Source organism: Kluyvera chengduensis (genome assembly GCF_044197065.1).
In the GTDB taxonomy this organism is placed as follows: domain Bacteria; phylum Pseudomonadota; class Gammaproteobacteria; order Enterobacterales; family Enterobacteriaceae; genus Kluyvera; species Kluyvera ascorbata_C.
Genome location: NZ_JBIQOI010000001.1, coordinates 173015 through 228790 on the forward strand (window position 1 = coordinate 173015; position 55776 = coordinate 228790).

Sequence of the window (55776 nt, forward strand, 5' to 3'; positions counted from 1 at the left end):
AACTGACCTGGTGCTGCGAGCTTAAGCTGGACGGCCTGGCGGTCAGTATCCTGTATGAAAACGGTGTGTTCGTTAGCGCCGCGACGCGCGGTGACGGCACCACCGGCGAAGACATCACTTCGAACGTCCGTACTATTCGTGCCATTCCGCTGAAGCTGCGTGGAGATAACATTCCGGCTCGACTGGAGGTGCGCGGCGAAGTGTTTATGCCGCAGGCTGGGTTTGAAAAAATCAACGACGAAGCCCGGCGCACCGGCAATAAAGTGTTCGCCAACCCGCGTAACGCCGCCGCTGGCTCGCTGCGACAGTTAGATCCGCGGATTACCGCGAAGCGACCGCTCACTTTCTTCTGCTACGGCGTGGGTGTTCTGGAAGGCGGCGAACTACCGGATACTCATCTGGGGCGCTTGCTCCAGTTTAAAGCCTGGGGGTTGCCGGTGAGCGACCGGGTCACGCTGTGCGACTCCCCGGAGGAAGTGCTTGCTTACTATCACAAGGTAGAAGCAGATCGTCCGACGCTTGGCTTTGATATCGATGGTGTGGTCATCAAGGTGAACTCGCTGGCGTTGCAGGAACAGCTCGGCTTCGTAGCCCGTGCGCCGCGCTGGGCGGTGGCGTTTAAGTTCCCGGCGCAGGAACAGATGACCTTTGTGCGCGACGTGGAGTTTCAGGTAGGGCGTACCGGGGCGATTACGCCAGTGGCGCGTCTTGAGCCGGTTCAGGTTGCCGGTGTGCTGGTGAGTAACGCGACGCTGCATAACGCCGATGAAATCGAACGTCTTGGCCTGCGCATCGGCGATAAAGTGGTGATTCGCCGCGCGGGTGATGTTATTCCGCAGGTGGTCAACGTGGTGCTTTCCGAGCGCCCGGATGACACTCAGGAAATCGTCTTCCCGGCCCATTGCCCGGTGTGTAATTCCGATGTAGAGCGCGTGGAAGGGGAAGCCGTAGCCCGCTGCACCGGTGGCCTTATCTGCGGCGCACAGCGCAAAGAGGCGCTCAAGCACTTCGTTTCCCGCCGCGCGCTCGACGTGGACGGCATGGGCGACAAAATCATCGACCAGTTGGTCGAAAAAGAATATGTCCATACTCCGGCCGATCTTTTCACCCTGACCGCAGGCAAACTGACCGGTCTTGACCGTATGGGGCCGAAATCGGCGCAGAACGTGGTGAGCGCGCTGGAGAAAGCCAAACAGACCACCTTTGCTCGCTTCCTCTACGCGTTAGGTATTCGTGAAGTGGGAGAGGCAACGGCAGCCGGTCTGGCGGCCTACTTTGGTACGCTTGAAGCACTGGAAGCCGCTTCCATTGAAGAGCTGCAAAAAGTGCCGGACGTTGGCGTGGTGGTGGCGAATCACGTATTCAACTTCTTTGCCGAAGAGAGCAACCGTAACGTCATCCAGCAACTGCTGAAAGAGGGCGTGAACTGGCCTGCGCCGGTGGTGATTAATGCCGAAGAGATAGACAGCCCGTTTGCCGGTAAAACCGTGGTGCTGACTGGCAGCCTGAGCCAGATGTCCCGTGACGATGCCAAAGCGCGTCTGGTTGAACTAGGCGCGAAAGTGGCCGGTAGCGTGTCGAAGAAGACCGACCTGGTGATTGCGGGTGAAGCCGCGGGCTCGAAGCTTGCGAAAGCACAGGAGCTTGGCATTGAGGTTATCGACGAAGCCGAAATGTTGCGTCTGTTAGGAGTCTGAGGTGGATAAAGCACAGCTGATTGAAATCGCCAACACCGAGATGCCGTTCGGCAAGTACAAAGGTCGGCGGCTGATTGATGTACCGGAAGAGTATCTGCTGTGGTTTGCCCGTAAGGATCAGTTTCCGGCCGGGCATCTTGGCGAGCTGATGCAGCTCACGCTGCTCATTAAAACTGAAGGGCTGAGCCAGCTGGTTCAGCCCCTGAAACGTTAACTTCCTACGCGGGCCTGTTCTTTGGCCTGCGCTTTTTCGGCCTGCGCTTTGTAGCGGCGGGCCAGCACCGCACAGGTCATCAGTTGGATCTGGTGGAAGATCATCAACGGCAGCACCATCATCCCCAACACTGACGTCGGGAAGAGGATATTGGCCATCGGAATACCGTTGGCCAGACTCTTTTTCGACCCACAGAACACAATCGTAATCTCATCCGCCTTGTTGAAGCCCAGACGACGGGCGACCACGGTGTTAATCAGAATTACCAGCGCCAGCAGTACGATGCTCACTACCACGATAAACAGCAGCGAACCCACGCCAACTTTATGCCAGATACCGTTGACCACTGCTTCGCTGAAGGCGGAGTAGACCACCAGCAAAATAGAAGTCTGGTCGGTTTTGGATATCCACTTTTTGTGTTTGGTCACAAACGCCGCCGTCCACGGACGGGAAAGGTGGCCCAGTACAAACGGCAGTAGCAGTTGCAGCATGATTTTGCCCACCTGCTCAAGGCTACCGCCTGCGCCGTGTACGTTCATCACCAGGCCAACCAGCAGCGGCGACAGGAAGATCCCCAGCAGGCTGGACGCCGATGCAGAACACACTGCGGCCGCGACGTTACCGCCAGCGAGTGAAGTAAAGGCGATAGCGGACTGTACGGTAGCGGGCAGAATACACAGATACAGGAAGCCAGCATAAAGCTGCGGGTCAACGTTGAACGGCGCCCACCAGGCAAACAGTACGCCCAGCACTGGGAAGACCACGAAGGTGCTGCACATTACCCACAGGTGCAGTCGCCAGTGGCTACCGCCAGCAATAATCGACTCACGCGACAGCTTAGCGCCGTGCATAAAGAACAGCAGCGCGATGGCGGCGGTAGTCAGATTTTCAAAAAAGGGAACGAAGTCGCCGCGTGCCGGGAAGAAGGTGGCAAGCAGGACAACCGCAATAAGCGTCAGCGTAAACGGATCTAAAATGCGGAAAAGTTTCATAAAGACTCCTGAAGATCGATGCATACATTTTGCTTTTTTATTGTTGAGAAATAAAATTGATTTATTGCATCCATTCATGAAAAAAACAGATGAATTACTCATTGCGGCAGTTGAAGGTGTTTGTCACGGTAGCGCAGGCGAAGAGTTTTAGCCGGGCAGGGGAGATAATTGGCCTCAGTCAGTCGGCGGTCAGCCATAGCGTGAAGGAACTGGAGAGTCAGACGGGCGTGCGCCTGCTCGACCGCACCACGCGCGAAGTGGTGCTGACGGAAGCGGGGCAGCAGCTCGCCGCTCGCCTGGAGCGGCTGCTGGATGAGTTACAGGGCACACTGCGAGAAGCGGGGCGCACCGGGCAGCAGTTAAGCGGGACGGTTAGGGTGGCGGCTAGCCAGACGATTTCAGCGCATCTGATCCCGCAGTGCATTGCCCAAAGCAACCGTCTGTACCCAGATATTCGTTTTGTGCTGCACGACCGGCCGCAGCAGTGGGTGCTGGAGAGTATTCGTCAAGGGGATGTTGATTTCGGTATCGTTATCGATCCCGGCCTGGTGGGGGATTTGCAGTGTGAAACGGTACTTTCTGAGCCGTTCTTCCTGTTGTGCCGTAACGATCACCCGTTTGCTGATTTGCCGGAGGTAGATTGGCAGGCGCTACAGGGGGCAGAGTTAGTATTACAGGATTATGCTTCCGGTAGCCGAATGCTGATAGATGCGGCACTACAGCTGCATCAGATTGAGGCGAATATCGTGCAGGAGATTGGTCATCCGGCGACGCTCTTCCCCATGGTGACGGCGGGCATTGGGATCAGCATCATTCCGGCGCTGGCGTTACCGTTGCCGGAGGGAAGCCCGTTGGCGGTGAAGCGCATGTCGCCGGGGGTTGAGCGGCAGTTGATGTTAGCGAGACGAAAAAAACGCTCGTTATCTACCGCCGCCCAGGCGTTGTGGGACGTGGTTCGGGCCCAGAGCCAACAACTGATGGACGAGCGGCTTCAGGACCCGCTGTATCAGATGTAAATATCTATCTGGTGGTCGTCGCTGGGATGATTAACGCCGGTAATGGTTGCGGAAGAGGCTTCCTGTTTTTCTTGAGCTTTTTCTGCCTGCTGGTTCTGTAACTGTGCCAGCTGCGCTTCCAGCATGGCGATTTGCTCCTGAATCATCTCAGCCTGCTTTTGCTTTTCTTCCGTGCTGCCGCTGCCGTCCGCAATCTCTTTAAGCTGCTGGGTCAGTTTAACAATCTGCTGGGTGATGCGCGCCATTTGTGATGCCGCATCGTTACCGCTTGGCGCGGCGCTGCTGGTCGTGGTTTTGAGCGAAGCGATAGAGGGAGCGCTGATGGTGGTCATGGTGAACGCCTTATTCGGAGAAATATAAGGAGTATCGGCAGAATGGGGGGAGACTTGAGCTTTTCCCGGCGGCGCTGCGCTTGGCCGGGCTACATAAACACAACTGCATAAGCCGTAGATAGCAAAAAAGCGCCTTTAGGGCGCTTTTTTACATTGGTGGGTCGTGCAGGATTCGAACCTGCGACCAATTGATTAAAAGTCAACTGCTCTACCAACTGAGCTAACGACCCGAAGTGGTGGGTGATGACGGGATCGAACCGCCGACCCCCTCCTTGTAAGGGAGGTGCTCTCCCAGCTGAGCTAATCACCCACTTCGGTACTTCACATTTTGACAGAAAATCCAGCTGGCGAGAAAGTGGTGGGTGATGACGGGATCGAACCGCCGACCCCCTCCTTGTAAGGGAGGTGCTCTCCCAGCTGAGCTAATCACCCACTTCTCAATTTTCTGTTCTACACGGCGGAGACTACATAAAGTAGTTGGTGGGTGATGACGGGATCGAACCGCCGACCCCCTCCTTGTAAGGGAGGTGCTCTCCCAGCTGAGCTAATCACCCCCGCTGTGTGGAGTCGCATTATAGGGAGAGTTGAAAATGAGTCAACGCCTTTTATAAATAATTTATCTGTTCGTCGTAAAATTAGACGATGTGATCGCAAAACACGCTATGGTGTATGAATTGTATGCAAAAAATGCAAACCACACGCTTGCGGTGGGAACAACCGAGTGGGAGTGATAGAATATTGCCCACTTCTATTTCCAGGATTTGCCGGTTGTCGGCATGTTTATAAACGTAAGGCCATTTCATGAAAATCAAAACTCGCTTCGCGCCTAGCCCGACTGGCTATCTGCACGTCGGCGGTGCTCGTACTGCTCTTTATTCCTGGCTTTTCGCACGTCACCATAAAGGTGAGTTTGTGCTGCGTATTGAAGACACCGATCTCGAGCGCTCAACGCCGGAAGCCATTGAAGCCATCATGGATGGTATGAACTGGCTGAATCTGGAGTGGGATGAAGGCCCGTACTATCAGACCAAACGTTTCGACCGCTACAACGCGGTAATTGATGAAATGCTGGAAGCAGGCACGGCGTATAAATGCTACTGCTCCAAAGAACGTCTGGAAGCGCTGCGCGAAGAGCAGATGGCCAACGGCGAGAAGCCGCGTTATGACGGCCGCTGCCGCCACGGTCATGAACATCATGCTGACAATGAACCCTGCGTGGTGCGTTTTGCTAACCCACAGGAAGGTTCCGTTATCTTTGATGACCAGATCCGTGGGCCGATCGAATTCAGCAACCAGGAGCTGGACGATCTGATCATCCGTCGTACTGACGGTTCCCCAACCTACAATTTCTGCGTTGTGGTTGACGACTGGGATATGGAAATTACCCACGTAGTCCGTGGTGAAGACCATATCAACAACACCCCGCGTCAGATCAACATCCTGAAAGCGCTGAACGCGCCGGTACCGGTTTACGCACACGTATCGATGATCAACGGCGACGACGGTAAAAAACTGTCTAAACGCCATGGCGCGGTCAGCGTTATGCAGTATCGTGATGACGGCTACCTGCCGGAAGCGCTGCTGAACTACCTGGTGCGTCTGGGCTGGTCCCACGGCGATCAGGAGATCTTCACTCGTGAAGAGATGATCGAGTTCTTCTCTCTGGACGCGGTCAGCAAATCCGCCAGTGCGTTCAACACGGACAAACTGCAGTGGCTGAACCACCATTACATCAATACGATGGCGCCGGAATATGTTGCGACGCACCTGCAGTGGCATATTGAGCAGGAAAATATTGATACCCGCGTGGGCCCGCAGCTGAGCGAGCTGGTGAAACTGCTGGGTGAGCGCTGCAAAACCCTGAAAGAGATGGCGCAGAGCTGCCGTTACTTCTACGAAGACTTTGCAGAGTTTGACGCGGACGCCGCGAAGAAACACCTGCGCCCGGTTGCACGTCAGCCGCTGGAAGTCGTACGTGATAAAATTTCCGCTATTACCGACTGGACGGCTGAAAACGTGCATCATGCGATTCAGGCAACGGCTGATGAGCTGGAAGTAGGTATGGGCAAAGTGGGGATGCCACTGCGTGTTGCCGTTACCGGAGCAGGGCAGTCGCCAGGCCTGGACGTCACCGTTCACGCGATTGGTAAATCCCGTAGCATCGAGCGCATCAACAAGGCGTTGGCGTTCATCGCCGAGCGTGAAAGCCAGCAGTAATTGGCGTTCAGATGTGAAAAAAGCGGGGAAACCCGCTTTTTTTATACCTTATCGTTCTGATCGCCCAGCCCGAGTCGTGCCAGAAAGCCGCAAATGCCTTCACGCGCCAATAGGCGGCGTAAGCGTTCTTGCTCCAGTGGTGTCATGTTGTTCTGCAATACGTCGCTAATTTGCCGCCAGACCGCATCGGAAGCATTGGCCGTGTAGCTGCCTGCGGGTTCATCAATTTGGTTTTCGTTGGGTAACTGACGGAAAGCCGGTGTATTCACCAGAAAATCCATCACCTCATCGGTAATAAAGATCAGCCGCGCACGACCACCTTTAATGCCGGGCATCGGTTCAGTCTGCCAACTCTTTTCACGAATCCAGCGATTGACTGTCTGTCGGGTCATACCCAGCATTTCAGCCAGTTCTTCTGTGGACATCTTTGCGGGAAGTTTTTTCATAGACATTGCTTAACCGCGAATTCCTAGACGTTGCAATAAACCGCTAATCCCTTCCCGTAGCAGCAGTGACGTGAGCTGTTTCTGCTCGGTCTCGGTCATTTCATCAACCAGCGTCAGCAGCAGCGTATGGAAAGGGTTGTCGCTGCCGTTCACCGCATAGGGAGCCGAAGATTCAGAAGCACGTTGAGCGCTATGGATGAATTCCATCACTTCGTCGTTCACATGTACCAGTCGGGCCTTGCCTCCCTGGACGCCGGGACGGGGCGACGTTTTCCAGCCTTCCTTACGCACCCACTTGTTGATGGTTTGTCGGCTGTACCCTGTCAGATGAGCAATCTCCTCCGGCGTCATTCGTTCCTTGAGCATACAATTTCCTGAGTCGCAGTGTGGGAATTACATGTCCATGTTATAGCATCGTTTTATTAGAAAATGTGACAGGTTTAACTCCAACCTGCGAGGAGGCGAGCAATATGGCGCGTTTGTCTGCTTTTTCAGCGATTAGAACTTTTTCGCGTATTTTGCCGTTGACACTGTGTAAGGGAATTCATATTATGCCGCCCGTCAACACGACAGCTTTACGTTGGGGCTATAGCTCAGCTGGGAGAGCGCTTGCATGGCATGCAAGAGGTCAGCGGTTCGATCCCGCTTAGCTCCACCAAATCCTGCTCCCATCAGGTTTGGAACGTAAAGAAACTGTGGGGCTATAGCTCAGCTGGGAGAGCGCTTGCATGGCATGCAAGAGGTCAGCGGTTCGATCCCGCTTAGCTCCACCAAAATTCGAAACCCTCGCCTATGGCGGGGGTTTTTTGCATTCTGAATGCGAACAAAAAAACAGCGTTTATATTATAAAAAGCCCGCGTAGATCAGAGTTTTCTCAACTCGGTTTGCTTCACATAATAACCGGCAATAATATTTAATCAGTCACTCTACGTACGATAAAGGATATCGGCAGGTACGCATGATGGTGCAACGGAGTACCCCATTAAGAAAGTTCTTGCTGGCGTTGGTTATTAGCCTGGCGATGATTCCTGTTTCTCGATATATCTCTCCGACCGCATTTTATGATGGTCATTCTGTATATCTGGCATGGTTACCGCTAAGCGTCATGATTGCGCTAATGATGCTGTTTGGCCGCCATGCGGTACTGCCTTTGGCACTGGGATTTATCACCACCAACTACTGGCAGCTGCATCTTTCTCCGCTTGATTCATTAACATTATTGTTTTGTCAGTTGACCGCCGTATGTATTTCCAGCCTTATTTTATATTCTATTCTGGGACGGCGTTGGCGGCATGGATTAGCAATTCATCATATTGGCTTACGTATTTTCTGGTTTGGCTTTGCGATGCCAGTGCTCGCTAAGGCTATGATGTATTTAGTGGGAGAATTGACCGTTGTTCCTGCTGAAATGTTTAGTTATTTTAATATAACCACTGTTATTTATGCGATTGTTGATATTCAGGGTCTGGTGTGTGCATCCTTAATATTTACTAAACTGTTCTATTATCCATTGCGGATGTGTCTGAATACTCGCTATGCAAGAGCTTTCTGGCGTAAAAACATCGCGAGCTATGCTGGGCTGAAAGGAAAATGCTTTGTTATCGCTTGGCTTCTCGCGTTGATGTGCATGCTGTTTTTCCTCAGCGCGCCGTTTGGTGAGCGCTACTTTACCGGGTATCTCGTTCCTATTGTCTTTATCTTTTTCGCCTTTGGGATTAGCCAGCTATCTTATCCGCTCATCATTATGAGCTGGACTGTTTCCGCTTTTGTGCTGGTGATGTACAACAAAAACTTCCTGCACGGTATTCAAACCCAATATTCACTCTCATTTATCCTGTCGGCACTGATCTCGTTTACCGTCTGTTTGCAGTACATGCTGCAAATCTATCAGCGTAGCAAGCACTTAAAACATAAGTGGCAGATGCAGGCGATGATTGACCCACTGACCGGGCTGCCTAACCTGCGTGCGCTGGAGGATTATATGAAAACGGCGGGCATCACCAGCGTGTGCTGCCTGCATATCAAAAATCTGGACTTTCTTAGCCGTCACTACGGCATGATGATGCGTATTCAGTGCAAACGCAGCATCACTCAGGTTCTACACCCTAATCTGGATGACAACGAAAAGCTCTTTCAACTGCCGGGGAACGAACTTTTGCTGGTGCTGAATGGCCCGGAGACCGAGGCACGCTTGAACCACCTGATTGATTTCCTCAAGCGTCAGGACATTCGCTGGAACAACACGCCGCTGAATCTGGAATACGGCATATCCTGGGGAAGGGTGCGCGCACCGGATGATAACCTCTACCATACGCTGGGGCAACTGAGCTGGCTGGCAGAACAGGCCGGGGAAGAGAATCAGATCCTGCAGCTGGATAACGGTCAGGTGGAGGCATTTGATGAAACCAGCGAGCGCGTTGTGCTCCTCAACCGCATTAAAGCGGCGTTGGATCGTGAAGGATTTGTCCTCTATGCTCAGCCAATCAGAAAGCCATCGGGGGAAGGTTACTATGAAATCCTCACCCGCCTCATTGATGTGAATGGCATGGTTATGCCGGATAAATTTATTCCTGTTCTGACGCAGTTTAACCTCAGTAAACGGTTTGATATGCAGGTAATGGAGAACCTGTTCCGCTCACTGGATGCTTTTCCCGGACAACGTTTTTCCGTCAACCTGATGCCCTACACGTTGATGCATAAAGAGAGCGCCACCGAAATCATCGCGCTCTTCCAGCGCTATCGCGTCAACGTCCGGCGTATCATCATTGAAATTACGGAAGAGCAGGCGTTTTCTAATTCAGATACCAGTATTAACAATATACAGATGCTCCGCGATTTTGGCTGCCGGATTGCTATTGATGACTTCGGTACTGGCTACGCCAACTATGAACGCCTGAAGCGTCTTGAGGCCGATATCATCAAGATTGACGGTGCGTTCGTGCGTGACGTGCTTACTAATCCAATGGATGCGATGATCATTCGCTCTATCTGTGAGCTGGCGGAGATGCAGAACCTGGAGGTTGTTGCCGAATATGTTGAGACCGAAGCACAGCAGGCGCTACTGACGGAGCTAGGCGTGCACTATATGCAGGGGTATCTGATCGATAAGCCAAGGCCGCTTTGTGATATTGGCTACCAGACGGAGTCATAAAGAAAAAGGGCCTGTAACGCAGTTACAGGCCCTTTTTTAATGGGATTGGAATTACAGAACCAGTGCTGCGATAGAAGCAGACAGTACGCTCACCAGCGTAGAACCGTAAACCAGCTTCAGACCGAAGCGGGAAACCACGTTACCCTGCTCTTCGTTCAGGCCTTTAATGGCACCTGCGATAATACCGATGGAAGAGAAGTTGGCGAAGGAAACCAGGAATACGGAGATGATACCGACGGCGCGCGGAGAGAGCTCAGCGGCAACCTTTTGCAGATCCATCATCGCAACGAATTCGTTAGAAACCAGTTTGGTCGCCATGATACTACCGACCTGCAGGGATTCGCTTGCCGGTACACCCATAATCCATGCAACTGGATAGAAGATGTAACCCAGAATGCCCTGGAAGGAGATGCTGTAGCCAAACCAACCGGTCACGGTAGCGAACAGGGCGTTCAGCGCGGCGATCAGGGCGATAAAGCCGATCAGCATCGCAGCAACGATAATCGCAACTTTGAAGCCTGCCAGAATGTATTCACCCAGCATTTCGAAGAAGCTCTGGCCTTCGTGCAGGTTAGACATCTGGATGTTCTCTTCGCTGGCATCAACGCGGTATGGGTTGATCAGCGACAGAACGATAAAGGTGCTGAACATGTTCAGTACCAGCGCTGCCACAACGAACTTCGGCTCCAGCATGGTCATGTAGGCGCCAACGATAGACATCGAAACGGTAGACATCGCCGTGGCCGACATGGTGTACATGCGGTTACGGGACATTTTACCGAGGATATCTTTATAGGCGATGAAGTTTTCAGACTGGCCCAGAATCAGGGAGCTGACGGCGTTGAAAGACTCGAGCTTACCCATGCCGTTGATTTTAGACAGCACGGTACCAATCGCACGAATAACAATCGGCAGAATACGGATATGCTGCAGAATACCGATCAGCGCAGAGATGAAGACGATAGGGCACAGAACCTTCAGGAAGAAGAATGCCAGGCCTTTATCGTTCATGCTGCCAAAGACGAAGTCGGTCCCGTTGTTCGCAAAACCAAGCAGTTTTTCGAACATTTCGGCGAAGCCACGTACGAAGCCCAGACCAATGTCAGAGTTCAGGAAGAACCATGCCAGTAAAACTTCAATGACAAGTAATTGAATAACATAACGAATGCGAATCTCTTTGCGGTTGGTGCTGACCAGCAAGGCCAGGATCCCTACCACCACGAGCGCGAGAACAAAATGCAAGACGCGGTCCATATTTGCTCCAAACATGAGACGGGTTAAATTTTCTTGCACATTCTATGTAACATCATTAAATAAAACGAGATCCCCGTCCCACTATATTTAGTTCCTGTGAGCAAACTCAAAATTAGTGATCAAAGATACATTTTTGTGATGTTAAGTAAATGTATGAAAAGTTCCTCTGTTGTACTACTCTCAACATAAGCGTACACCAAACCCCCGCAACCTCCAGTCTGGCAATTGATTCCGGCTATCAGAGTAATCATTATCATCTCTTACAAATGAACTTGATAATCATTCTCATTCTGTTAGCCTGAAACATAGCAAAGGCTATGTTTTTGAGGCAGAGAATGAACAACAGTCGCGTTGAAAGTAACACCGGTCGTGCAGCGCGCCGTATGAGGCTTGCGCTGATGGGACCCGCATTTATTGCCGCCATCGGGTATATCGATCCCGGCAACTTCGCTACCAATATTCAGGCGGGGGCGAGCTTCGGCTACCAGCTGCTGTGGGTTGTTGTCTGGGCAAACCTGATGGCGATGCTGATTCAGGTGCTGTCGGCTAAGCTCGGTATTGCTACGGGAAAAAACCTGGCGGAGCAAATTCGCGACCACTACCCGCGTCCGGTGGTGTGGTTTTACTGGGTGCAGGCGGAAATTATCGCCATGGCGACCGACCTCGCTGAATTTATTGGCGCGGCTATTGGTTTTAAACTGATCCTCGGGATTTCGCTGCTGCAAGGCGCGGTGCTTACCGGGATTGCGACCTTCCTGATTCTGATGCTGCAACGCCGCGGGCAAAAACCGCTGGAAAAAGTGATCGGCGGTCTGCTGCTGTTTGTCGCGGCGGCCTATATTGTAGAGCTGATTTTCTCCCAGCCACAGCTGGCACCGCTCGCAAAAGGAATGATTATTCCGTCGTTACCTAACTCCGAAGCGGTGTTTCTCGCGGCGGGCGTATTGGGGGCGACCATCATGCCGCACGTTATTTATCTGCATTCATCACTGACTCAGCATCTGCATGGCGGGAGCGCAAAAGAGCGCTATCACGCGACGCGGTGGGACGTGGCGATTGCCATGACCATTGCCGGTTTTGTTAACCTGGCGATGATGGCGACGGCGGCAGCGGCGTTCCATTTCCACGGACACACCGGCATTGCCGACCTTGACGAAGCGTATCTCACCCTCGAACCGTTGTTGAGCCATGCGGCGGCAACCATCTTTGGCCTGAGCCTGGTCGCGGCGGGGCTCTCCTCTACGGTCGTCGGGACGCTGGCCGGTCAGGTGGTGATGCAGGGCTTTATTCGCTTCCACATCCCGCTGTGGTTCCGCCGCGCGGTGACGATGCTACCGTCATTTATCGTCATTCTGATGGGGCTCGACCCGACGCGTATTCTGGTGATGAGCCAGGTGCTGTTAAGCTTTGGGATCGCGCTGGCGCTGGTGCCGCTGCTGATTTTCACCAGCAATCGTCAGCTAATGGGCGAGTTGGTCAACACGTTGTGGATTAAACGGATTGGCTGGGTGATTGTGGCGATTGTGGTGGCGCTGAATGGGTGGCTGCTGTTGGGAACGCTGATGTAGTCAACCCGGAGTCGCTGCGCTCATCCGGGCTACTTTTGAACGGTAGCCCGAACGAGCGCAGCGACTCCGGGAAAGTATCAATGATGATGCCCGTGTCCATGACCGTGGCCTCTCCCGCGACCACGATGATCGTCACGGTCGCGCCAGCCTTCACGATAGCCGCGCTCATAGGCTTTGCGTTTATCCCAGCCTCGGTGCCAGCCGTTATCGCGGTGATACCAGTTCCGATGCCAGTAATCACGGTCGCGCCAGCGGCCGCCGTCCCAGTAGTTACCGTAATTATCGCGATCGCCAATTTGTAATTTTACGGATGGCAGCAGGGTGATTTCACCAGCATTCGCGAACATCGGGGCCGATGCTATCAACACTGCCGCCAGAATCAGTGACCTGAACATACTTCTCTCCTATTACGATCGTGGCCTGAAAGGCCTGTTAACGCAATATTACAATTCGGTAAATACCCGGATTATTGGTGTAACTCTTAAATCGCCAGGAGAGAGCACTTTTTGCTAAATTCGCTGTTATTTTATACCGCTCAAAATACGATCAATGTCGGCACATTCCTGCGCGCTGAAAAGACGGTTTTCTAGCATGCCGACGGCGTCATCAAGCTGTGCGGTCTTACTGGCGCCAATCAGAACTGACGTGACCGCCTGTTGACGCAGTACCCATGCCAGCGCCATCTGCGATAGCTTCTGTCCGCGCTGTTCGGCCATCGTGTTGAGCTGGCGTACGGCCTCGAGCTTGCCGTCAGTCAGTTGCTCAGGCTTCAGGAAGATACTGCCGCTGGCGGCGCGGGAATCGGCCGGAATGCCGTGCAGGTAGCGGTCGGTGAGTTGACCCCCAGCCAAGGGTGAAAAGGCAATACAGCCCACACCTTCTTGCTTCAGCACCTGAAGCAGGCCGTTTTCTGCACCGCGCTCAAGCATTGAGTACTTCGGCTGGTGAATAAGACACGGCGTGCCGAGATCGTTAAGAATTGCAATCGCCTGGCTTGCCAGTTCAGCCGGATAATTGGAAAGCCCAATGTACAGTGCTTTACCCTGGCGAACGATATGATCCAGCGCGCGCATGGTTTCCAGCAGCGGCGTTTCCGGGTCTGGACGGTGGTGGTAGAAGATATCAACATACTCCAGCCCCATTCGCTTAAGGCTTTGATCAAGACTGGAAATCAGATATTTACGAGAACCCCAATCGCCGTATGGACCGTCCCACATGGTATAACCGGCCTTAGTGGAGATAATCAGCTCATCGCGATAGGGCAGAAAATCCTCTCGCAGAATACGGCCAAAGTTGCTTTCAGCTGAACCTGGAGGTGGCCCGTAGTTATTGGCTAAATCGAAATGGGTGATGCCAAGGTCGAATGCATGGTGCAGCAGCTGGCGGCTATTTTCGACCCGCGTTTCGTCACCAAAGTTGTGCCATAGCCCCAATGAAACGGCTGGTAGCTTGAGGCCGCTATTGCCGCAGCGCTGAAACGTCATGGTTTCATAACGCGTGGGACTTGCCTGGTAAACCATTGTGTCCTCCAGATTATCCGGTTGTGTATACGCTTACACTAACCAATGTCCATCGGCTCGTACACTCCTGAAATCTGTAAAATTAGCTTTCCAGAGGACTTTCTTATGAATTCTGGACAGCCTTAACACTTCTTCAATACTCAAAGGAACAGCTGACTGGAGGAGGTGCATGATGACAACGTCCTATACCGTGGCAGATTACCTGCTAGACCGCCTCGCCGACTGCGGCGTTGACCACCTGTTTGGCGTCCCCGGAGACTACAACCTCCAGTTTCTCGACCATGTTATTGCCCACCGCCAGATACGCTGGGTCGGCTGTGCCAACGAACTCAACGCCGCCTATGCCGCCGATGGCTATGCGCGGATGCAGGGCTGCGGGGCACTGCTCACCACCTTTGGTGTCGGGGAACTTAGCGCGCTGAACGGGGTAGCGGGAAGCTTTGCCGAACACGTCCCGGTGCTGCATATCGTCGGGGCGCCCAGTACTGGCGCACAGCAGCGACGTGAGTGTTTACACCACACGTTGGGGGATGGCAATTTTGACCATTTTCGCCAGATGAGCGCCCCGGTTTCGGTGGCTCAGGGCGTGCTGGATGCGGCTAACGCTCGCGATGAAATTGACCGGGTGCTGCGTGATATTGTGCGCCACAGCCGCCCTGGTTATCTCCTGCTACCGGCGGATATCGCTTCACTGCCGACCTCACGTCCTGTAAACGCTCTCACCGCGCACAATGCACCGGCAGACGCAACTGAACTGGCCGAGTTTGTCTCTCATGCCCGCGCTTTGCTGCGCGACGGTCGCCGCGTGTCGCTGCTGGCGGATGTGCTGGCGCTACGCTTTGGCCTTCAGTCGACGTTAAACAAATGGGTAGATGCGGTGCCGATCCCTCACGCCACGATGCTAATGGGGAAAGGACTATTTAATGAGGCTCACGCGGGGTTTGTGGGGACTTACAGCGGCGGGGCGAGCCTGCCGGAGACGCGCGCGGCGATTGAAGATGCTGACGTTATCTTTTGCATCGGCACCTGTTTTACCGACACCATCACCGCAGGCTTTACCCACCATATACCGGTGGAGAAATCCATTGAGATCCAACCTTCTGCGGCGCGAGTCGGCAAGCGCTGGTTTAGCGGGATAAGTATGCAGGAGGCGGTTAACGCGCTTATCACGCTGAGTCGCGACGTCTCGGCTCAGTGGCAAATCCAGCCGGCCCGGGTGATGACGTCCGCGTCAGCGGATAACGGGCATCTGACCCAGCGCCATTTCTGGCAGACGCTGGAGAAATACCTTCAGCCGCACGACATTTTACTGGGTGACCAGGGGACGGCGGCGTTTGGCCTTGCTGACCTGACGCTGCCGCAGGGGGCGAGCCTGATTGTTCAACCGCTGTGGGGCTCGATTGGCTATACGCTGCCTGCCGCGTTTGGCGCGCAGACCTCGCAGCCGGACAGACGCGTGGTGCTGGTAGTGGGGGACGGTGCGGCGCAGTTGACCATTCAGGAGCTCAGTTCAATGCTGCGTGATGGGCTCCGTCCATTGATTCTGCTGCTGAATAATGAAGGCTACACCGTGGAGCGCGCGATCCACGGCCCGGAACAACGCTACAACGATATCAGCCTGTGGAACTGGACCCAGATCCCGCAAGCGCTCAACCTGGACTGCCAGGCCGAGTGCTGGAAGGTGACCAATGCGTCGCAGCTCAACGATGCGCTGACCCGCGCGGCACGGGGTGACAAGCTGATGTTGCTCGAAGTCATGTTGCCAAAAATGGACATTCCTCCGCTGCTAAAAGCCGTCACCCAGGCGCTGGAAGCGCGCAACAGCGGGCATTAATCCTTTTGTTTGCGCGGCACCATCATCGTCGGTTTACCCGCCAGCAGGAGCCAGGCGGGGAGCATGACGATACACAGCAGTGGGAGCAGCGTGGTATCAGGCACGACGACGGCGGCCATAAACAGGCTCAACCACGCATCGCGGGTGACCACCAGAACTAGCCCCAGAATGGCGCAGGAGACGGTAATCGCCGCCGGAACGGCGTCAACGTGCGCGTGGAGCATCAGACCGAGTGCGACGGCGACAAATACCGCCGGGAAGATGCGACCACCGCGGAAACCGCAGGCGGCGGCAACGACCAGCGCCGCCAGCTTGCTGAGCGCAAATAGCATATAGTCGCCCGCGCCGAAGGATTGTCCGGCCGTTAGCCTCTGCATCTCATCCAGCCCTTTAAATAGCGTAATCGGGCCGCCAACGGTGCCGATAATCCCCAACACAAAACCGCCCACGCCGAGGATAATGACCGGATGCTTCAAACGATGCACCAGCGAGTGCAGGTGGGGCAGGCACCAGACCGCCACCATACCGATGGCGATAGCAAAGACGGCCACGATAGCGCCGCTGAAAATGTCGACCAGACGCAGGCCCTGATAGGGCTCAATTGGCAGAGAAAATTGCGGATGGAAGAACATGCCGGTGGTTAACGCCCCGGCGGCAGCGGCGAGCAGGGGAGCAAACAGCCTATCCCACAGCGGGGAATCATTATTGCTCGTCAGCGTCTGGGAGAAAATCAGCGCGGCGGCAACCGGCGTACCAAACAGTGCGCCGATGGTGCCGGCGGCGGCGAGAATGGTCCAGTCCAGCGAACTCACGCGCGGGAAAAAGCGGGCGCCGAGCGCCACGGCTAGCGCAATGTTCACTGACATAATGGGATGTTCAGGACCGAGGCTGACGCCACCCGCCAGCCCGATAATTAAGGCGATGGTCAGGCCCGGCAGATGAGACGGCGGAACCGCCGCGCCGATGAGCGGCTCACTGGCAGGGTCCGGGCCAGCATGGCCGGGACTATAGCGAATGACCAGACCGACGGCGATGCCGGTCAGGGTCAGCATCAGGATTATCCAGAACGGTGAATCAAAGGATACGCCGAACACGGCGGGCAGATTACGCCACAGCAGGTGTTGCAGCACGGCCGCTATTTTCATCACCACAATCAATATCAGGCTGGAAGCGACGCCGATAAGCACAGCGGGAACAGAGAGCAACAACATTGTTCGGGCTCGCGGGTGGAGCATGTTTTTATCCTTTTAACTGAATGCTGCGGTTACTTTGCATTTTCCTGCGTTTACGTTCAGCGCAAATGGTGCTGAAACGATACGGCGCTACGGCCTGTGCATCTGATAAAAATGACGCAAAAAATGTGACCTGGATCGATAATCCTGGGGTGCTCACACAAACGTCATTGTCGTGAAAGCGCCTTGAATTTACAGTGTGACAAAGATTTATTCTGACTTTAGCGGAGCCGTAACGGAATGACAAAGTTTGCTTTAGTGGGTGATGTTGGGGGCACCAATGCGCGTCTGGCATTGTGCGATTTAGCCAGCGGTGAAATTTCGCAGGCGAAAACCTATTCCGGCCTTGATTATCCAAGCCTGGAAGCCGTAGTCCGCGTCTATCTTGACGAGCATAACGTGTCGGTTGAAGACGGCTGCATCGCTATTGCCTGCCCGATTACCGGCGACTGGGTGGCGATGACCAACCACACCTGGCAGTTCTCCATTGCGGAAATGAAGAAAAACCTCGGTTTCTCTCATCTTGAAATCATCAACGACTTTACCGCGGTCTCGATGGCGATTCCGATGCTGAAAAAAGAGCATCTGATCCAGTTTGGCGGCACCGAACCGGTTGAAGGTAAACCGATTGCCGTCTACGGCGCGGGCACCGGCCTTGGCGTCGCGCATCTGGTTCACGTCGACAAACGCTGGGTCAGCCTGCCAGGTGAAGGTGGTCACGTCGATTTCGCGCCGAATAGCGAAGAAGAAGGGATTATCCTTGAAGTACTGCGTGAAGAGATTGGCCACGTTTCCGCCGAGCGCGTGCTCTCCGGCCCGGGTCTCATTAACCTTTACCGGGCAATTGTGAAGTCCGACAACCGCGTGCCGGAAAACTACAAGCCGAAGGATATTACCGAACGTGCGCTGGCTGACACTTGCACCGATTGTCGTCGTGCGCTGTCGCTGTTCTGCGTCATTATGGGCCGTTTTGGCGGTGACCTGGCGCTCACCCTCGGCACCTTCGGCGGCGTTTATATCGCCGGTGGTATCGTGCCGCGCTTCCTCGAGTTCTTCAAAGCCTCCGGTTTCCGCGGCGGGTTTGAAGATAAAGGCCGCTTTAAAGATTACGTTCACCCGATCCCGGTCTACCTGATTGTTCACGACAATCCCGGCTTGCTCGGTTCCGGCGCGCATCTTCGTCAAACGCTGGGCCAGATTCTGTAATCTCGACCTTATAACACGAAAAAAAACCGCGTTATTCGCGGTTTTTTTATTTCTACGCCAGAGGCGGTTTTCGACCCAGGATCTCTTTACGTATAATCTCGGCCCCCGCGTTCAACGCCTTGAGCTTGCCACGCGCTACCTGACGAGGCAGCGGCGCCATACCGCAGTTGGTTGATGGGTAGAGGTTCTCTGCATCGACGAACTGCAGGGCTTTGCGCAGCGTATTGGCCACCTCTTCAGGTGTTTCAATCGCGTGGTTTGCCACGTCAATGGCCCCAACCATCACCTTTTTGCCGCGAATCAACTCCAGCAGATCCATCGGTACGCGGGAGTTGTGGCACTCCAGCGAGATAATATCGATATTCGAAGATTGCAGCTTAGGGAATGCTTCTTCGTACTGACGCCACTCTGAACCCAGCGTTTTCTTCCAGTCGGTGTTGGCCTTAATGCCGTAGCCGTAGCAGATGTGCACCGCGGTTTCACACTTCAGACCTTCGATAGCGCGCTCTAATGCCGCGATACCCCAATCATTTACCTCATCAAAGAACACGTTAAACGCCGGTTCATCAAACTGGATAATATCCACGCCTGCGGCTTCTAACTCGCGAGCTTCCTGGTTGAGGATTTTGGCAAACTCCCACGCCAGCTTCTCGCGGCTTTTGTAGTGGTTGTCATACAGGGTATCAATCATGGTCATCGGCCCCGGCAGCGCCCACTTGATAGGCTGCTTGGTGAGCTGACGCAGGTAGCGCGCATCGTCAACAAATACGGGCTTTTGACGCGCCACTTCGCCGACAACCGTCGGCACGCTGGCATCGTAGCGGTTACGGATTTTTACGATCTCGCGTTTTTCAAAATCCACGCCGCTCAGGTGTTCAATAAATGTGGTCACGAAGTGCTGACGGGTCTGCTCGCCGTCGCTAACGATATCAATACCGGCCAGCAGCTGTTCTTGCAGGGAGAGACGCAGCGCATCCTGTTTCCCTTCAACTAACTCGTCGTTCTGTAATTTCCATGGTGACCACAGCGTCTCGGGTTGAGCAAGCCAGGACGGTTTCGGCAGGCTGCCAGCGGTGGAAGTCGGGAGCAATGTTTTCATATTCAATAACCTGATATTTTCGTTAATCAAAGAGCGTAGTTAGCGGACCATTGCTCAAGAATGTGCTGATATGGCTTGATAAAGTGCTCTTCGGTAAATTTCCCCTGCTCAATCGCTAAGCGGCTGCGCTCTTCACGGTCATAAACAATTTTGGTCAAGGAGTGATCCTGTTGGTTCAGGTCTGGCTGATAGCACAGGCCCGCCGCCGAGTTGGCATTGTAAATTTCCGGGCGATAAATCTTCTGGAACGTCTCCATGGTGCTGATGGTGCTGATAAGCTCCAGGCTGGTGTAATCACTCAGCAGGTCACCGGAGAAGAAAAACGCCAGCGGCGCAACGCTGTTTTGTGGCATGAAATAGCGCACTTTCAGGCCCATCTTGCCGAAATACTGTTCGGTAAGGGATGCGCTGCTCGGCTGGTATTCAATGCCCAGTACCGGGTGCTCATTGCCCGTGCGGCGATAGATATCTTTGCTCGACACGCTAAGGCAGATAACCGGCGATTTTTTAAAGTTCGCTTTGTACTCGGGTGAGTTGGCAAAATGCTTAAAGATATTGCCGTGCAGCTCGCCAAAGGTATCTGGAATGTTAAATTCGGCTTTGTTTTTATTATGCTCCAGCAGCAATACGCTGAAGTCATAATCACGCACGTAGGAAGAGAAGTTATTGCCAACAATACCTTCGATACGTTCGTTGGTTTTCTTATCAACAATATGGGTTTTCAATATTTCGATGGCCGGAAACGCTGTCGTTTTACCTTCCGCGTCAATATTCATCTCAACGGAAATAATCTCAAGCTCAACGCCATAACGATCGCCTTTAGGGTTATCCCAATGTGCTAACGTATTGAAACGATTGTCAATCATCTTCAGCGTATTGCGCAGGTTCTCCTGACGGTTTTCCCCACGAGCCAGATTCGCGAAGTTCGTGGTAATACGCGTATTTTCTGACGGGTTATAGTTTTCGTCGAAGGTGCTGCTCTTGATAGTAAAGGTAAAATCTTTATTCATCGTCTCTGTCATCCCGAGTGCTGATATGAAAATTAAATTCACTTACTGATTGCCAGAGTTCGTGCTCTGGTTTTCTCATTCAGCCGTCTTAATGTTGCCGATAAGTTAATGTTGATAATTTATGCCAGAGGTGGTGAATGAGGGAAAGCGACTTAATTTCAATGCAACATGAGGGAAGTTCATGATGAGGGAAAACGGTGAAAAAGAGAGCTGGATCACGAAAGGCCGCAGCGGGTTCTCCGGTGTGTTTTACACCGGAGAATAGGGCTAATCAAGCTCTGAGAGCATCTGACCGTTGCTGAAGCTCCAGTCATCGGCAGTATTGAACTGAATCATCACCATCACATCATCAGGAGAAATATTCATCTTTGCAGTGAGCCGTTCACATAGCGTCCTGCAAAGGTTTTTCTTTTGCATTGATGAACGCGGTTTCCCGGCAAGAATATGAAATTGAATAAAGTTGTCGCTACGCCCCGCGCTGTAATAGTGGCTATCAAACACGCGCTGGTTTGCCGACAGCGTTTCAAACACCTGAAAGCGATCGTGGGGTGGAACGGAAAATTCATCTTCAAGACTTTGCTGCAGAATGTCAGAAATCTGCACTATCTGTGCGTTGCTGTAGCCCTGGCGCAAGGTAATCCGGGTAAATGGCATCGTCGCTATTCCTCTTCCAGACATTCGAGTGCTGACACCGCCGCAGGCCAACCTGCGTAGAATGCCAAATGGGTGAACGCTTCCACTATTTCGGTTTTTGTCAGGCCATTTTGCTGTGCAAAGTGGATGTGCCAGGGGATTTGCTGCACGCGCCCGAGCGCGGTGAGGGCGCCAAGCGTAATCAGGCTACGTTCGCGTGATGAAAGACCTTCACGTTGCCAGATATCGTTAAACAGCAGTTCCTGGCTTAGCTCGGCTAACTTTGGTGCAACGCGGGCCAGGGTTTCACGATCCAGGGGCTTTGACATGGTGTTCTCTCCGTATTGACAGTGACCCCATTCTGACGAGATATTTTCGTCCTGAAAATTGAATCATTTTTGATGGTCAATCCCGAATTTCAGGACAATTATGAAGAAACTTCCCCCGTCGCTCGACCTTGACGCGCTGCGCAGCTTCGTTACCGGCATGGAGTCCGGCAGCTTTGCGCAGGCGGCACAACGTCTTTGCCGCTCAACCTCTGCGGTGAGCGCGCAGTTGAAAAAGCTGGAGCAGCAGTGCGGTAGCGCGCTGGTGGTCAGGAAAGGCCGTCATCTTGAACTGACCCGTAACGGTGAGATTTTGCTGGGCTATGCCCGTCGGTTGTTGGCGCTGAATGATGAAGCGCAGCGTGCGCTGAACAGCGAACCGTTACAGGGTGAGATCCGTATTGGCATGCAGGAAGATTTCGGCGAATCGCTGATGCCCGGCATCCTTGGCGAGTTTAAGCGTCACCATCCGGGAATGCGGATGTCAGCCCGCATCGACCGTAACCTGGCGTTGCTCGAAGCGCTTAACAACAATACGCTCGATCTGGCGCTGCTCTGGCAGCCGGAGGGAGAACTCAAAAACGGCAGGCTGATAAGCCAGTGCTCGCTGGAATGGATAGCGCATCCGGATCTTAATATTGCCGCACTGCTGGCGCAGGGCGAGCCGTTGCCGCTGGTGATGTTCGAGCATCCTTGTATGATGCGCTCCCGCGCCATCGACAGCCTGGATCGGGCGAATATTCCCTGGCAGGTGGTTTTTGTCAGCCACAGCCTGAGCGGTATCTGGTCGGCGGTACAGGCTGGCTTGGGCATTACGCTGCGAACGCGTATTGGTATGCCGGGCAGTCTGCGCGTCGTTGATAATCTACTGCCCTCGCCGGGAAATTTAGGCATTACTCTGAAAATGAATAGCGGAACGGCGACGGTGAACGACGCGCAAACGGTGCTCGGCGCGCTGATGGAGGCCGCGTTATCCGGCGTGGCGCATCGGTGCTGATGATACGTTGGGTGAATAAAATTCATTTATGTTAAAAAGGGAGCGGGCAACAATGCCTGAAACCTGACGGAGCAGACAATGAGAACGCAAAAAAGGTGTTTGGGGCACGTCGCCATCGTGGTGGATGATTACGATCGCGCCATTACGTACTACACGCAGAAGCTTGGATTTACCCTCGTCGAAGATACGCCGCAGCCCGGTAAACGCTGGGTGGTGGTCTCTCCAAACCCAGAAAGTGACTGCAACTTACTTTTGGCTCGCGCTTCAAACGAGCGGCAGGAAGGGTTTATTGGTAATCAGTGTGGCGGGCGGGTGTTTCTGTTCTTGCAAACCGATGATTTCTGGCGTGATTACAACGCCATGCAGGCAAATGGTGTGACGTTTTGTGAAGCGCCGCGAGAAGAAGAGTACGGTACGGTGGTGGTATTTGAAGACCTGTACGGTAACCGCTGGGATCTCTACCAGAACAAGCAAAGCTAACGTTGTGCGTATAATACGACGTCGACACACTACACCTGGCACTATTGACTGATATGAATCTCAATCGTTTTTGTTTTCTGCTGCTGGGCCTCGCGGCGCTCGGCAGTTTCTTTACGCTGCATCCTTTTATGATGTGGCTTCTCCTGGTCAACGTTCTGACCGTCGTGATTTACGGTGTCGATAAACTGGCGGCGTGCAAAGGCTGGCGGCGAGTGCCGGAATTAACGCTGCTGGTGTTTGGGGTGGTGGGTGGCTGGCCTGGGGCAATTGTGGGACAGCAGTGTTTCCGCCACAAAACGCAAAAGCAGCCGTTTAAAACCTACTTTGTCATCAGCGTGATTGTGAATATCGTCGCGATGGTGGCGGTCTATCTGCTCCTCAGCAAGGGGATGGTATGAACCTCTACATCACTGACTCGAGCGGTAACTTAGCCTCACAAGATGGCCGTAGCGTCGTGGCCAAGTTTGATGACGGTAAGATGCTCGAACTGACGGACAGCCCGCAGCCGCTACCGGCTGAAATTCCAGAAGGTATTCATATCTGGGGTGGCAGAATGCCGTCAGGGGAGAGCGATACCGCGTTCTCACCGCTGAACGTGATGCCGGTTGCGGCGAACGGCGTGATTATCGCTTTGCAGCATGAAAGTATGTCCACTTCGGGTGAGATAACGTTGTTTATTACCCAGGAAGACGGCGCTCTGCGTCCGGTGAAAGAAGGCAACGTACTGATGACTCTGCGCAATGGCAAAACCGTTGAGGTCATGACCGATTATGCCAAAAAGGGCCTGCTTATTTGGGGCGGACGTGAGCCTATTCCCGGTTTGTCCCTGGAGGAAACCCGGAAAAGAACCGAGAGTCTGGGGATATTCCCGTTAGCCAGTAATGTAGTGCACCTCTTTCCCTATCAACTGGCGTAGCGTTGCGCCGCACTGCTGCGCGGCGTCTTCAGCCACCATCGTTGTGATTAATGGTCTTTATCGGCGGGGGTATTTTCGCGTGCTGGTGAGATATTTTTTTCGCGTAATAGCCGCAGCATTCGGTTGTGTTGCCACTGTGCAATGCGCTCCCGGAAGACAAACGTCCTTAGCGCGCGAACGGCGATCAGCGAGCCCCAGATAAGCGTGACTATCAGCGACCAGTAACTACCCGGCGAGTAAAAGTAGTTCACCGCCATCAGCGCGGCGCAGATCAGAAAAGCAATGGTCAGCGTGCGATAGAAGCGGGCCTCTTCCCGCACGCGGCGCCTGGCATCGAGAATGCGCGTATCCAGCGCGTCGTTTGCCAGGTCTGCCTCATCGGACAGCTCAGAGACCGTGACATTAAAGACGGAGGCCAGCGCACTGATGGTTTCTAGCCCCGGTGTATGTCCCTTTTCAATTCGTTGTACCGTTCTTACCGACAGAGAGGCCAACTGGGCAAGCTGTTCCTGTGACCATGCATTCTTGAGCCGGTAAGCTTTAATTTTTTCACTGGTACTCATGGATACTTCCTCGCAGATACGTGATAGGAAGATTCTTGCACATCTTTTCCCACCGTGGCACGACAGGCAGGCGACACCAACCTGACATGTAGGCGACATCCTGATTTGGGTGGCTTTTTTAATCTGCCGCGCAACGGTAAAATTCACTTACAGGCCAGGATAGCGGATGCTAAAAACGTTAACGTATTGAGATAATAAATAAGGATAGCGTTGTGTTAAAAAAATTAGTCACAGGGCAACTGAGCTTGCCGATGACGTTCTGGGGATGGGGATTTTGTGGTGCGCTGGTGTTGGGCCTTCTGGGGCTGGCTGGCGTCCATACCGGCTATGCGGCGATGGTGCCGCTGTCTTACCTCATTAAGGTGATTCTGTTCTGTGCGGTATTATCCGGAATTACGTTTATTCAACGCCGGAAAATCACGGTGTTCGGTGTGCTGGCGTTTTTGATTGTCCTGGTGCTTTTGGTGCTTAACGCCATCATGTTTATCGGGCTTTCTTCGTTATTATTTGAATAAGAGCTGCTCGTAAAAACTTTACCCACAACAGAATATGGCGGAGCAGGGAAGCCGTGCGATTATCGTAAAACGATAGCCCCAGCCAGGCCGGAGAAAAAACCAGGCTGAGCCGCATCACCGGTTTATCGCTCACCGGCAGGTTTGTGGCGCGGGAGGTCGAGATACAGACTGCCGTTTGGCAGGCCCAGCCGCTGTAAATTGAGCACCAGGCCGCTGAACAGATCGGCAAAAAATTGTTGGTCTGCTGGTCGTTCCGATGCTTTCATTCCCCATCCCGCGCTATAAATGCATTATCTGCCGGAATTCTTTCACCTTGCTGCGGCTTACCGGCACCTGAAACTCAAGGTCGCGTAGGCGCAGAATATAGGTGTTATTAAACCACGGCTCTATCTCGCGTATTTTATTCAGGTTCACACAGAAGGAACGATGGCAGCGGAAAAACTGGCTGGCGGGTAGCTTGGCGCAAAACTCAGTGATGTTCATCGGCATCACGTACGACTCGCGGCGGGTATAGACAAACGTCATCTTCTCGTGCGCTTCGGCGTAGTAGATATCGTTAACCGGCGTGACGATGATGCGTTCGTCTTTAATCAGGTTAACGGTGTCATTTTCACGTGGCGCGCTGCTAACCACGTTAGCACTGCCAGCTTGCTGCTGTTGCCAGCTCGATTCCAGCTTTTGCAGCATGGTGACGATACGCGATTCCTGATACGGCTTCAGAATGTAGTCGAATGCTTCCAGCTCAAAAGCCTCTACCGCATGCTCTTTCCACGCGGTGATAAAGACGATAAAGGGCTTGTGGGCAAACTGACTGATGTTCTGCGCCAGCAGCACGCCATCGAGTGACGGGATGTTGATGTCGAGAAAAATGGCATCGACTTTGTTGTGCTGCAAAAATTTAAGCACGTCGAGCCCATCGTCAAACGTACCGATAATCTCCATCTGGCTGTGCTGTTGAATCAGCCAGGTGAGTTCCTGCTGAGCCAGGAACTCATCTTCAACAATGATGACTTTCATACGGGCTCCGGGTTAAGGCAGTAACGTGGCGGCGGCCGGAGCGGCCGTACGCTGGTTTGGAATATAGAACGCAATCTCGGTGCCCGGCTCCAGGCGGCGGATGTGCAGCCCTTCGCCGTACAGCAGTTTAACGCGATGGTGTACGTTCAGCAGGCCAATTTTGTTGCCCGGCATTTCATTGGCTTCGACTCGCGCAATCACCAGCGGGTCGATGCCCGGGCCGGTATCCCGCACGCTGATACGCACGCGGTTTCCGGACTCCGTTACGCTAATGGTGACCACGCCTTTCCCTTTGCTGCGCTGAATACCGTGCACGATGGCGTTTTCCACCAGTGGCTGGATCAGCAGGCTTGGAATAAAGCAGTTCACCTCCTCATCAATATCGTAAATCACCGTGAGCTTATCGCCGAAACGCGCCTGCTCAATGGCGATATAGTCTTTAATCTGGTACAGCTCTTTGCGGATATCAATCTGCTCATCATCTTTTAATTCAATGTTATAGCGCAGATAGCGCGAGAGATTGAAAATCAGCTGCCGTGCGGTATCCGGGTTCATGCGAATCGACGACGAAATGGCGTTCAGCGCGTTAAACAGGAAATGGGGATTAATTTTACTTTGCAGCGCGCGCAGCTCTGCCTTATTTGCCATTTCCCGCAGTTGTTCGGCGCGGGAAACCTCAAGCTGGGTCGAAATGATCTGCGATAAGCCTATCGCCATTTCCTGTAGCGAGGACGTTATCTGGTGCGCGTGGCAGTAATAGATTTTCAGCGTCCCGGTTACCACCCCGGTTTCCAAAAGTGGGATCACCAGCATCGAGTGGATTTCCGGCGTGCGGTAGGCTTCATCATTGTTTTTAATGATGATTTCGTTGTTGTTAATGGCCTGCCTGGTGGTTGGGCTGATGGCGTCATCGTTATTATGGTAGTTATCTTCCCCCACGCCAACGTACGCCAGCACCCGATCGGTGTTGGTAATGGCGACTGCATCGGCATGAATATCCTGGCGGATGATGTCGCAAATCTGGCGCAGCGTATCGCTGTTAATCTGGCGAAATAGCGGCAGGGTTTTATTGGCGATATCCAGCGCCAGCTTGGCCTGACGCGCGGCGCTGGCCTCTTTTTCTCCCTCAACGCTCTGCACCAGCAGGACGATAAAACCGATACAGACGCTGCCGGCAATCATCGGGACACCGATTTTCGACACAATATCGACCCCAAGCGCCATGGTTGGTGCAAAAAGGATAACCAGAATCATGGTGCCTGTTTCGCATAACATTCCGCCGAGGATCCCTACACGCCAATGCCGTTCTTTTGGGACTTTGCGGTGAATGATGCCCGAAATAATGCCTGCGGCGATGGTGGTAATAAAACAAGGAATCGCGGTCACTCCGCCGATATCGCTTAAATAGCGGTACGCGCCGGCAATGATGCCGGTAATGATGCCCACCCATGGACCGAAGAGGATCCCCGCGGACATCACCGAAATAATCCTGACGTTCACCAGCGACCCCTCTACCGGCACGCCGGACCAGGTGCTGAAGATAGCGAACATCGAGAAAATAACCGTTACTGCCAGCAGTTCTTTCGGGGTATGCGCTGATTTATGCAGCAGTTCGCGGAACAGTCGGATGCGAATCAGGAAAAAAAGGCAAATCAGCATTAATGCGGCTCGGTCATAGACCGCGAGCAGCATATTGAATATTTCGTGCATGGGGACGCCGGGTTTTTCAGGAAAGTCTTATGATAAGAAACCCGGCGGCGGATGACCAGCGATACGCATGAATAGGGATAAACCTTATTTTTAAAAGGGGATTGATAGAGGAAATGAATCATTCAGGTGAGATGGCGAATATGCGGTGCATCACGACCGCTACAATGCAAAAATCTGGATAATGTACTGTTATTATAATGTTCTGTTTTTCTTTGATTCGAGCAGTGGTGATTGATTTGTTTTTCCGCGACTTCCCCTTTTAACCACCGCAATATTTTTTTACATCCCCTCTCGACAGCGCCATTTTTTTCAGGTTATTTTCTAGTCATGCCACATCGGTGGCAGCGTCGCTCGAACGGTTCGGGCGCTAACGTAAATCTGAGGAACCTATGGCTGACTCCAGTCCTGAACGCCGTTTTACGCGTATCGATCGCTTACCCCCTTATGTTTTTAACATCACCGCTGAACTGAAAATGGCTGCGCGTCGGCGCGGCGAAGATATTATCGATTTCAGCATGGGGAATCCGGACGGTGCGACGCCGCCGCACATCGTCGAAAAGCTCTGCACCGTGGCACAACGCCCGGACACCCACGGCTATTCCACGTCACGGGGTATTCCACGCCTACGCCGCGCGATTTCTCGCTGGTACAAAGATCGTTACGACGTTGAAATTGACCCGGAAGAGGAGGCGATCGTCACCATTGGTTCGAAAGAGGGCCTGGCGCACCTGATGCTGGCTACGCTCGATCACGGTGATACCGTGCTGGTGCCAAACCCGAGCTACCCGATCCACATTTACGGCGCGGTGATCGCCGGGGCTCAGGTACGATCCGTACCGTTGGTGGAAGGCGTCGACTTCTTTAACGAGCTGGAACGTGCGATTCGCGAAAGCTACCCAAAACCGAAGATGATGATCTTAGGTTTCCCGTCTAACCCGACCGCGCAGTGCGTCGAGCTGGAATTCTTCGAAAAAGTGGTCGCGCTGGCCAAACGTTACGATGTGCTGGTGGTGCACGACCTGGCCTATGCCGACATCGTCTACGATGGCTGGAAAGCGCCGTCGATTATGCAGGTACCCGGCGCGCGTGACGTGGCGGTAGAGTTCTTCACGTTGTCCAAAAGCTACAACATGGCGGGCTGGCGTATTGGCTTCATGGTCGGCAACAAAACCCTGGTCAACGCGCTGGCACGTATTAAAAGCTATCACGACTACGGCACCTTCACGCCGCTACAGGTTGCAGCCATTGCCGCCCTGGAAGGGGATCAACAGTGCGTACATGATATCGCCGCGCAGTATAAGCGCCGCCGCGATGTGCTGGTGAAAGGGCTGCATGAAGCGGGCTGGATGGTCGAAATGCCGAAAGCGTCAATGTATGTGTGGGCTAAAATTCCAGAACAGTACGCGCATATGGGCTCGCTGGAGTTCGCCAAGAAGATGCTGCAGGACGCGAAGGTATGCGTCTCACCGGGTATCGGCTTTGGTGATTATGGCGATACCCATGTCCGTTTTGCGCTGATTGAAAACCGTGACCGTATTCGTCAGGCCATCCGTGGGATTAAAGCCATGTTCCGCGCCGACGGCCTGCTGGCTTCAGAGCACAAACCGGCGGGCTGATTTTCGTTGCCCCATCAATGCAAACAGGAGCCAATTGGCTCCTGTTTTTTTGCATTTTTATTGGCTAGATCATCAGGGCGAACGTGCCGGCAAAAACGATGACCATAAAGGAAATGCCCATAAAGAAATATTTCACGACTCATCTCTCCGCGTAATTTTTTCTACGCATTTATGACCAGGTGGTACTGCGAGCTGATATCAACCGACGGATAAAACTGACCCATTTTCGTGGCTGGCATCACCTCAAAATTCTGTGCATTTGTGCTCCAGATGGCGCTAATGTACGCCTAAAGATGAGGGGAAACAAGAGGGAATTTTTTATTAATTTTTAGTTACTTACGAGTGTCGTGATTCGGCGACACTTTAATTTCATCCGGTAATAAATTTCATTCTGGCGACGTTTCAGTTAGCGATTCCTCCCTCCTTAAACCCTATTGATTTCATGGCTAATTTTGCGACAGACGTCAAAAAAATTTGCCGCGCCTCTGTACCCTTCATCTCATTTTCCGCTGGGGCAAAATGTGCTGCTGCTTTCGTGAGCGATCTCTGATTTTTGCTTTTTCGCTGCGGCGTAAATCTGGGTCAGGCTCAATTGTGGAAATATTGGCAGGTTTTGTTTTTACTTTTTGTTTTTTCAATGAATACTTGGAGGTCGAGGGATAATACTAATAGAGGATTTTTTATGATGACGCAGAGCATTCGCCGCTCAATGTTAACGATGATGGCGACTCTACCGCTGCTATTTGGCAGCGTCACGCTGCATGCGCAGACCAACAGTGTGCAACAGCAGCTGGAAGCCCTGGAGAAAAGTGCGGGAGGCCGGCTTGGCGTTGTGCTGATTAACACCGCCGATAATTCGCAAATTCTCTACCGTGCAGATGAACGTTTCGCGATGTGCAGCACCAGTAAGGTGATGGCGGCCGCGGCGGTGCTTAAACAGAGCGAGAGCGATAAGAACCTGCTGAATCAGCGCGTTGAAATTAAGAAGAGCGACCTGGTTAACTACAATCCTATCGCGGAGAAACACGTTAACGGCACGATGACGCTGGCTGAGCTTAGTGCGGCGGCGCTGCAATATAGCGACAATACGGCCATGAATAAGTTGATTGCCCATCTGGGTGGTCCCGATAAAGTGACGGCGTTTGCTCGTTCGTTGGGTGATGAGACCTTCCGTCTGGACAGAACCGAGCCAACGCTCAATACCGCCATTCCTGGCGACCCGCGTGATACCACTACGCCGCTCGCGATGGCGCAGACCCTGAAAAATCTGACGCTGGGTAACGCGCTGGCGGATACTCAGCGGGCGCAACTGGTGACGTGGCTTAAGGGCAACACTACCGGCAGCGCGAGCATTCAGGCGGGTCTGCCAAAATCATGGGTGGTGGGAGATAAAACCGGCAGCGGTGATTATGGCACCACCAACGATATCGCGGTTATCTGGCCGGAAAACCACGCGCCGCTGGTTCTGGTGACCTACTTTACTCAGCCGGAGCAGAAGGCGGAAAGCCGTCGGGATGTTCTGGCTGCGGCTGCGAAAATCGTAACTCACGGTTTCTAATACAATAAATGGAGCGAGGTATCGCTCCATTTACGCTAAAAATGAGCTCCTGAACTTCTGCCCTGTCTTGCGACGACTCACCATCTCTTCCTATCACCTGCCTCTTTTTTCTCAACAAAATATCTTAGCATTAGGAAGGTAATAGATAACGGTTGCTAATATGAACTATTTTATTTTAAATAATGCTTCAGGGGTTTAATTGTTGGGTTGTTTATTTTTATTGTAATTATCTGATTTACATTTGCAATATTCCTAATTTTTACGCCGGAATGAATTTACTTTCTCGTATCGCCTTTGTGTCTGCATGGTTGTTTTTTCATGATTTTTTGTGTTTTAGGAATTTTATGTATTCTTAATAATTGAACTAAGAACCTTCTGAAAATATTATTGACAATAAATTACCCCGATGAAATTATTCGAATATGGATAAGGAGGGGACAATGAAGTCGCTCAATAATAATTTTGTAAAAATCACCTGTATGAGCTGCCCTTCTCATTGTGAAGTTAAGCCAAACGCCTCTCTACGGGTTTCATTTTGTCAGGACTATTGTTTTTGTACCTGGCCAGAAGCCAGTCGTTATTTCTCACTCGGGATTATGGAAGGACTCCTTAAGCATCACTATCACTACCTGTATCTTGGGTGTGTTTTTGTTGATTTTTCTATTAGCTATCTGCGTTTTTTTACCGATAAAAAATGGTTGGACTATTTGTACGAAACAAAATTAAAAATTGTTCTCGTTTGCGATAGGCACCTCAGGCCATTGGCTAATTACTGGTATAAGCATCATAAAGATATCTTTTTGATTATTTACCAACAGGATAATTTACGTTCAGCGGGTGAGAAGTTAAAGAAACGGTTTGTCTATCAGAGGGATGCATTTTTTCATGGCGTAGCGCTCTCAACCCTGGAGTTCGATGTCCTGGCGGCCCTAATTGCGGGTGAGAATTGTAACCATCTGGCCAAGGGGCGCCATCTTGATATCCGCGCGGTATATGCCGCAAAGCGACGAGCGGAGAAGAAAATGGGTGCTGATATCAATACGCTGTTTCGATTTTCGCACTCATTATAAACGTCATTAAATAGGCTTGTTTTATGTTTATTAAATCACCTAACGGTGAGGGGGCTGACAAACTAAATTCAGCAATGGGATGCGTTTCATCATTTAAACATTGACGTAAATACGTCATTGCGGCCCCCTGCGTCTTAATGAAAATAGCCTGATAAATAAATATCAAATGGCAGCAGCACAAAAAGGAAGAAGAGAAGGAGTTTATTATGATGCCAAAACCACTGAAGCGAAAGCCGTTAGCGTTGTGTATCACCGCCGCGTTACTGACGGCCAATTTCTATTGTGTCTCCGCGCATGCCGAAACGTTTATTGCAACCAATACACTCTATTACTATGCGTCCGGGAATGCTAACAATAATAACAGCGATTTCACCAACTATGATGAGGTGAATATCACGACCACCGACAGAGGAACAACCAGCAATGGTCTGAAGGGCTGGGCTATCTACATGAACGGTGAGAACTATAAGTTTAACGATCTTACTGTTAAGACCTCAGGTATGGCTGCGGACGGTATCCACACCAAGAATGGTGGCGGCAATATCGTCATTGAAAACTATAACGCCATAACCAGCGGATTCAGCTCTGACGGTATCAACCTTGGACGGGAGCTTAACGCGAACTATTCCCGCGTGACGGTCAATAATGAAACCAACATTAAGGCGACGGGCATGGGCGTTCGTGCCAACGCCTCAATTAATAACGCCAATGCGGTTGCCACCATCACCCTCAATGGGCCAACAAACGTTGAGACCACCTCAGCAGGTTCTAATGTAGCGGGCTATGCGGTGTATGCCGGCCAGGATACTGAAGCCAGCGGTACGGCGGTGAAAGGCAAGGCGGAAATATTCCTCAATGGCGACAGCACGCTTAAAACGAGCGGCAAGAGCGCGCACGCCGTTTATGCCCGGGCTGCGGGCACCGTGTCATTGGGTAATGTGAATATTTCTGCAATGGGTGACTTAGCCAACGGGCTGTTTGCCTCTTCGTCATCGGCAGGTCAGCAAGCGGCCATTTATCTGGCGAAAGATGCCGTGATTAACGTTGGCACCGGCTCGGCGGTCTATGCCTCCGGCGCCGAGGCGCTGGTGAGATCTTACGATAGAGATAGCGGAGCGGAAGCGGCAGGCGTCTACCTGATAAACGGTAATATCGTTGCCGATAACGATGGGCAGGTTTTGCTGAATATGACGGACGGCAGCGTGTTCACCGGTATCACTAACTCAAATCAGTTGGCCACCTCAGCCACTAATGCCGGGACAATCGCTCTCAATATGGATGGCAGTAACAGCCTCTGGAAAATGACCGGTGATTCAGTGCTGTCCTCACTCACGCTGAATAACGGTACGGTTGAGTGGGCGGGAGCGACGGCGGGAAACGTATTGACTGTGGCTGGCAACTACCAGGGGAACAACGGCCTTCTGCGGATTAATACGGTGCTGGGTGATGATAACTCTGTGACCGATAAGCTGGTGGTGGAAGGGGATACTTCCGGCACCACGTTTGTTGCCGTCACCAATGCCGGGGGCAGCGGTGATAAGACGATTAACGGGATTGAAGTTATCCACGTTGATGGCGCTTCTGACGGCAACTTTGTTCAGTCCGGACGTATTGTCGCTGGAAGCTATGAGTATGCGCTGCGTCGGGGAGAAGGGACAGCGTTTAACCACTGGTATTTGATGAACGCCACCACCACCACGGAACAGCCGGTGCCCGAGAAGTCGACGCTGCGCCCGGAGAGCGGCTCCTATATCGCCAACCTGGCCGCGGCCAACACGATGTTTACGACGCGTCTGCACGACCGACTGGGTGAGACGCAGTATATCGACCGGTTAACGGGGGAGCAGAAGGTCACTAGCATGTGGATGCGCAACGTCGGGGGGCATACGCGCTTCAACGATTCCAGCGGGCAATTGAGTACCCAGAGTAACCGCTATGTGCTTCAGTTAGGCGGCGATATTGCTCAGTGGAGTACCAACGGCCTTGACCGTTGGCATCTGGGGCTGATGGCAGGCTACGGCAATAGCCAAAGCAATACGCGGTCTGATGTGAGCCGTTATCACTCCCGAGGGCAGGTAACGGGCTATAGCGCCGGGATTTATGGTACCTGGTATGCCAACGAAGTGGATAAAACGGGCAGTTATCTGGATAGCTGGCTCCTTTACAACTGGTTTAACAATAAGGTGTACGGAGAGAAACTGGCGAGTGAGAAATACGATTCAGACGGCATTACCGCCTCCGTTGAGGGAGGCTATAGCTTCCTGATGGGCGAACATCGCGACGGGCGATCGACTTATTGGCTTCAGCCAAAAGCGCAGCTCACCTGGATGGGCGTGCAGGCCGATAATCACACGGAAGCAAACGGTACGCGTGTGAAGGGGAAGGGCGACGGCAACCTGCAAACCCGACTTGGACTGAAAGCGTTTATCAAAGGATATAGCGCGATCGATGAGGGGAAGGAACGCGAGTTTCAGCCGTTTGTGGAGAGCAACTGGATCTATAACACGCAGTCCTACGGCGTTGTTATGAATGGTGTAACCAACTACCAGGCGGGGACGCGCAATATCGGAGAGCTGAAAGCGGGCGTTGAAGGGCAGATAGGGAAAAACCTGCACCTCTGGGGGAATGTTGCACAACAGATTGGGGATAAAGGTTACAGCGATACTCAGGCCATGCTGGGCGTGAAGTACGCGTTCTGATATCTGGCGGCGACATGATCACCGCCTTTTTTCTGACACATTGCCCCGCAACAGATGCGGGGCTTTTTAGTGGTTTAGCGGGCAGAATATCGGTCGCCAACCTGCGCCATGGCATACCAGGCCATCAGCTCGGCCGTACCCGCTTCACCTTCAGCCGGAGACCACGGCGCATAATCTTCTTCTGCAACAGGTTGATACGCCCCCTGCTTCACTTCAAAAATCACGCCGCCGTTATCGAGCGATAGCACCGCGTGCCAGGTACCGGCTTCCATTTCCAGCACGGTGCAGGTTTCGCCGAGCACCGCCCGGTGCGTCACCGCACCTTGTTCATCAAAATTCAGCACTACAAAGCGCCCGCTGAGCGGTAGCAGCAGCTCAAAGGTGTGCGGATGGCGGTGTGGGCGCACATAGGTGCCGGGCTCCATGGCAATCGCCAGGCGCTGAACCGGATCGCTTAACTGCGGATGAAAGTTACGGTGCGCGCGCAGGCGAGGGGAGCGTGCGGCGGCGGCACTTTGTTGTTGCATATCGTTACAGGTGATTTGTTTCATCCTGAGGCCCTTGTTAACAGAGGAGATTATGCTCGCCAGATTGCCAGAACCTGGTAGGCAAGAGAAGCACCCGCTTGTGTCTTCCGTCACCAGGGCTCATAGTTGCATTGGTGTTATTTAATTGTTATGTGAGAGAGTTGCCCATGGAGATTTACCTGAAGAAGATGAAGAGCGAATGGCATTCGCTACTTGAGCAGACAGAACCTCACATAAGAGCGTTGGCCGCCGACATTGCGGTGGCAAACGCGCACGCGCTGTGCGACGAGTTTTATAAGGTGGTGCTGGCTGACCCGCATGCTGAAGAGTTTCTCAGCAATGAGCAGGTAGAAAAGCAGCTAAAGAGTGCGCTCGAAAAGTGGATTATCGATATTCTTTCCTGTAAAGAGGAGGATATTGACCGCCTGATTGAAGCTCAGCACACCGTCGCGGAAGTGCATGCGCGCATTGGCATACCGGTTGAACTGGTGGAGATGGGCTTCCGGGTGCTGAAGAAAATCCTCTATCCCGCCATTATTTTTAGTGATCAGGCACCGGCGGACAAACTACAGATTTATCATTTCTCTATCAACAGTATCGACCTCGCGATGGAAGTGATGTCGCGGGCCTTCTCCTTTAGCGAAAGCAGCATGTCGAAAGACGATGAAAACTACCGAATTTTCTCGCTGCTGGAGAACGCTGAAGAGGAGAAAGAGCGACAGATTGCGACATTGCTAACCTGGGAACTCGATATTCTTTATAAAGTCGTCCTTGATGCTGACTTCGGTAATGGTATGCCGCTCAGCCAGTCTGATTTCGGCCTCTGGTTTAACCATAAAGGTCGTCACTATTTCAGTGGTATTGCTGAGGTGGGGCATATTTCGCGGCTGATGCAGGATTTTGACGGCGTGATCCATTCCCTGAGCGCCGAGGGGAAATCACTCGGCAATAAAGGCCAGCGTAATAAATTCCTGATTCAGCTCAGGAGTACGGTATCGCAGATACTGACCCTGTTACGCGAACTTTTTGAAGAGGTCTCCCGCCATGAAGTGGGTATGGACGTCCTGACCAAACTGCTCAACCGCCGATTCTTGCCGACCATCTTCAAACGCGAAATTGCCCATGCTAACCGGGTTGGCACGCCGTTGTCGGCCCTGGTGATTGATGTGGATAAATTCAAACAAATCAACGATACCTGGGGTCATAACACCGGCGATGAGATTTTACGTCGCGTGTCGCAGGTCTTTTATGACAACGTCCGTAGCAGCGACTACGTTTTCCGCTATGGCGGCGATGAATTTGTTATTGTGCTGACCGAAGCGACGGAAACCGACACGCTGCGTACCGCCGAGCGTATCCGCAACCGGGTAGAAAAAACCAAGGTGAAGGCACCGGACGGCAACGATATTCCGCTGTCGCTGTCGATTGGTGCGGCAATGTTTAACGGCCACCCTGACTATGAGCGTCTGATTCAACTGGCGGATGAAGCGCTTTATATCGCGAAAAAGCGGGGAAGAAACTGCGTGGAGATGTGGAAGGCTGGGAAGTAAATTAGCCTGCTGTGGGGGCATCGTTGTAAAAAATAAGCACTTTCATGGGGAATGGAAGTGCCTTTTACTGTTGATATGGCCCATGTTACCTGAGGTTGATAAACGTTTTGTAATCTGGGCTCGCTTTCAGGTGCCCATGTTCAGGTTGTTCCGCGTGGCAGCGAATGCACAGTACCGCCAGATTGGATTCGCGGTTGTCGTTTTTCAGGCCATTACGATGGTGGACATGCAGGAATCTGGCGCGCTCTGGACTAAATGATTGTTCGCATGATTCGCACCGGTGGCCGCGCGTTAGTTTTGTCTGTCTGGCGATATCTGACCAGTTCGACACATAATTATTGAGCGGCGCGGTGGTAGCCGTATACCGGGGTTTTTCTCCGATGAGATCGCGCGGGTAGACGGCAAAAAAATCCGCGAGTGAAAAATCAGTAACGATTCGATGTCGCTCTGCTTGTGGCATGCCGCGCAGGCTAAATCCTTTCCAGCCAATTCGGTCCAGACAGTTCTGACATACGCTAAGCCTGACCATTTTCGAGGTGACTTCATTATCAATGAGGTTGACCTTGAACTCGCCCGTGGTGGTTTGAGCGACAACATAACGATCGAGCCGATTCTCTCTTTTCTTGGTATCGAGCGTGCGGCAAAAGGCCATATGGTATTTTGGCATCCGGTCTTCTCCACCATAGGAGGCGACGTCTCTGATATAAAGCAGCCCTCGATAGCCATGATAAAGAAGCGTGCCATCGTCATGGACGCTGATTTCATCAAGCTCAACGTCAACACCCCCGGTATTAAGCTGTTCGATAATCGATATTTCTGAAAAAACGCGTTCCAGGACAAAGTTATCGGTCAGCGGGGCCCCCATATTTTGACGCAAAGCATTCAGCGGCGCCCAAGCGAGGAAATCAGGTAAACGGAAGCTCATTTTTTCGCTAACTTCCCGGCTATAAGGTCCATTTTCTCACTGGCGTTGGTCACGATACGAAACTCAACACGTTGGTTTGCCGCCTGTGATGACTCTTGAGAAAGAGGGTGGGAGGAGGATAAACCGTTTGCGGTGACGTGCTGAATCAGCCATTTTTCATTGTTCTCTACTTTGGGTAGTGACATCAGAAATTCAAGCGTGCTGCGTGTTCTGGCCTGAGACAGCTCCATATTTTTGAAGTATGCCTCTTCTTCATTTGCAGCACCTCCCCAGAACGCACTAGTATGCCCCTCAATACGAATCTCCTTGACGGCGTCTTTATATTTATCCGACGTCAATAAGGCGATATATCGGGGGAAAAATGCTTCGAGTACCTGTCTGAAACGGGGTCGCAACTCAGATGAACCTGTGGCAAAAAGAACGGAAGGATCGTTAAAACGAATCGTCATATCACCCAGAATTTCAGCGTTCCATTGCTTGAGATCTTTTGCAAATTCCTTTTGTAGCGCTAACTGCAGATCCCGCTTGGTGACTTCATACTCTTTTACGACGAGTGTGGTCGTCTGCTCTACGCGGAGCATAAATGCCGCCGTGAGTAACATAAACACCATCATGAGGCCTGTCATGAGATCGGCCAGCGGTATCCAGTAAGATTGGTTGTTCTGTTCGTATTCCATAATGTTCTCAAGTCGCGGACGCGATTCTCACCACTTCTTTTAAGCGCTCGGTTAATGGGGTGTAGTCGGCGACAAATTTTTCAGACAATGAAGCAAGCTGCCTGCCCAATGTCTCAAGGCTCTTCGTTAACTCTTCCTGCAAACCGGTATCCAGCGCAACGACGCTTTGGTGGATTTTATCCATGGACTGTGTCAGGCCGGTATTCACTTCCGTTTGAGATTTATTGATTGTGTCAATCAGCAGACTTTTTAGAGCGGCGTTAAAGGATTGGCTATGAGAACTAAAATCTTTAACCATTAGGCCTAAATCATCCTGAATTTTTGCGACGCCCAGAGCCATTGCCTCTGTCATTTCATCAATTTTACGAGAGAATTGAGGGGTAACCTCTTTCATCTGCAACAATACTTCGCCCATTGCGCGTTGAGATTGGTCAATTTCCTGATGCTGATGAGCAAGGCCCATGAGTGTTTCTTCTAATGCTTCTGCGGTGTGCGCAAAGCTGGCTGCTTTATCAATAAATGATGCGAGTCCGTTTGATGCATCTTTAAGATCATCCGCAGATGATTTTTGTAGCAACTGCAGTTTATCGAGCTCATCTTTATATTGTTGCTGCCATATGACCAATTTTTCGACACTTTGGTTTAGGTATTTAAAATTGTCCCCAAACTGCTCGTTAATTTGCGAATTAAAATCACTAATGACTTCTCTTAGCGCTTCAACAAGATTACGTGAACCATCTTCGGCCATTTTTTGGGAGAAAGTATCAAAAGCATTGCGCAGAGAACGAAGCTCATCCACTTGCTCCTGTCGCATGAGTTTCATCTGCGTGAGAAGACTACTATCTTCATTACCTGCAAGGCTCTGCTGGAGTGCATAGGTAGCGGCAACGACATCATCCAGGCTGGCGGCTTTTGGGGCTCCTGCTTTTTGCGGCAGTGGACGTTTTTGGAAATAGTGTCTTGCACGGATCAGCAGTGAACCAGCAACGCCACTAAGGGAGGCAAGAAATGCAGTTTTAACCCCTTCAAGCAGATGAGGGACGCTTTCAGCAACGTTCGTTGAATCGAAATGCAGCAGTGAGTGTGCAATACCCGTAAAGCAACCAAGAATACCGATGGTGGTTAAAATCTCCGGGCCGTGGACAATGGCAAATCTATCAAAGCGGATGAGGGTAAAGAATAAAACCAGGGTAATATTTACCAGGACAAAACAGTTTGTTATTGGATCTGAAACAATTGTACTGAAAGTACTCGGTTCAGCTGCGGACGCTACGAAGGGTAAGCATAATAATGCAAAGGATAATATTTTTTTCATTATGATAAAAATTGCTGAGTTTAAGGGTAAATAGCCCCTAATGGGTTACTTATGATTTTTAATAGCATAATACTCGCTGTTATTCTTCATTTTTGCGATATTGTGGCATCCTCTTGATATTATCGTTTTTATGTCAGATGGCCTATGCCAACCGGCAACTGGACTCCGGCAATGTAACCATATATTCAAACTTTCAGTTGGTTATTTGCGAGTTATTTACCTAATGTAAATTTTGTTTGGATGGTTATGTTAATTTTTATTGAATAGGGCAGTATCATCGTAATGAGTTTACACTCGCATATTTATATTTGTCTAATGAATGATCCTCATGGGGAAAACTAAATAATTTAGTATGGTTATTATGTCGGTGTCGAATTATTCGGTGCAGGATCATTTTTCCATTTTCAGGGATTAAGAATGGTGTGGAGGTGTTAACGAACGGATAGAGGAGGGAAGAGTGGTAAGTGTCCCCTGCAGGAATCGAACCTGCAACTAGCCCTTAGGAGGGGCTCGTTATATCCATTTAACTAAGGGGACAAAGTGGCGCCGAGTATAGCGTTTTTTGTCCCCAGGGGTAAGTATATCGCTGTTTAACTGCTCAAACCGTCGCCACTCAAGGATGATTCTTTTCACCTTTTTGCTTTATTTCGTTCTGTTCTGCTTGTAAACGCGCTTTTTCCTTACGCGCATTGCTCATATCGTTGCGAATCTGCGCATGGCTCATCAGGGCGAAAATAAACGTCCCGCCACAGATATTGCCTGCAAGGGTTGGCAGGGCGAAAGGCCAGATAAAATCACTCCAGTGCAGCGTGCCGCTGAAGACCAGATAGAGTATTTCGACTGAACCGACAACAATATGCGTGGTATCACCCAGCGCGATAAGCCACGTCATGAGGATAATGACCACGATTTTTGCCGCCCCGGCAGAGGGAAACATCCAGACCATCGTCGCGATCAGCCACCCTGATATAATGGCGTTTGAAAACATCTCTGTCGGGTTATTCTTCATCACGTCCATGCCGATTTTGGTGAAGGCATCGCGCGTCGGTTCATCGAAAATAGGCATGTACTCAAATGCCCATGCTGCGATGCCCGTTCCGATAATATTTCCAAGAAGCACTACGCCCCAGAGCCTCATCAGTAAACCAATATTCCCCAGGGTAGGTTTTTGCATCACGGGCAGTACGGCGGTGACGGTATTTTCGGTAAAAAGCTGCTGGCGGGCCATAATGACGATGATAAAACCGAAGGTATAGCCAAGGTTCTCAAGCAGAAAACCGCCGGGTACACCATCGAGCTGAACATGAAAAATACCTTTCGCGAGCAACGATGCACCCATCGATAGCCCCGCGGCGATGGCAGACCAAAGCAACGCCATCGCATCGCGTTCCATCTCCTTTTCGCCCTCCTGGCGAATATGTTCATGAATCGCCATGGCGCGGGAAGGGAGCCGCTCTTCATCTACCTCGATTTTTTTCCCTTGCTGTTTTTCTTCGCTTTCTACTGCTAAGTCATCATGGTGGTGACCCATGGTCTCTTTTTTGATTTCATCCATCGCGGTGGTCCTGAATAAGCACGTATAGCCTAAGCGTAGCGGGTTACAGGCAATGCAGGTTTGGCGCTATTCTGAAATACTGGCACTACTGTATAGATTTAATTGGGTTAGGCGGGCAAAGCGCGCCACAGCCCTGTCTTTACCAGGCTATGATAAAATCAACAAAACTTGGCTATATAGACATCGTCCGATGGGCTGTTACAATCGCTCACATCTAAACAGGCGGATACGTAAACGTGCCGCATGGATGGCAATCAGCGATAGCCATAATCAACAGGGAGACATTTATGAAGCTTCGCCTGTCGGCGCTTGCGCTCGGGACGACACTGCTGGTGGGCTGTGCGAGTTCCACTACTGAACAGCAGGGGCGTTCAGACCCCTTCGAAGGCTTTAACCGCACGATGTACAGCTTCAACTTCAACGTGCTGGATCCTTATGTCGTTCGTCCAGTGGCTGTAGCCTGGCGTGACTATGTTCCTCAACCGGCGCGTAATGGCCTGAGCAATTTCACCAGTAACCTGGAAGAGCCAGCAACCATGGTGAACTACTTCTTACAGGGCGACCCGTATCAGGGGATGGTTCACTTTACTCGCTTCTTCCTCAACACCATTCTGGGGATGGGCGGCTTTATTGATGTGGCCGGTATGGCTAACCCGAAACTGCAGCGCGTTCAACCGCACCGTTTCGGCAGCACGCTGGGCCATTATGGCGTGGGGTATGGTCCGTACCTGCAATTGCCGTTCTACGGAAGCTTCACGCTGCGTGAAGACGGTGGTGACTTTGCAGATACCACCTATCCGGTTCTTTCCTGGTTAACCTGGCCGATGTCTATTGGCAAGTGGATGGTGGAAGGGGTAGAAACGCGTGCCCAACTGCTCGACTCTGATGGCCTGCTGCGTCAATCTTCCGATCCGTACATTATGGTGCGTGAAGCCTACTTCCAGCAGCATGACTTTACCGCCAACGGCGGCAAGCTGAAGCCTGAAGAGAACCCTAACGCTCAAGCGATTCAGGATGATCTGAAGGATATCGATTCTGAATAACGAATCGGTGGCAATAAAAAAGGGTGAACAGCATGTTCACCCTTTTTTTATGTTGGCTAACTATCAGAAGCGATAATTGAAGTTAGTACCGAACAGCCAGGCTTTACCTTCGGATTTGAAGGTGTAGTCGCCTTCTTTAATGGTTACGTCCTGACCGTGCATATAGGATGCGCCAAAGTCGAGGGAAGCGTCATCGTTAAAGGCGTAGGTTGTACCTGCGCTAATCCAGAAGCGGTCCTGGTCCGGGATAGAGATTGAACGGTTATCTGCTGGAACCGGGCTATCGTCAAATGCGATACCGGTACGGAAGGTCCAGTTCTTATCGTAGTAGTAGGTGGTGCCCAGCGCGATGCGGTAAGCATCTTTAAAGCCTTCTTCTTTATAGAAGAGCTGCTGGCCGTTAGAACCGGTAGCTTTCAGCTCCTGGAACTGGCTCCAGCTGGTATAGGCGATGCTGTAATGGATAGCCCACTGCGGATCGACGCGGTTATAACCCGAGACTTCCCACATTTCAGGCAGGTTCAGCGTCAGAGAACCTGGGACAGTTCTGCCGTCAGTGCCGAATGGCAGGCCAGAAATGTTTTGCGATGCAGCAAAATTATTCATCTGACTGGTGATTGAGCTCTTATAATCGCCATCAAAGTCAATTTTGACCTCGGAACGATAGGTCAGACCCCAACGGTTGTTCTTATCCAGCTCATAAAGGATACCGGCGTTCCAGCCGTAACCCCACTCATCGCCTTTAAGGTGTGCAATTTGGGAATCCGCACTTGACATGCCTGTTGGGAAAGGTAATGGCAGTGAACCAACAGTAGATGCCAAATCGCCGGCATAACGCTCAATTTTCGCTTTTGCATAAACCGCATCAAAGCCGAGACCGAAGCTCCAACTGCTGTTCAGGCGATAAGCACCGCTCAGGTTCAGGTTTGCTGTTTGCAGGTCGGTTTTACCACCATATGCGCCTGCCGCGTAGTTATCGTTAAACTCAGTTGCAAGACCGTAGTTAGAGGTTATAGAAGCTCCCCAACCAAATTGATCGTTAATTGGCATAACGAAGTGAACGTTAGGTACCCAGGCTGTAGGTGCGATGTTATCTGCGCTAGTGCCTGGTTGTTTACCTTTAATATTTACATCCGGATCGATAAACACCGCACCGATAGAAAACTCCGGGCGGTCGAACATCATAATCAGCGCTGGGTTACGGCTAGCATTACCCGCATCATCTGCGATAGCACCTTCGCCGGAATAGGCACGGCCCAGACCAGAGGCTGAAAATTCATTAAGCTGGAAGCCTGCTGACCAGGCTTGAGTTGAAACAAGTGCCACTGCGACAGCAAGAGCAGACTTCGTATAACGGGTTTTCTGGCTCATGACCATAACCTCATTGAGTTATTTTTATACAAACAATGTTACATGTAGTAACAGAAGCGCGAAGTGTAGGGGCTGGACTACAACAGAGAAATCAGACCAGTGACGAGAGTATAGGTCTGACCAGATGGTATGTTGCAATATTGTTTATTAAGTTTTTCAAAGATGTTGTTTAAAACGAGATCTGGTTGGCAAAAATGCGGGGATGGTCATAGGGTATGAAACACCAATTTTGTTTTAGATCATTTTTAATTGTGATTTCGGTCACTTAAGGGGTTAGATCACATTATCGACTGGAGGCGTAAAGCAGGCGGACGTAAAATAGGCTCATCGTTTATCTGGCACCTTGAGTGCACAAAACAGAGGAAATCTACAATGAGCAAATGTAGTGCTGATGAAACCCCAGTTTGCTGCTGCATGGACGTGGGTACCATTATGGACAACTCCGACTGCACAGCCTCTTACAGCCGTGTGTTCGCAAACCGTGCTGAAGCTGAAGAGACGCTGGCGGCGCTGTCAGAAAGAGCGCGTAACGTAGAATCTGAACCGTGCAAAATCACTGCAAACTTCAAAGACGTTGAAGGCGGTGTGCAGCTGGATATTGATTTTGTCTTCGCTTGCGAAGCAGAAACGCTGATTTTCCAGCTGGGCCTGCGCTAATCACGTCTTTCGTACAACGGCTTTAAATAACGCCCCTGTTACCCGCGTAACAGGGGCGTTTTCTTTTGTTCTCAGTGTGTTTTAGCTCTCAATTTTTTCTCTCCCCGATTGGCTAAGTGTAATAAATTAGTTAAAACTGTTATCAGGTCAGACCACTTAGATTTATTTCTTTAACAGGGGAGAGTTATGAGTCAGGCGTTACCGCTTATCACCCGCCAGGGCGATCGCATTGCTATAGTCAGTGGATTACGTACCCCGTTTGCCCGACAGGCGACCGCGTTTCACGGCGTGCCGGCCGTCGACCTCGGTAAAATGGTCGTGGGCGAAATGCTGGCCCGAAGCGAAATCTCCCCTGAAGTTATCGACCAGTTGGTATTTGGCCAGGTGGTGCAGATGCCCGCTGCGCCAAATATCGCCCGTGAAATCGTGTTGGGTACCGGTATGAACGTGCATACCGATGCCTACAGCGTCAGCCGTGCCTGCGCAACCAGCTTCCAGGCGGTGGCGAACGTAGCCGAAAGTCTGATGGCCGGGACGATTCGCGCCGGCATTGCGGGCGGAGCCGATTCTTCTTCTGTTCTGCCCATTGGCGTTAGCAAACAGCTGGCGCGCACGCTGGTGGATGCGAATAAAGCTCGCACTCTCGGTCAAAAACTCAAACTCTTCTCTCGTCTACGTTTGCGTGACCTGATGCCGGTACCACCGGCCGTCGCGGAGTATTCTACCGGATTGCGGATGGGCGACACCGCGGAGCAGATGGCGAAAACCTATGGCATCACGCGTGAGCAACAGGATGCGCTGGCGAACCGTTCGCATCAACTGGCGGCACAGGCCTGGGCGGAAGGGAAACTGAACGATGAGGTCATGACGGCCTACTCGCCGCCGTACCGTAATCCGCTAGAGCAGGACAATAATATTCGCGCAAACTCTACGCTTGCCGACTACGCCAAACTGCGCCCCGCATTTGACCGTCAGCACGGAACGGTAACCGCGGCGAACAGTACGCCGTTAACCGACGGCGCGGCAGCGGTTATCCTGATGACGGAATCCCGTGCTAAAGAGCTGGGGCTGGTGCCGTTGGGCTATCTGCGCAGCTACGCTTTTACTGCCATTGACGTCTGGCAGGACATGCTGCTGGGCCCGGCCTGGTCAACGCCGCTGGCGCTGGATCGCGCAGGGTTGACCTTCGCCGATCTGACGCTTATCGACATGCATGAAGCTTTTGCCGCGCAGACGCTGGCCAACATTCAGTGCCTAGCGAGTGAAAAATTCGCGCGTGAAGTCCTCGGGCGCAGCCACGCCACGGGCGAGGTTGATGAAAGCAAATTCAACGTCCTGGGTGGGTCAATCGCTTACGGTCACCCATTTGCGGCGACGGGCGCACGCATGATCACCCAAACGCTAAATGAACTGCGTCGTCGCGGTGGTGGCTTCGGGCTGGTGACCGCCTGTGCGGCAGGTGGACTCGGTGCGGCAATGGTTCTGGAGGCAGAATAATGGAGATGAAATCCGCATTTACACTCACCGTGCGCCCGGACAACGTGGCGGTGGTGACCATTGACGTGCCCGATGAAAAGATGAATACCCTGAAGGCCGAGTTTGGCGGTCAGGTACGCGCTATCCTTAAGCAAATCAGAGAAAACAAAGCGCTACTGGGCGTAGTACTGATTTCCGCAAAACCGGATAACTTTATTGCCGGGGCTGATATCAACATGATTGGTCGCTGTCAGAGTGCCCAGGAAGCGGAGTCCCTCGCGCGTCAGGGCCAGCAGGTCATGGCTGAAATTCAGAGCCTTTCTATCCCCGTGGTGGCGGCGATTCATGGCGCCTGTCTGGGCGGAGGGCTGGAGCTGGCGCTGGCCTGTCATGCGCGTATCAGTTCTGATGATGGGCGGACGGTGCTGGGGCTACCGGAAGTACAGCTCGGCCTGTTACCGGGGTCGGGTGGCACTCAGCGTTTACCGCGTTTGATTGGCGTGAGTACGGCGCTGGATATGATCCTCACCGGCAAGCAGCTTCGCGCCCGTCAGGCGCTGAAAGCGGGGCTGGTGGATGAAGTGGTGCCGCACTCAATCTTGCTTGAGGCTGCTGCGGAGTTAGCGCGCAAGTCGCACCATGACCCTCGCCGCCTGCCGGTTCGTGAGCGTATTCTGGCGGGGCCGCTGGGGCGCAATTTACTGTTTAGTATGGCCGCCAAAAAGACCGCGCAAAAGACGCAAGGTAACTACCCGGCGACGGATAAAATTTTAAAGGTTATTGAAACCGGCCTGGCGCACGGGCTTAGCAGCGGTTATGAGGCTGAAGCACGCGCCTTCGGCGAGCTGGCCATGACGCCGCAGTCAAAAGCGCTGCGTAATATCTTCTTTGCCAGCACCGATATCAAAAAAGATCCCGGCGCTACCGTGGCACCGGGTCCATTACGTTCTGTGGGCGTGCTGGGCGGCGGGCTCATGGGCGGGGGCATTGCCTATGTTACGGCGATAAAAGGCAAACTGCCGGTTCGTATTAAAGATATTAATGCCAATGGTATTAACCATGCGCTGAAATACAGCTGGGATCAGCTTGAACAAAAAGTGCGTCGCCGCCATATGAAAGCGGCGGAGCGTGACGCCCAGTTGGCGCTGATTTCCGGTAGCACCGATTATCGCGGTTTCGCTCATCGTGACCTGGTGATTGAAGCGGTATTTGAAGATTTATCCCTTAAGCAGAAGATGGTTGGCGAGGTTGAACAATATTGCGCACCTCACACCATTTTTGCCTCGAACACCTCATCTTTACCGATTGGCGATATTGCCGCCTTTGCACAACGGCCTGAGCAGGTCATCGGGCTCCATTTCTTCAGCCCGGTGGAAAAAATGCCGCTGGTGGAAGTGATCCCTCATGCAGGCACCTCGGAGCAGACCATTGCCACCACGGTGAAGCTTGCCAAGAAACAGGGAAAAACGCCGATTGTGGTGGCAGATAAGGCGGGATTCTATGTAAACCGCATCCTCGCGCCCTATATCGCTGAAGCCATGCGCATGCTGGTGGAAGGGGAGAGCGTTGAACATATTGATAATGCACTGGTTAAATTTGGTTTTCCTGTCGGGCCCATTCAGTTGCTCGATGAGGTGGGAATAGACACCGGGACAAAAATCCTGCCTATTCTTGAAACCGCTTACGGCGAACGTTTCAGTGCGCCTGCAAGCCTGATTCAGGCGATTTTGAATGACGATCGCAAAGGCAGAAAAAATGGTCGCGGTTTCTATCTTTATGGGAAGAAAGGGCGTAAAAGCAAGAAACAAGTTGATAGCGCGGTCTATTCCCTACCGGGAATGGCGGCTCGGCATAACCAATGCTCCGCAGAACAGGTTGCGGAACGGTGCGTGATGCTGATGCTCAATGAAGCGGCACGCTGTATGGATGAAGGTATCATCCGCAGCGCACGCGACGGCGATATCGGCGCAGTCTTTGGCATTGGTTTTCCACCGTTCCTCGGTGGCCCGCTCCGCTATATGGATTCACTGGGCGCGGGTGAGGTAGTTGCCCGGTTGCAACGATTGGCTACCCAGTATGGCTCGCGATTCACCCCAAGTGAGGCACTTTTACTTCGGGCAGAGCGCGGCGATACCTTTTGGCCAGGTGATGAAACAGTTTCACCGAACTGAGGTCAAAGAGTGTGATCCCAGATGAAATGCGCGGTTTTTGGTTATTTTGTAAACGGATGTTGACTATACTTACGCCAGTAAGGTAAAAATCAGCGTTTCATTCAGTGAATGGATAAGGCACAATGCCCGGCTACCGCGTCACCGTCATGGTGACGCTGGTGCTTCTGGTCAACAAAAGCGGTGCAATATGCAAGTTTTTATTATGCGTCACGGCGACGCTGCCCTCGATGCAGCCAGTGACTCGGTTCGTCCTCTTACCGGTTGCGGTTGCGATGAATCTCGTCAGATGGCAACCTGGTTTAAAGACCAAAAAGTGGATATCGATCGTGTTCTGGTGAGTCCATACCTGCGTGCGGAACAGACGCTGGAAGTGGTAGGGGAGTGTGTAAACCTGCCAAAAGAGGTGGAAGTTCTGCCTGAGCTCACTCCGTGTGGTGATATCGGGCTGGTGAGTGCCTATCTTCAGGCGTTAGCGAATGAAGGTGTCTCATCGGTGCTGGTGATTTCTCACCTGCCGCTGGTTGGCTACCTGGTCGCAGAACTTTGCCCGGGCGAAGTTCCGCCAATGTTTACCACCTCAGCTATTGCCAGCGTCACTCTGGACGCGAACGGACAAGGTGTCCTGAACTGGCAAATGAGCCCATGTAATCTGAAAATGGCGAAAGCGATTTAACGATTGTGACGTCCAGACCCAGTAGGCCGGATAAGCGAAGCGCCATCCGGCAGCCTGGTGTACAGTGCCGGAGGGCGCTTCGCTTATCCGGCCTACGTCGCTCAGGGAAGTTCCGGCGGTAACCACTCTTCAACTTCAATCAACACCAGCAGCGCGGCATCTCCGCCGTATTCTTTCGACGCCTGATGAAACGCCATTACGTGCGGATGCTGAGCCAGCCACAGCGGCGTTTGCTGTTTCAGAATATGTTTGCCGTGCCCGTGCATCACGCAGGCGCAGAACACATGCTCACGACGACAGGCGGCAATCAGCGCGCCCAGCTCCTGTTTGGCCTGCATCTGCGTTAACCCATGCAGGTCGAGAAACAGTTCAGGTGAATAATCACCGCGGCGCAGTTTTTTAAGCTCAAAATGGCTGACATCTTCGCGCACGTATTTGACCGGACCGTTAGTGTTGAGCAACGGCTGGAACTCATCGGAAAAATAGTGGCTATTGTCGGCCTGCTCCTGGAGCAGACGCTTTGGCGGCACTTCGCTGATTTTTTTTCGTACTGGACGATGAACGATAGTGTCCTGCTTAATTTTCCGCGTGCCCGTCATGAGCTGCTGGAAGAGTGCCTGATCCTCCTCGCTCAAAGCGTTTTTGTTTTTCATTGATTCTTCTCAATTCATCTTTTCCCCTAGTTTACCTTTTCACGCCGCTCCCTGCAGCGAAAACGCTTTTTTCCCCGCGGCCTACGCAAGAATGCTGATTTATCGCCGTCTTCATGGCAAACTAGCCGCCGAATTTACCCCGACGCATGCCCCTGGAGGACAATGTGGATAAGATTTTTGTTGATGAAGCAGTCAATGAGCTGCATACCATTCAGGACATGCTCCGCTGGGCGGTAAGCCGCTTTAGCGCGGCCGAGATCTGGTACGGTCACGGCACCGATAACCCATGGGATGAAGCGGTGCAACTGGTGCTGCCTACGCTCTACCTGCCGCTGGATATTCCAGAAGATATGCGCAGCGCGCGCCTGACCACCACGGAAAAACAGCTGATCGTTGAACGCGTGATCCGTCGCGTGAACGAGCGTATCCCGGTGGCCTATCTGACCAACAAAGCCTGGTTCTGCGGTCACGAATTCTACGTTGACGACCGCGTACTGGTGCCGCGTTCGCCGATTGGTGAGCTGATTAACAACCGCTTTGCGGGTCTGATTAACCACCGCCCTGAGCATATTCTGGATATGTGCACCGGCAGCGGCTGTATCGCGATTGCCTGCGCCTATGCTTTCCCGGAAGCGGAAGTGGACGCGATTGACGTCTCCCCAGACGCATTGGCCGTCACCGAGTTCAACATTGAAGAGCACGGCATGATCCACAACGTCACGCCGATCCGTTCCGATCTGTTCCGTGACGCGCCGCAGCTGCAATACGATCTGATCGTCACCAACCCGCCGTACGTCGATGAAGAAGATATGTCTGATCTGCCGTCAGAATATCGCCACGAACCGGAGCTGGGTCTGGCTTCCGGCGCAGACGGCCTGCACCTGACTCGTCGTATTCTCGGTTGCGCGCCGGATTACCTCACCGACGACGGTATTCTGATTTGTGAAGTGGGTAACAGCATGGTACATCTGATGGACCAATACCCGGATGTTCCGTTCACCTGGCTTGAGTTTGATAACGGCGGTGACGGCGTCTTTATGCTGACCAAAGCGCAGCTGATTGCCGCGCAGAATCACTTCGCACAGTACAAAGACTGACTAATCCAGCACGCAACAACAGAACAACGATAACGGAGTCGTGATGGCAGGAAATACAATTGGACAACTCTTTCGCGTAACGACCTTTGGCGAGTCGCACGGTATTGCGCTGGGCTGCATCGTTGACGGCGTGCCTCCGGGCATCCCGTTGACCGAAGCTGACCTGCAGCATGACCTTGACCGTCGTCGCCCGGGCACGTCGCGTTACACCACTCAGCGTCGCGAACCGGACCAGGTGAAAATCCTCTCCGGCGTGTTCGAAGGGGTGACCACCGGTACGAGCATCGGTCTGCTGATTGAAAATACCGATCAGCGTTCCCAGGATTACGGCGCCATTAAAGACGTCTTCCGTCCAGGACACGCAGACTATACCTACGAACAGAAATACGGCCTGCGCGACTATCGCGGCGGCGGTCGTTCTTCTGCCCGTGAAACAGCGATGCGCGTAGCGGCTGGGGCGATTGCCAAGAAATTCCTCGCGGCGAAGTTTGGTATCGTTATTCGCGGTTGCCTGACCCAGATGGGTGACATTCCGCTGGCGATTAAAGATTGGGATCAGGTCGAGCAGAATCCATTCTTCTGCCCGGATCCGGACAAGATCGACGCGCTGGATGAACTGATGCGCGGCCTCAAAAAAGAGGGCGACTCCATTGGTGCGAAGGTGACCGTGGTTGCTGATGGCGTACCGGCTGGTTTCGGTGAACCGGTGTTCGACCGTCTGGATGCCGACATCGCCCACGCGCTGATGAGCATCAACGCGGTGAAAGGCGTGGAAATTGGCGATGGCTTTGAGGTGGTGAAGCTGCGCGGCAGCGAAAACCGCGACGAAATCACCAAAGACGGTTTCCAGAGCAACCACGCGGGCGGCATTCTCGGTGGTATCAGCAGCGGTCAGCAGATTGTGGCGAATATTGCGCTGAAACCGACCTCCAGCATTACCGTACCGGGCAAAACGCTGAACCGTTTTGGTGAAGAAGTGGAGATGATCACCAAAGGTCGTCACGACCCTTGCGTGGGCATCCGCGCGGTGCCGATTGCCGAAGCGATGCTGGCGATTGTGCTGATGGATCACTTTATGCGCCAACGCGCGCAAAACGCCGATGTGACGACGTCTATTCCACGCTGGTAAACATGAAAAAAACCGTTATAGCGCTGCTGGCTCTGGTGGCCAGCAGTACGGCGTTGGCGGCAACGCCGTGGCAGAAAATCACGCAACCCATCAGCGGCAGCGCCCAGTCTATTGGCGCATTTGCTAACGGCTGTATCGTGGGCGCGCAGGCGCTCCCGTTGCAGTCTGAAACCTATCAGGTGATGCGTACCGACCAGCGTCGCTACTTTGGTCACCCGGAACTGGTGCAGTTTATCCAGCGTTTGGGTAGCCAGGTGCAGCAGCATGGTATGGGCACGATGCTGATTGGTGATATGGGGATGCCTGCTGGCGGGCGCTTTAACGGTGGGCACGCCAGCCACCAGAGTGGTCTGGATGTTGATATTTTCCTGCAGCTACCGAAAGCGCGCTGGAGCTCGGCTCAATTGCTGAAACCCCAGGCGCTGGACTTAGTCAGCGCAGACGGCAAACGGGTCGTTCCTACGCTCTGGAAGCCGGAAATTGGCCAACTGATTAAGTTGGCGGCTGAAGATAGCGAAGTGACGCGCATTTTCGTTAACCCTGCCATTAAACAGCAGCTTTGCCTCGACGCGGGTAATGACCGCGACTGGCTGCATAAAGTTCGCCCGTGGTTCCAGCACCGTGCGCATATGCACGTCCGCCTGAAGTGCCCGGCGAACAGCCTCGAATGTGAGGAGCAGGCACCGCCTCCCGCCGGAGACGGCTGCGGCGCCGAACTGCAAAGCTGGTTTGAACCGCCAAAACCTGGCACCACTAAACCTGTGAAGAAGACGCCTCCTCCGTTGCCGCCTTCCTGCCAGGCGCTACTGGATGAACACGCACTCTAATGGATAGTTTCTCCACACTCTTTATGGTTGAGCCACTCATGCTGGTGGCGCTTTTCTTTATTGCGATTCTGGCAGGGTTTATTGATTCACTCGCGGGCGGCGGCGGTTTGCTCACCGTTCCGGCGCTGATGGCCGCGGGTATGCCACCGGCTCAGGCGCTGGCGACCAACAAGCTGCAGGCCTGCGGCGGGTCGCTTTCCGCCTCTCTCTACTTTGTTCGTCGCAAAGTGGTGAATCTTGCGGATCAAAAGCTCAATATTCTGATGACCTTCATCGGCTCTATGACTGGGGCGCTATTAGTGCAGCATGTGCAGTCAGAGATCCTCCGCCAAATCCTGCCGCTGTTGATAATTGGTATTGGTCTCTATTTCCTGCTGATGCCGAAACTCGGCGAAGCTGACCGCCAGCAGCGCCTTTACGGTCTGCCGTTTGCGCTGGTCGCCGGTGGCTGCGTCGGTTTCTATGATGGCTTTTTCGGCCCCGGTGCGGGCTCGTTCTACGCGCTGGCGTTTGTGACGCTGATGGGCTTTAACCTCGCTAAATCGACCGCACATGCCAAAGTGCTGAACGCCACTTCCAACGTCGGCGGGCTGCTGCTGTTTATCATCGGCGGCAAAGTTATCTGGGCAACCGGATTCGTCATGATGATTGGGCAGTTTTTCGGCGCTCGCATGGGCTCGCGCTTAGTGCTAAGTAAAGGGCAGACGCTGATCCGTCCGATGATCGTGGTGGTTTCCGCGGTGATGAGCGCGAAGCTGCTGTATGACAGCCATGGACAGCAAATTTTGCATTGGTTAGGGATGAATTAATGACGAACACACATGATTACCAGCAACTGGTAACGATTTTCGATGGCTGCTTTGCCGATGAGTTTAATACTCGTCTGATTAAAGGCGACGACGAACCTATTTATCTTCCGGCTGATGCCGAGGTGCCCTATAACCGCATCGTCTTTGCGCACGGCTTTTTCGCCAGCGCGCTGCACGAAATTTCGCACTGGTGTATTGCCGGAAAAGCGCGGCGTGAGCAGGTGGATTTTGGCTACTGGTACTGCCCCGACGGGCGCGATGCCAAAACTCAGGGGCAGTTTGAAGACGTCGAAGTGAAGCCACAGGCGTTTGACTGGTTGTTCTGCGTGGCAGCGGGATTTCCGTTTAACGTCAGCTGCGACAACCTGGAAGGTGACTTTGAGCCGGACCGCATTGTGTTTCAGCGACGCGTCCACGCGCAGGTGATGGCCTATCTTGCAGAAGGTATTCCGCCGCGCCCGGCGAAATTTATCAAGGCACTACAGAATTATTACCATACGCCGGACTTAACGGCGGAACAATTTCCATGGCCGGAAGATCTCTAAAGCCATGTTACCGAAAGAGGAAAGAAGATGATCGCGGAGTTTGAAGCACGCATTCTGGCGTTAATTGATGACATGGTGGAGCACGCCAGTGATGATGAGCTGTTTGCCAGCGGTTATCTGCGCGGCCACTTAACGCTCGCCGTGGCGGACCTGGATGAAGGTGAAGTCCATAACGCCGATGCGCTGTATCGCAACGTGACGCAGAGCCTGGAAACGGCTATTAGTGCCGGTGAACTCTCCCCACGCGACCAGGCGCTGGTGAAAGAGATGTGGGATAACCTCTATCAGCAGGCCTCCCACTAAGTGCTATTGCCCGGTATCGCTGCCGGGCATTCTCCTGATGCTGGATGTGGTAGGCCGGATAAGCGTAGCGCCATCCGGCAGCCCGAGCAGATTGCCGGATGGCGGCGTAAACGCCTTATCCGGCCTACCGTTTCTTTACCCGATATCGCTGCCGGGCAATCTCCGCGCTTATTTTACCGCCTTTCCCTTCAGCAGTTTTCTTACCCATAGCCGATTTGGATTGAGCGCCGCCAGCGTTTGCGCGTCCAGCGGCAGCGGTTCATCGCTCATTTGTGCCGCAAGCACTTCCGCCGTTAACGGTGCCGTACACAGCCCGCGCGAGCCCAGCCCGCCCAGCATAAACAATTCCGGATAGTACGGTGCAGAAGCCGCCGTTTGCGGAGCCTCATTAAGCTTCGCGTACTCGGTAAGCGTGGCGGCATAATCCGGAACGTTGCCGACCATCGGCAGGTGATCGCGCGTGGCGCAGCGTACGCCGCAGCGGGCTTCATTGGCGCTAACGTCCACTTCCTGCGCCCAGTCTTGCTGCGGGAAACAGTCAATCAGGCGCTGACGGTTATGCCGCTGGTCTTCCTCGTTAAACACCATGTCGCGCTGCCCGCGATGGTAGCTTGCCCCGATACAGTGCTGCTGGTTATTAGGATTTTGCGGCGTTAAATATCCGTCATAGCACAGCACCTGGCGAAGATTTGCCAGACGCTCGCTGGTGGGGATATGGCTGACCTGGCCGCCGACGGCATACACCGGCAGCGCCTCCGTCTGGGCTAGCTGATTGATATTATGCCCGGTTGCCAGCACCACGGCAGGTGACGAGGCCGTTTGCCCATCGGTAAAGCTAAGCTGCCAGCCATCGGCTTCATGGGTGAGGGCAGTTAACGTTTTTCCCCAGTGCATCTGAAGACCCTGCTGGCGAGCCAGTTCAAACGCTCCGCTAGTCAACTGCGCTGGGCACAGCCAGCCGCCGAGCGGGTATTGAATTCCCCCGCAGTTGGTTGGCAGCCCCACGCTGGAGTGAACTTCTTCTGCCGTGGCTGCATGAGCAACCTCGGCAGGTAGATCCATTGCGAGCATGTTGGCGATTTTATCCGCGCTTTTTTCATCAAAGCCAAGCTGGGTCACGCCGCACCACTGCTTCTCAAACGTCACGGGCAGAGCGTCGTAGAATCGCCGGGCGTAGAGAAACGCTGCCGGGAAGAACTGTGCCAGCGCGGCATCATGGGCGCTTAACAGGGGATACAGCGCGCCCTGGCGATTGCCGGATGCACCCTGAGCAGGGGCTTCATCGGCACAATAGAGCGTCACCGCCCAGCCACGGCGCAACAGGGCAAGCGAAAGCAGAGCGCTGGCGATGCCGCCGCCGACGATCGCAACCTCGCGTTTTTCACTCGCGGTGCGAGCAAACCACGGTGTGCGATTTACCTCAGGCAGGGTGCTGGTCATTTCGCCGGTCAACATTTCTCGCTTGCGGCCAAAGCCCTTGGTCTTACGCATGGTGAACCCGGCTTCCTGCAAGCCGCGGCGGACAAATCCTGCCGAGGTGAAGGTAGCAAGCGTGCCGCCCGGTCTGGCGGTTCGCGCCATCGCG

53 protein-coding genes, 7 tRNA genes and 2 pseudogenes (2 of these 62 only partly in view) are annotated in these 55776 nt (G+C 52.8%); 31 read left to right on the top strand and 31 right to left on the bottom strand.

Annotation, left to right across the window (positions count from 1 at the left end):
• Positions 1-1697 carry the 3' portion of an NAD-dependent DNA ligase LigA gene (gene ligA, locus ACH1XZ_RS00770; protein ID WP_395593938.1) on the top strand. It extends 319 nt beyond the left edge of the window, so 1697 of the gene's 2016 nt are visible here — the last part of the coding sequence; the start codon falls outside the window, past its left edge; its stop codon occupies positions 1695-1697.
• 1 nt (position 1698) lies between these two features.
• On the top strand, positions 1699-1911 hold the full coding sequence (locus ACH1XZ_RS00775) for a DUF3820 family protein (protein ID WP_035896906.1): 213 nt from the start codon (positions 1699-1701) through the stop codon (positions 1909-1911).
• Here the strand turns inward: ACH1XZ_RS00775 and ACH1XZ_RS00780 are convergent.
• Entirely contained in the window at positions 1908-2903 is a 996-nt protein-coding gene (locus tag ACH1XZ_RS00780; protein WP_395593939.1) for a bile acid:sodium symporter family protein, read from the bottom strand. The two genes, ACH1XZ_RS00775 and ACH1XZ_RS00780, sit on opposite strands and share 4 nt — an antisense overlap.
• An 89-nt stretch (positions 2904-2992) precedes the next feature.
• Between ACH1XZ_RS00780 and ACH1XZ_RS00785 the strand changes: the two genes are divergently transcribed.
• Positions 2993-3919, top strand: a complete 927-nt coding sequence (locus tag ACH1XZ_RS00785) for a LysR family transcriptional regulator (RefSeq protein ID WP_395593940.1) — start codon at positions 2993-2995, stop codon at positions 3917-3919.
• On the opposite strand, the gene ACH1XZ_RS00790 is transcribed toward ACH1XZ_RS00785, so the two are convergent.
• The 5 genes from ACH1XZ_RS00790 to ACH1XZ_RS00810 all read right to left on the bottom strand — a co-directional run bounded on the left by ACH1XZ_RS00790 (position 3910) and on the right by ACH1XZ_RS00810 (position 4805).
• Positions 3910-4251 carry a FlxA-like family protein gene (locus tag ACH1XZ_RS00790; RefSeq protein WP_395593941.1) on the bottom strand — a complete coding sequence of 114 codons (342 nt, stop codon included), beginning with the start codon at positions 4249-4251 and terminating at the stop codon, positions 3910-3912. The two genes, ACH1XZ_RS00785 and ACH1XZ_RS00790, sit on opposite strands and share 10 nt — an antisense overlap.
• A 154-nt stretch (positions 4252-4405) precedes the next feature.
• Positions 4406-4481 (bottom strand) — tRNA-Lys (locus tag ACH1XZ_RS00795).
• A gap of 4 nt (positions 4482-4485) precedes the next feature.
• Positions 4486-4561 (bottom strand) — tRNA-Val (locus ACH1XZ_RS00800).
• A gap of 46 nt (positions 4562-4607) precedes the next feature.
• Positions 4608-4683 (bottom strand) — tRNA-Val (locus ACH1XZ_RS00805).
• Positions 4684-4729: 46 nt separating this feature from the next.
• A tRNA-Val gene (locus tag ACH1XZ_RS00810) sits at positions 4730-4805 on the bottom strand.
• 247 nt (positions 4806-5052) lie between these two features.
• Here ACH1XZ_RS00810 and gltX point away from each other — a divergent pair.
• Positions 5053-6468, top strand: coding sequence for a glutamate--tRNA ligase (gene gltX / locus ACH1XZ_RS00815; RefSeq protein WP_395593942.1), 1416 nt, complete (start codon positions 5053-5055; stop codon positions 6466-6468).
• Positions 6469-6509: 41 nt separating this feature from the next.
• Here gltX and ACH1XZ_RS00820 read toward each other — a convergent pair whose 3' ends face one another.
• Both ACH1XZ_RS00820 and ACH1XZ_RS00825 read right to left on the bottom strand, forming a co-directional pair.
• Positions 6510-6914 carry a YfeC-like transcriptional regulator gene (locus ACH1XZ_RS00820; RefSeq protein ID WP_395593943.1) on the bottom strand — a complete coding sequence of 135 codons (405 nt, stop codon included), beginning with the start codon at positions 6912-6914 and terminating at the stop codon, positions 6510-6512.
• A 9-nt stretch (positions 6915-6923) separates the two neighbouring features.
• Entirely contained in the window at positions 6924-7280 is a 357-nt protein-coding gene (locus tag ACH1XZ_RS00825) for a YfeC-like transcriptional regulator (RefSeq protein WP_395593944.1), read from the bottom strand.
• A 216-nt stretch (positions 7281-7496) separates the two neighbouring features.
• On the opposite strand from ACH1XZ_RS00825, the gene ACH1XZ_RS00830 reads away from it, so the two are divergent.
• The 3 genes from ACH1XZ_RS00830 (at position 7497) to ACH1XZ_RS00840 (ending at position 10065) form a co-directional block, all read left to right on the top strand.
• Positions 7497-7572, top strand: a tRNA-Ala gene (locus ACH1XZ_RS00830).
• A gap of 39 nt (positions 7573-7611) precedes the next feature.
• Positions 7612-7687 (top strand) — tRNA-Ala (locus ACH1XZ_RS00835).
• Between the two features lie 185 nt (positions 7688-7872).
• Entirely contained in the window at positions 7873-10065 is a 2193-nt protein-coding gene (locus ACH1XZ_RS00840) for a sensor domain-containing phosphodiesterase (protein WP_395593945.1), read from the top strand.
• Positions 10066-10116: 51 nt separating this feature from the next.
• Here the strand turns inward: ACH1XZ_RS00840 and ACH1XZ_RS00845 are convergent, their stop codons facing one another.
• Entirely contained in the window at positions 10117-11319 is a 1203-nt protein-coding gene (locus tag ACH1XZ_RS00845; protein WP_333497896.1) for a NupC/NupG family nucleoside CNT transporter, read from the bottom strand.
• 335 nt (positions 11320-11654) lie between these two features.
• Here ACH1XZ_RS00845 and ACH1XZ_RS00850 point away from each other — a divergent pair, with 335 nt between their 5' ends.
• Entirely contained in the window at positions 11655-12887 is a 1233-nt protein-coding gene (locus ACH1XZ_RS00850) for an Nramp family divalent metal transporter (RefSeq protein ID WP_395593946.1), read from the top strand.
• Positions 12888-12964: 77 nt separating this feature from the next.
• Here the strand turns inward: ACH1XZ_RS00850 and ACH1XZ_RS00855 are convergent, their stop codons facing one another.
• Positions 12965-13282, bottom strand: coding sequence for a DUF2502 domain-containing protein (locus tag ACH1XZ_RS00855; RefSeq protein ID WP_395593947.1), 318 nt, complete (start codon positions 13280-13282; stop codon positions 12965-12967).
• A gap of 126 nt (positions 13283-13408) precedes the next feature.
• On the bottom strand, positions 13409-14407 hold the full coding sequence (gene mgrA, locus ACH1XZ_RS00860; protein ID WP_395593948.1) for an L-glyceraldehyde 3-phosphate reductase: 999 nt from the start codon (positions 14405-14407) through the stop codon (positions 13409-13411).
• A 172-nt stretch (positions 14408-14579) separates the two neighbouring features.
• On the opposite strand from mgrA, the gene ACH1XZ_RS00865 reads away from it, so the two are divergent.
• Positions 14580-16241 carry an alpha-keto acid decarboxylase family protein gene (locus ACH1XZ_RS00865; protein ID WP_395594670.1) on the top strand — a complete coding sequence of 554 codons (1662 nt, stop codon included), beginning with the start codon at positions 14580-14582 and terminating at the stop codon, positions 16239-16241.
• Here ACH1XZ_RS00865 and ACH1XZ_RS00870 read toward each other — a convergent pair.
• Complete coding sequence (locus tag ACH1XZ_RS00870) at positions 16238-17476, bottom strand: ion channel protein (RefSeq protein WP_395593949.1); 1239 nt, start codon at positions 17474-17476, stop codon at positions 16238-16240. The two genes, ACH1XZ_RS00865 and ACH1XZ_RS00870, sit on opposite strands and share 4 nt — an antisense overlap.
• Before the next feature lie 237 nt (positions 17477-17713).
• On the opposite strand from ACH1XZ_RS00870, the gene glk reads away from it, so the two are divergent.
• Entirely contained in the window at positions 17714-18679 is a 966-nt protein-coding gene (gene glk / locus ACH1XZ_RS00875; RefSeq protein WP_368301834.1) for a glucokinase, read from the top strand.
• A 52-nt stretch (positions 18680-18731) separates the two neighbouring features.
• Here the strand turns inward: glk and ACH1XZ_RS00880 are convergent, their stop codons facing one another.
• From ACH1XZ_RS00880 to ACH1XZ_RS00895, 4 genes are all read right to left on the bottom strand, one after another.
• On the bottom strand, positions 18732-19778 hold the full coding sequence (locus tag ACH1XZ_RS00880; RefSeq protein ID WP_395593950.1) for a methionine synthase: 1047 nt from the start codon (positions 19776-19778) through the stop codon (positions 18732-18734).
• A 26-nt stretch (positions 19779-19804) separates the two neighbouring features.
• A complete protein-coding gene (locus ACH1XZ_RS00885) occupies positions 19805-20788 on the bottom strand; it encodes a DUF1852 domain-containing protein (protein WP_395593951.1) in 984 nt (327 codons plus the stop codon).
• Positions 20789-21055: 267 nt separating this feature from the next.
• Positions 21056-21442, bottom strand: coding sequence for a tautomerase family protein (locus ACH1XZ_RS00890; protein WP_395593952.1), 387 nt, complete (start codon positions 21440-21442; stop codon positions 21056-21058).
• A gap of 5 nt (positions 21443-21447) precedes the next feature.
• The gene (locus ACH1XZ_RS00895; RefSeq protein ID WP_395593953.1) at positions 21448-21750 is read right to left on the bottom strand and encodes a carboxymuconolactone decarboxylase family protein; all 303 of its coding nucleotides are present in this window, start codon (positions 21748-21750) and stop codon (positions 21448-21450) included.
• 100 nt (positions 21751-21850) lie between these two features.
• On the opposite strand from ACH1XZ_RS00895, the gene ACH1XZ_RS00900 reads away from it, so the two are divergent.
• From ACH1XZ_RS00900 to ACH1XZ_RS00915, 4 genes are all read left to right on the top strand, one after another.
• Positions 21851-22744, top strand: a complete 894-nt coding sequence (locus ACH1XZ_RS00900) for a LysR substrate-binding domain-containing protein (RefSeq protein WP_395593954.1) — start codon at positions 21851-21853, stop codon at positions 22742-22744.
• Between the two features lie 78 nt (positions 22745-22822).
• Complete coding sequence (locus ACH1XZ_RS00905) at positions 22823-23224, top strand: VOC family protein (RefSeq protein ID WP_395593955.1); 402 nt, start codon at positions 22823-22825, stop codon at positions 23222-23224.
• A 53-nt stretch (positions 23225-23277) separates the two neighbouring features.
• Complete coding sequence (locus ACH1XZ_RS00910; RefSeq protein ID WP_395593956.1) at positions 23278-23622, top strand: DUF1294 domain-containing protein; 345 nt, start codon at positions 23278-23280, stop codon at positions 23620-23622.
• Complete coding sequence (locus ACH1XZ_RS00915) at positions 23619-24140, top strand: hypothetical protein (protein ID WP_395593957.1); 522 nt, start codon at positions 23619-23621, stop codon at positions 24138-24140. Before ACH1XZ_RS00910 ends, ACH1XZ_RS00915 begins: the two co-directional genes overlap by 4 nt.
• Before the next feature lie 47 nt (positions 24141-24187).
• Here ACH1XZ_RS00915 and ACH1XZ_RS00920 read toward each other — a convergent pair whose 3' ends face one another.
• Entirely contained in the window at positions 24188-24703 is a 516-nt protein-coding gene (locus ACH1XZ_RS00920; protein ID WP_395593958.1) for a helix-turn-helix domain-containing protein, read from the bottom strand.
• Between the two features lie 212 nt (positions 24704-24915).
• On the opposite strand from ACH1XZ_RS00920, the gene ACH1XZ_RS00925 reads away from it, so the two are divergent.
• The gene (locus ACH1XZ_RS00925) at positions 24916-25218 is read left to right on the top strand and encodes a hypothetical protein (protein ID WP_395593959.1); all 303 of its coding nucleotides are present in this window, start codon (positions 24916-24918) and stop codon (positions 25216-25218) included.
• Between the two features lie 40 nt (positions 25219-25258).
• Here ACH1XZ_RS00925 and ACH1XZ_RS00930 read toward each other — a convergent pair.
• The 4 genes and pseudogenes from ACH1XZ_RS00930 to ACH1XZ_RS00945 all read right to left on the bottom strand — a co-directional run.
• Positions 25259-25369 (bottom strand): annotated as a pseudogene (locus ACH1XZ_RS00930) (AraC family transcriptional regulator); the annotation flags it as partial.
• A 12-nt stretch (positions 25370-25381) separates the two neighbouring features.
• Positions 25382-25484: pseudogene (locus ACH1XZ_RS00935) on the bottom strand (AraC family transcriptional regulator); the annotation flags it as partial.
• A gap of 13 nt (positions 25485-25497) precedes the next feature.
• Positions 25498-26235, bottom strand: a complete 738-nt coding sequence (locus ACH1XZ_RS00940) for a LytR/AlgR family response regulator transcription factor (RefSeq protein ID WP_395593960.1) — start codon at positions 26233-26235, stop codon at positions 25498-25500.
• 12 nt (positions 26236-26247) lie between these two features.
• Positions 26248-27945 carry a LytS/YhcK type 5TM receptor domain-containing protein gene (locus ACH1XZ_RS00945; RefSeq protein WP_395593961.1) on the bottom strand — a complete coding sequence of 566 codons (1698 nt, stop codon included), beginning with the start codon at positions 27943-27945 and terminating at the stop codon, positions 26248-26250.
• Between the two features lie 389 nt (positions 27946-28334).
• Between ACH1XZ_RS00945 and alaC the strand changes: the two genes are divergently transcribed.
• Entirely contained in the window at positions 28335-29561 is a 1227-nt protein-coding gene (gene alaC / locus ACH1XZ_RS00950) for an alanine transaminase (RefSeq protein ID WP_395593962.1), read from the top strand.
• Between the two features lie 64 nt (positions 29562-29625).
• Here the strand turns inward: alaC and ypdK are convergent, their stop codons facing one another.
• Positions 29626-29697, bottom strand: a complete 72-nt coding sequence (ypdK, locus tag ACH1XZ_RS00955; RefSeq protein ID WP_100249902.1) for a membrane protein YpdK — start codon at positions 29695-29697, stop codon at positions 29626-29628.
• A 546-nt stretch (positions 29698-30243) separates the two neighbouring features.
• Between ypdK and ACH1XZ_RS00960 the strand changes: the two genes are divergently transcribed.
• The 3 genes from ACH1XZ_RS00960 (at position 30244) to ACH1XZ_RS00970 (ending at position 34888) form a co-directional block, all read left to right on the top strand.
• A complete protein-coding gene (locus ACH1XZ_RS00960) occupies positions 30244-31119 on the top strand; it encodes an extended-spectrum class A beta-lactamase CTX-M-283 (protein WP_395593963.1) in 876 nt (291 codons plus the stop codon).
• A gap of 440 nt (positions 31120-31559) precedes the next feature.
• Positions 31560-32189, top strand: coding sequence for a helix-turn-helix transcriptional regulator (locus ACH1XZ_RS00965; RefSeq protein WP_395593964.1), 630 nt, complete (start codon positions 31560-31562; stop codon positions 32187-32189).
• A 206-nt stretch (positions 32190-32395) separates the two neighbouring features.
• The gene (locus ACH1XZ_RS00970) at positions 32396-34888 is read left to right on the top strand and encodes an autotransporter outer membrane beta-barrel domain-containing protein (protein WP_395593965.1); all 2493 of its coding nucleotides are present in this window, start codon (positions 32396-32398) and stop codon (positions 34886-34888) included.
• A gap of 74 nt (positions 34889-34962) precedes the next feature.
• Here the strand turns inward: ACH1XZ_RS00970 and ACH1XZ_RS00975 are convergent, their stop codons facing one another.
• Complete coding sequence (locus ACH1XZ_RS00975; protein ID WP_395593966.1) at positions 34963-35439, bottom strand: WbuC family cupin fold metalloprotein; 477 nt, start codon at positions 35437-35439, stop codon at positions 34963-34965.
• 143 nt (positions 35440-35582) lie between these two features.
• Between ACH1XZ_RS00975 and ACH1XZ_RS00980 the strand changes: the two genes are divergently transcribed.
• Positions 35583-36965 (top strand): diguanylate cyclase, encoded by a 1383-nt coding sequence (locus ACH1XZ_RS00980; protein WP_395593967.1) that lies wholly within the window; start codon positions 35583-35585, stop codon positions 36963-36965.
• Positions 36966-37050: 85 nt separating this feature from the next.
• Here ACH1XZ_RS00980 and ACH1XZ_RS00985 read toward each other — a convergent pair whose 3' ends face one another.
• The 5 genes from ACH1XZ_RS00985 to ACH1XZ_RS01005 form a co-directional block, all read right to left on the bottom strand.
• Positions 37051-37890 (bottom strand): HNH endonuclease, encoded by an 840-nt coding sequence (locus ACH1XZ_RS00985; RefSeq protein ID WP_395593968.1) that lies wholly within the window; start codon positions 37888-37890, stop codon positions 37051-37053.
• Positions 37887-38567 carry an OmpA/MotB family protein gene (locus tag ACH1XZ_RS00990; RefSeq protein ID WP_395593969.1) on the bottom strand — a complete coding sequence of 227 codons (681 nt, stop codon included), beginning with the start codon at positions 38565-38567 and terminating at the stop codon, positions 37887-37889. The genes ACH1XZ_RS00985 and ACH1XZ_RS00990 overlap by 4 nt, the downstream gene beginning before the upstream one ends.
• A gap of 7 nt (positions 38568-38574) precedes the next feature.
• Positions 38575-39882, bottom strand: a complete 1308-nt coding sequence (locus ACH1XZ_RS00995; RefSeq protein ID WP_395593970.1) for a hypothetical protein — start codon at positions 39880-39882, stop codon at positions 38575-38577.
• Positions 39883-40347: 465 nt separating this feature from the next.
• Positions 40348-40419, bottom strand: a tRNA-Arg gene (locus tag ACH1XZ_RS01000).
• A gap of 76 nt (positions 40420-40495) precedes the next feature.
• Positions 40496-41437 carry a formate/nitrite transporter family protein gene (locus ACH1XZ_RS01005; protein WP_395593971.1) on the bottom strand — a complete coding sequence of 314 codons (942 nt, stop codon included), beginning with the start codon at positions 41435-41437 and terminating at the stop codon, positions 40496-40498.
• 287 nt (positions 41438-41724) lie between these two features.
• On the opposite strand from ACH1XZ_RS01005, the gene mlaA reads away from it, so the two are divergent.
• On the top strand, positions 41725-42480 hold the full coding sequence (gene mlaA / locus ACH1XZ_RS01010) for a phospholipid-binding lipoprotein MlaA (protein ID WP_395593972.1): 756 nt from the start codon (positions 41725-41727) through the stop codon (positions 42478-42480).
• Positions 42481-42543: 63 nt separating this feature from the next.
• Here the strand turns inward: mlaA and fadL are convergent, their stop codons facing one another.
• Complete coding sequence (gene fadL / locus ACH1XZ_RS01015; RefSeq protein WP_395593973.1) at positions 42544-43851, bottom strand: long-chain fatty acid transporter FadL; 1308 nt, start codon at positions 43849-43851, stop codon at positions 42544-42546.
• A 372-nt stretch (positions 43852-44223) separates the two neighbouring features.
• On the opposite strand from fadL, the gene ACH1XZ_RS01020 reads away from it, so the two are divergent.
• From ACH1XZ_RS01020 to sixA, 4 genes are all read left to right on the top strand, one after another.
• A complete protein-coding gene (locus tag ACH1XZ_RS01020) occupies positions 44224-44508 on the top strand; it encodes a YfcZ/YiiS family protein (protein ID WP_395593974.1) in 285 nt (94 codons plus the stop codon).
• 186 nt (positions 44509-44694) lie between these two features.
• Entirely contained in the window at positions 44695-46005 is a 1311-nt protein-coding gene (gene fadI, locus ACH1XZ_RS01025; RefSeq protein WP_395593975.1) for an acetyl-CoA C-acyltransferase FadI, read from the top strand.
• Positions 46005-48155: a fatty acid oxidation complex subunit alpha FadJ gene (gene fadJ, locus ACH1XZ_RS01030; RefSeq protein ID WP_395593976.1), complete on the top strand. Its 2151-nt coding sequence runs from the start codon at positions 46005-46007 to the stop codon at positions 48153-48155. Before fadI ends, fadJ begins: the two co-directional genes overlap by 1 nt.
• 187 nt (positions 48156-48342) lie before the next feature.
• Positions 48343-48828: a phosphohistidine phosphatase SixA gene (gene sixA / locus ACH1XZ_RS01035; RefSeq protein WP_395593977.1), complete on the top strand. Its 486-nt coding sequence runs from the start codon at positions 48343-48345 to the stop codon at positions 48826-48828.
• Positions 48829-48929: 101 nt separating this feature from the next.
• Here the strand turns inward: sixA and smrB are convergent, their stop codons facing one another.
• Positions 48930-49481, bottom strand: coding sequence for an endonuclease SmrB (gene smrB, locus ACH1XZ_RS01040; RefSeq protein WP_123650194.1), 552 nt, complete (start codon positions 49479-49481; stop codon positions 48930-48932).
• A 164-nt stretch (positions 49482-49645) separates the two neighbouring features.
• On the opposite strand from smrB, the gene prmB reads away from it, so the two are divergent.
• The 6 genes from prmB to ACH1XZ_RS01070 are packed head-to-tail and all read left to right on the top strand — an operon-like array spanning position 49646 to position 54191.
• Positions 49646-50578 (top strand): 50S ribosomal protein L3 N(5)-glutamine methyltransferase, encoded by a 933-nt coding sequence (gene prmB, locus ACH1XZ_RS01045; protein WP_395593978.1) that lies wholly within the window; start codon positions 49646-49648, stop codon positions 50576-50578.
• A gap of 43 nt (positions 50579-50621) precedes the next feature.
• Complete coding sequence (gene aroC / locus ACH1XZ_RS01050) at positions 50622-51707, top strand: chorismate synthase (RefSeq protein WP_395593979.1); 1086 nt, start codon at positions 50622-50624, stop codon at positions 51705-51707.
• 2 nt (positions 51708-51709) lie between these two features.
• On the top strand, positions 51710-52534 hold the full coding sequence (gene mepA / locus ACH1XZ_RS01055; protein ID WP_395593980.1) for a penicillin-insensitive murein endopeptidase: 825 nt from the start codon (positions 51710-51712) through the stop codon (positions 52532-52534).
• Complete coding sequence (locus ACH1XZ_RS01060) at positions 52534-53343, top strand: sulfite exporter TauE/SafE family protein (RefSeq protein ID WP_395593981.1); 810 nt, start codon at positions 52534-52536, stop codon at positions 53341-53343. The genes mepA and ACH1XZ_RS01060 overlap by 1 nt, the downstream gene beginning before the upstream one ends.
• On the top strand, positions 53343-53888 hold the full coding sequence (locus ACH1XZ_RS01065) for an elongation factor P hydroxylase (RefSeq protein ID WP_395593982.1): 546 nt from the start codon (positions 53343-53345) through the stop codon (positions 53886-53888). Before ACH1XZ_RS01060 ends, ACH1XZ_RS01065 begins: the two co-directional genes overlap by 1 nt.
• 27 nt (positions 53889-53915) lie before the next feature.
• Complete coding sequence (locus ACH1XZ_RS01070) at positions 53916-54191, top strand: YfcL family protein (RefSeq protein ID WP_035895079.1); 276 nt, start codon at positions 53916-53918, stop codon at positions 54189-54191.
• A gap of 168 nt (positions 54192-54359) precedes the next feature.
• Here ACH1XZ_RS01070 and mnmC read toward each other — a convergent pair whose 3' ends face one another.
• On the bottom strand, positions 54360-55776 hold the 3' portion of the coding sequence (gene mnmC / locus ACH1XZ_RS01075) for a bifunctional tRNA (5-methylaminomethyl-2-thiouridine)(34)-methyltransferase MnmD/FAD-dependent 5-carboxymethylaminomethyl-2-thiouridine(34) oxidoreductase MnmC (protein ID WP_395593983.1). 584 nt of this gene lie beyond the right edge of the window; the window shows 1417 of its 2001 coding nt (coding positions 585-2001); its start codon lies beyond the right edge, outside the window — the gene reads right to left on this strand; its stop codon occupies positions 54360-54362.

Bases quoted from the DNA above. Each gene is read 5' to 3' on its own strand.
- ACH1XZ_RS00780 (WP_395593939.1), bottom strand. From the start codon at position 2,903: ATGAAACTTTTCCGCATTTTAGATCCGTTTACGCTGACGCTTATTGCG.
- ACH1XZ_RS00785 (WP_395593940.1), top strand. From the start codon at position 2,993: ATGAATTACTCATTGCGGCAGTTGAAGGTGTTTGTCACGGTAGCGCAG.
- ACH1XZ_RS00790 (WP_395593941.1), bottom strand. From the start codon at position 4,251: ATGACCACCATCAGCGCTCCCTCTATCGCTTCGCTCAAAACCACGACC.
- gltX (WP_395593942.1), top strand. From the start codon at position 5,053: ATGAAAATCAAAACTCGCTTCGCGCCTAGCCCGACTGGCTATCTGCAC.
- ACH1XZ_RS00820 (WP_395593943.1), bottom strand. From the start codon at position 6,914: ATGAAAAAACTTCCCGCAAAGATGTCCACAGAAGAACTGGCTGAAATG.
- ACH1XZ_RS00825 (WP_395593944.1), bottom strand. From the start codon at position 7,280: ATGCTCAAGGAACGAATGACGCCGGAGGAGATTGCTCATCTGACAGGG.
- ACH1XZ_RS00840 (WP_395593945.1), top strand. From the start codon at position 7,873: ATGATGGTGCAACGGAGTACCCCATTAAGAAAGTTCTTGCTGGCGTTG.
- ACH1XZ_RS00845 (WP_333497896.1), bottom strand. From the start codon at position 11,319: ATGGACCGCGTCTTGCATTTTGTTCTCGCGCTCGTGGTGGTAGGGATC.
- ACH1XZ_RS00850 (WP_395593946.1), top strand. From the start codon at position 11,655: ATGAACAACAGTCGCGTTGAAAGTAACACCGGTCGTGCAGCGCGCCGT.
- ACH1XZ_RS00855 (WP_395593947.1), bottom strand. From the start codon at position 13,282: ATGTTCAGGTCACTGATTCTGGCGGCAGTGTTGATAGCATCGGCCCCG.
- mgrA (WP_395593948.1), bottom strand. From the start codon at position 14,407: ATGGTTTACCAGGCAAGTCCCACGCGTTATGAAACCATGACGTTTCAG.
- ACH1XZ_RS00865 (WP_395594670.1), top strand. From the start codon at position 14,580: ATGACAACGTCCTATACCGTGGCAGATTACCTGCTAGACCGCCTCGCC.
- ACH1XZ_RS00870 (WP_395593949.1), bottom strand. From the start codon at position 17,476: ATGCTCCACCCGCGAGCCCGAACAATGTTGTTGCTCTCTGTTCCCGCT.
- glk (WP_368301834.1), top strand. From the start codon at position 17,714: ATGACAAAGTTTGCTTTAGTGGGTGATGTTGGGGGCACCAATGCGCGT.
- ACH1XZ_RS00880 (WP_395593950.1), bottom strand. From the start codon at position 19,778: ATGAAAACATTGCTCCCGACTTCCACCGCTGGCAGCCTGCCGAAACCG.
- ACH1XZ_RS00885 (WP_395593951.1), bottom strand. From the start codon at position 20,788: ATGAATAAAGATTTTACCTTTACTATCAAGAGCAGCACCTTCGACGAA.
- ACH1XZ_RS00890 (WP_395593952.1), bottom strand. From the start codon at position 21,442: ATGCCATTTACCCGGATTACCTTGCGCCAGGGCTACAGCAACGCACAG.
- ACH1XZ_RS00895 (WP_395593953.1), bottom strand. From the start codon at position 21,750: ATGTCAAAGCCCCTGGATCGTGAAACCCTGGCCCGCGTTGCACCAAAG.
- ACH1XZ_RS00900 (WP_395593954.1), top strand. From the start codon at position 21,851: ATGAAGAAACTTCCCCCGTCGCTCGACCTTGACGCGCTGCGCAGCTTC.
- ACH1XZ_RS00905 (WP_395593955.1), top strand. From the start codon at position 22,823: ATGAGAACGCAAAAAAGGTGTTTGGGGCACGTCGCCATCGTGGTGGAT.
- ACH1XZ_RS00910 (WP_395593956.1), top strand. From the start codon at position 23,278: ATGAATCTCAATCGTTTTTGTTTTCTGCTGCTGGGCCTCGCGGCGCTC.
- ACH1XZ_RS00915 (WP_395593957.1), top strand. From the start codon at position 23,619: ATGAACCTCTACATCACTGACTCGAGCGGTAACTTAGCCTCACAAGAT.
- ACH1XZ_RS00920 (WP_395593958.1), bottom strand. From the start codon at position 24,703: ATGAGTACCAGTGAAAAAATTAAAGCTTACCGGCTCAAGAATGCATGG.
- ACH1XZ_RS00940 (WP_395593960.1), bottom strand. From the start codon at position 26,235: ATGAAAGTCATCATTGTTGAAGATGAGTTCCTGGCTCAGCAGGAACTC.
- ACH1XZ_RS00945 (WP_395593961.1), bottom strand. From the start codon at position 27,945: ATGCACGAAATATTCAATATGCTGCTCGCGGTCTATGACCGAGCCGCA.
- alaC (WP_395593962.1), top strand. From the start codon at position 28,335: ATGGCTGACTCCAGTCCTGAACGCCGTTTTACGCGTATCGATCGCTTA.
- ACH1XZ_RS00960 (WP_395593963.1), top strand. From the start codon at position 30,244: ATGATGACGCAGAGCATTCGCCGCTCAATGTTAACGATGATGGCGACT.
- ACH1XZ_RS00965 (WP_395593964.1), top strand. From the start codon at position 31,560: ATGAAGTCGCTCAATAATAATTTTGTAAAAATCACCTGTATGAGCTGC.
- ACH1XZ_RS00970 (WP_395593965.1), top strand. From the start codon at position 32,396: ATGATGCCAAAACCACTGAAGCGAAAGCCGTTAGCGTTGTGTATCACC.
- ACH1XZ_RS00975 (WP_395593966.1), bottom strand. From the start codon at position 35,439: ATGAAACAAATCACCTGTAACGATATGCAACAACAAAGTGCCGCCGCC.
- ACH1XZ_RS00980 (WP_395593967.1), top strand. From the start codon at position 35,583: ATGGAGATTTACCTGAAGAAGATGAAGAGCGAATGGCATTCGCTACTT.
- ACH1XZ_RS00985 (WP_395593968.1), bottom strand. From the start codon at position 37,890: ATGAGCTTCCGTTTACCTGATTTCCTCGCTTGGGCGCCGCTGAATGCT.
- ACH1XZ_RS00990 (WP_395593969.1), bottom strand. From the start codon at position 38,567: ATGGAATACGAACAGAACAACCAATCTTACTGGATACCGCTGGCCGAT.
- ACH1XZ_RS00995 (WP_395593970.1), bottom strand. From the start codon at position 39,882: ATGAAAAAAATATTATCCTTTGCATTATTATGCTTACCCTTCGTAGCG.
- ACH1XZ_RS01005 (WP_395593971.1), bottom strand. From the start codon at position 41,437: ATGGATGAAATCAAAAAAGAGACCATGGGTCACCACCATGATGACTTA.
- mlaA (WP_395593972.1), top strand. From the start codon at position 41,725: ATGAAGCTTCGCCTGTCGGCGCTTGCGCTCGGGACGACACTGCTGGTG.
- fadL (WP_395593973.1), bottom strand. From the start codon at position 43,851: ATGAGCCAGAAAACCCGTTATACGAAGTCTGCTCTTGCTGTCGCAGTG.
- ACH1XZ_RS01020 (WP_395593974.1), top strand. From the start codon at position 44,224: ATGAGCAAATGTAGTGCTGATGAAACCCCAGTTTGCTGCTGCATGGAC.
- fadI (WP_395593975.1), top strand. From the start codon at position 44,695: ATGAGTCAGGCGTTACCGCTTATCACCCGCCAGGGCGATCGCATTGCT.
- fadJ (WP_395593976.1), top strand. From the start codon at position 46,005: ATGGAGATGAAATCCGCATTTACACTCACCGTGCGCCCGGACAACGTG.
- sixA (WP_395593977.1), top strand. From the start codon at position 48,343: ATGCAAGTTTTTATTATGCGTCACGGCGACGCTGCCCTCGATGCAGCC.
- smrB (WP_123650194.1), bottom strand. From the start codon at position 49,481: ATGAAAAACAAAAACGCTTTGAGCGAGGAGGATCAGGCACTCTTCCAG.
- aroC (WP_395593979.1), top strand. From the start codon at position 50,622: ATGGCAGGAAATACAATTGGACAACTCTTTCGCGTAACGACCTTTGGC.
- mepA (WP_395593980.1), top strand. From the start codon at position 51,710: ATGAAAAAAACCGTTATAGCGCTGCTGGCTCTGGTGGCCAGCAGTACG.
- ACH1XZ_RS01060 (WP_395593981.1), top strand. From the start codon at position 52,534: ATGGATAGTTTCTCCACACTCTTTATGGTTGAGCCACTCATGCTGGTG.
- ACH1XZ_RS01065 (WP_395593982.1), top strand. From the start codon at position 53,343: ATGACGAACACACATGATTACCAGCAACTGGTAACGATTTTCGATGGC.
- ACH1XZ_RS01070 (WP_035895079.1), top strand. From the start codon at position 53,916: ATGATCGCGGAGTTTGAAGCACGCATTCTGGCGTTAATTGATGACATG.